Annotated in this window: 32 protein-coding genes and 7 tRNA genes; 9 read left to right on the forward strand and 30 right to left on the reverse strand. The window is 30.7% G+C overall.

Translation table 11 applies throughout. The annotated features are described in order from the left end of the window. The 5 genes from BVC87_RS20350 to BVC87_RS20370 form a co-directional block, all read right to left on the reverse strand. The coding region (locus BVC87_RS20350; protein WP_200799217.1) for an NHL repeat-containing protein at positions 1-582 on the reverse strand (582 nt) is incomplete at its 3' end. Between the two features lie 31 nt (positions 583-613). Further along, entirely contained in the window at positions 614-985 is a 372-nt protein-coding gene (locus tag BVC87_RS20355) for a putative quinol monooxygenase (protein ID WP_075344252.1), read from the reverse strand. A 26-nt stretch (positions 986-1,011) separates the two neighbouring features. Further along, positions 1,012-1,311, reverse strand: a complete 300-nt coding sequence (locus BVC87_RS20360; protein ID WP_075344253.1) for a DUF1330 domain-containing protein — start codon at positions 1,309-1,311, stop codon at positions 1,012-1,014. Positions 1,312-1,414: 103 nt separating this feature from the next. Continuing rightward, positions 1,415-2,284 carry a helix-turn-helix domain-containing protein gene (locus BVC87_RS20365; protein ID WP_075344254.1) on the reverse strand — a complete coding sequence of 290 codons (870 nt, stop codon included), beginning with the start codon at positions 2,282-2,284 and terminating at the stop codon, positions 1,415-1,417. Between the two features lie 42 nt (positions 2,285-2,326). Next, the gene (locus BVC87_RS20370) at positions 2,327-3,190 is read right to left on the reverse strand and encodes a winged helix-turn-helix domain-containing protein (RefSeq protein ID WP_075344255.1); all 864 of its coding nucleotides are present in this window, start codon (positions 3,188-3,190) and stop codon (positions 2,327-2,329) included. A gap of 154 nt (positions 3,191-3,344) precedes the next feature. Between BVC87_RS20370 and BVC87_RS20375 the strand changes: the two genes are divergently transcribed. Both BVC87_RS20375 and rlmF read left to right on the forward strand, forming a co-directional pair. Then, a complete protein-coding gene (locus tag BVC87_RS20375; RefSeq protein WP_075344256.1) occupies positions 3,345-3,929 on the forward strand; it encodes a hypothetical protein in 585 nt (194 codons plus the stop codon). 528 nt (positions 3,930-4,457) lie between these two features. Further along, positions 4,458-5,318, forward strand: coding sequence for a 23S rRNA (adenine(1618)-N(6))-methyltransferase RlmF (rlmF, locus tag BVC87_RS20380; RefSeq protein WP_075344257.1), 861 nt, complete (start codon positions 4,458-4,460; stop codon positions 5,316-5,318). Here the strand turns inward: rlmF and BVC87_RS20385 are convergent, their stop codons facing one another. The 11 genes from BVC87_RS20385 to BVC87_RS20435 all read right to left on the reverse strand — a co-directional run bounded on the left by BVC87_RS20385 (position 5,319) and on the right by BVC87_RS20435 (position 19,497). Beyond that, positions 5,319-5,879 (reverse strand): DUF4251 domain-containing protein, encoded by a 561-nt coding sequence (locus BVC87_RS20385; protein WP_075344258.1) that lies wholly within the window; start codon positions 5,877-5,879, stop codon positions 5,319-5,321. A 116-nt stretch (positions 5,880-5,995) separates the two neighbouring features. Further along, positions 5,996-7,432 carry an alpha-amylase family glycosyl hydrolase gene (locus tag BVC87_RS20390; RefSeq protein ID WP_075344259.1) on the reverse strand — a complete coding sequence of 479 codons (1,437 nt, stop codon included), beginning with the start codon at positions 7,430-7,432 and terminating at the stop codon, positions 5,996-5,998. A 16-nt stretch (positions 7,433-7,448) separates the two neighbouring features. After that, entirely contained in the window at positions 7,449-7,925 is a 477-nt protein-coding gene (locus BVC87_RS20395; RefSeq protein ID WP_075344260.1) for a DUF1905 domain-containing protein, read from the reverse strand. An 11-nt stretch (positions 7,926-7,936) separates the two neighbouring features. Continuing rightward, positions 7,937-9,604 (reverse strand): alpha-amylase family glycosyl hydrolase, encoded by a 1,668-nt coding sequence (locus tag BVC87_RS20400; RefSeq protein ID WP_075344261.1) that lies wholly within the window; start codon positions 9,602-9,604, stop codon positions 7,937-7,939. Between the two features lie 2 nt (positions 9,605-9,606). Next, a complete protein-coding gene (locus tag BVC87_RS20405; RefSeq protein WP_075344262.1) occupies positions 9,607-12,039 on the reverse strand; it encodes a TIM-barrel domain-containing protein in 2,433 nt (810 codons plus the stop codon). Next, the gene (locus BVC87_RS20410; protein ID WP_234974702.1) at positions 12,039-12,944 is read right to left on the reverse strand and encodes an alpha/beta hydrolase; all 906 of its coding nucleotides are present in this window, start codon (positions 12,942-12,944) and stop codon (positions 12,039-12,041) included. The genes BVC87_RS20405 and BVC87_RS20410 overlap by 1 nt, the downstream gene beginning before the upstream one ends. A gap of 35 nt (positions 12,945-12,979) precedes the next feature. Continuing rightward, a complete protein-coding gene (locus BVC87_RS20415; protein ID WP_075344264.1) occupies positions 12,980-13,942 on the reverse strand; it encodes an alpha/beta hydrolase in 963 nt (320 codons plus the stop codon). Between the two features lie 22 nt (positions 13,943-13,964). Beyond that, complete coding sequence (locus BVC87_RS20420; RefSeq protein ID WP_075344265.1) at positions 13,965-16,271, reverse strand: glycoside hydrolase family 65 protein; 2,307 nt, start codon at positions 16,269-16,271, stop codon at positions 13,965-13,967. A gap of 27 nt (positions 16,272-16,298) precedes the next feature. Further along, positions 16,299-16,970 (reverse strand): beta-phosphoglucomutase, encoded by a 672-nt coding sequence (gene pgmB / locus BVC87_RS20425; RefSeq protein WP_075344266.1) that lies wholly within the window; start codon positions 16,968-16,970, stop codon positions 16,299-16,301. After that, positions 16,963-18,339, reverse strand: a complete 1,377-nt coding sequence (locus BVC87_RS20430) for an MFS transporter (RefSeq protein WP_075344267.1) — start codon at positions 18,337-18,339, stop codon at positions 16,963-16,965. The genes pgmB and BVC87_RS20430 overlap by 8 nt, the downstream gene beginning before the upstream one ends. A gap of 141 nt (positions 18,340-18,480) precedes the next feature. Further along, the gene (locus BVC87_RS20435) at positions 18,481-19,497 is read right to left on the reverse strand and encodes a LacI family DNA-binding transcriptional regulator (RefSeq protein ID WP_075344268.1); all 1,017 of its coding nucleotides are present in this window, start codon (positions 19,495-19,497) and stop codon (positions 18,481-18,483) included. A gap of 357 nt (positions 19,498-19,854) precedes the next feature. On the opposite strand from BVC87_RS20435, the gene BVC87_RS20440 reads away from it, so the two are divergent. The 6 genes from BVC87_RS20440 to BVC87_RS20465 all read left to right on the forward strand — a co-directional run bounded on the left by BVC87_RS20440 (position 19,855) and on the right by BVC87_RS20465 (position 32,794). Then, positions 19,855-22,944 carry a SusC/RagA family TonB-linked outer membrane protein gene (locus BVC87_RS20440; RefSeq protein WP_075344269.1) on the forward strand — a complete coding sequence of 1,030 codons (3,090 nt, stop codon included), beginning with the start codon at positions 19,855-19,857 and terminating at the stop codon, positions 22,942-22,944. Between the two features lie 13 nt (positions 22,945-22,957). Then, complete coding sequence (locus BVC87_RS20445; RefSeq protein WP_075344270.1) at positions 22,958-24,496, forward strand: RagB/SusD family nutrient uptake outer membrane protein; 1,539 nt, start codon at positions 22,958-22,960, stop codon at positions 24,494-24,496. A gap of 12 nt (positions 24,497-24,508) precedes the next feature. Beyond that, positions 24,509-25,606: a SusE domain-containing protein gene (locus BVC87_RS20450; protein ID WP_075344271.1), complete on the forward strand. Its 1,098-nt coding sequence runs from the start codon at positions 24,509-24,511 to the stop codon at positions 25,604-25,606. 16 nt (positions 25,607-25,622) lie between these two features. After that, entirely contained in the window at positions 25,623-27,440 is a 1,818-nt protein-coding gene (locus BVC87_RS20455) for a SusE domain-containing protein (RefSeq protein ID WP_075344272.1), read from the forward strand. An 84-nt stretch (positions 27,441-27,524) separates the two neighbouring features. Next, positions 27,525-30,293 carry an alpha-amylase family glycosyl hydrolase gene (locus BVC87_RS20460; RefSeq protein WP_075344273.1) on the forward strand — a complete coding sequence of 923 codons (2,769 nt, stop codon included), beginning with the start codon at positions 27,525-27,527 and terminating at the stop codon, positions 30,291-30,293. Between the two features lie 308 nt (positions 30,294-30,601). Then, on the forward strand, positions 30,602-32,794 hold the full coding sequence (locus tag BVC87_RS20465) for a tetratricopeptide repeat-containing sensor histidine kinase (RefSeq protein WP_075344274.1): 2,193 nt from the start codon (positions 30,602-30,604) through the stop codon (positions 32,792-32,794). A gap of 59 nt (positions 32,795-32,853) precedes the next feature. Here the strand turns inward: BVC87_RS20465 and BVC87_RS20470 are convergent, their stop codons facing one another. The 10 genes from BVC87_RS20470 to BVC87_RS23885 form a co-directional block, all read right to left on the reverse strand. Next, positions 32,854-33,954: a slipin family protein gene (locus BVC87_RS20470; protein ID WP_075344275.1), complete on the reverse strand. Its 1,101-nt coding sequence runs from the start codon at positions 33,952-33,954 to the stop codon at positions 32,854-32,856. A gap of 426 nt (positions 33,955-34,380) precedes the next feature. Continuing rightward, positions 34,381-34,444: transfer RNA gene (locus tag BVC87_RS20475), tRNA-OTHER, on the reverse strand. Between the two features lie 778 nt (positions 34,445-35,222). Beyond that, positions 35,223-35,708: a ribonuclease H-like YkuK family protein gene (locus BVC87_RS20480; RefSeq protein ID WP_075344276.1), complete on the reverse strand. Its 486-nt coding sequence runs from the start codon at positions 35,706-35,708 to the stop codon at positions 35,223-35,225. A gap of 29 nt (positions 35,709-35,737) precedes the next feature. Continuing rightward, positions 35,738-35,810: transfer RNA gene (locus BVC87_RS20485), tRNA-Phe, on the reverse strand. A 5-nt stretch (positions 35,811-35,815) separates the two neighbouring features. Then, positions 35,816-35,888, reverse strand: a tRNA-His gene (locus BVC87_RS20490). Between the two features lie 67 nt (positions 35,889-35,955). Continuing rightward, positions 35,956-36,028: transfer RNA gene (locus BVC87_RS20495), tRNA-Lys, on the reverse strand. A gap of 96 nt (positions 36,029-36,124) precedes the next feature. Beyond that, positions 36,125-36,197, reverse strand: a tRNA-Pro gene (locus tag BVC87_RS23555). A gap of 5 nt (positions 36,198-36,202) precedes the next feature. Further along, a tRNA-Asp gene (locus tag BVC87_RS23560) sits at positions 36,203-36,275 on the reverse strand. A 177-nt stretch (positions 36,276-36,452) separates the two neighbouring features. After that, a tRNA-Cys gene (locus tag BVC87_RS20500) sits at positions 36,453-36,525 on the reverse strand. 68 nt (positions 36,526-36,593) lie between these two features. Further along, positions 36,594-36,722 (reverse strand): hypothetical protein, encoded by a 129-nt coding sequence (locus BVC87_RS23885; RefSeq protein WP_262509534.1) that lies wholly within the window; start codon positions 36,720-36,722, stop codon positions 36,594-36,596. A 666-nt stretch (positions 36,723-37,388) separates the two neighbouring features. Between BVC87_RS23885 and BVC87_RS20505 the strand changes: the two genes are divergently transcribed. Then, complete coding sequence (locus BVC87_RS20505) at positions 37,389-37,961, forward strand: phosphatase PAP2 family protein (RefSeq protein ID WP_075344277.1); 573 nt, start codon at positions 37,389-37,391, stop codon at positions 37,959-37,961. Positions 37,962-38,074: 113 nt separating this feature from the next. Here the strand turns inward: BVC87_RS20505 and BVC87_RS20510 are convergent, their stop codons facing one another. The 4 genes from BVC87_RS20510 to BVC87_RS20525 form a co-directional block, all read right to left on the reverse strand. Beyond that, entirely contained in the window at positions 38,075-38,266 is a 192-nt protein-coding gene (locus tag BVC87_RS20510; protein WP_075344278.1) for a hypothetical protein, read from the reverse strand. A gap of 115 nt (positions 38,267-38,381) precedes the next feature. Next, positions 38,382-40,322 carry a tetratricopeptide repeat-containing sensor histidine kinase gene (locus BVC87_RS20515; RefSeq protein WP_075344279.1) on the reverse strand — a complete coding sequence of 647 codons (1,941 nt, stop codon included), beginning with the start codon at positions 40,320-40,322 and terminating at the stop codon, positions 38,382-38,384. A gap of 135 nt (positions 40,323-40,457) precedes the next feature. Next, the gene (locus tag BVC87_RS20520) at positions 40,458-41,003 is read right to left on the reverse strand and encodes a 3'-5' exonuclease (protein ID WP_075344280.1); all 546 of its coding nucleotides are present in this window, start codon (positions 41,001-41,003) and stop codon (positions 40,458-40,460) included. Positions 41,004-41,168: 165 nt separating this feature from the next. Beyond that, positions 41,169-41,750: tetratricopeptide repeat protein (locus BVC87_RS20525; protein WP_317041744.1), on the reverse strand; the 582-nt coding region annotated here is incomplete at its 5' end.

The raw sequence follows: 41,750 nt of genomic DNA on the forward strand, positions 1-41,750 counted from the left end.
TAAAACTGTATCTGAAATAAATAAATCATTTCCTTTCCAAACTAAAGCATTTGGAAAAGCAGTTCCTTCTACTACAACATCTACTCCAATAGCTTCTCCATCTTTTACATTAATTCTTAAAATTCTTGACTGCCCTTTAAACCATAGCTGCATATCAGCAACATAAACATTACCATCTGGACCAAAGGCGATACCGAAAGGAGCTATTTTACCTGTAGTTTTTTCCATATCTTCTGGGGTAAATGTGTACCAAGTACTTAATGCATTGTTTTTATCTACTTTTCCTATGGTTGGTACAGCAGGAGTTTTCATATCACCAGATTGAATTAAAACATCGTTATGAAAATTTGGTGATGTAAAATAGATATTACCTTCCGTATCTATTGCTCCACTAGCTGGAGAATTGAATGTTTCCGGTAAATTCAAAAATAATTTAGCTTCTAATGAAACTGGTTTAACTACTGCTGTTGTTGGTACTGAATTTTCAGATTCTTGCTTAGTTTCTGGTTTTATCTTCCCTTTACAAGCTTGAATTACAATAAGTAGGATAACTACTATCGAATATATATTTACTTTTTTCATGATATATGTAATGTAATCTGGTGAATGAAATTTATCTAGCAAATCCCCCGAAAGGTTTTAACAATTTAGGTGCTAAAGCCGCATGACGACTGGTCAACTCCTCTGGAAGATTACCTAAATGAACCATACGAGTTCCTGGAGCTGCATCCAGCCAACGTTCCGCAAAATTATCCCAATTCGTAATATGGATATGTGCAGATTCTATATTAGCAAAACGCTCATATACTAAAACATCTCCATCATCAGAAACATAATATTGATAGTTTAATGTCCCGCCTTCTTTTTGGGTTGCCGCTACAATTTCATCAACTATAGCTTTAAATTCTTCCCTTTTACCTTCTTTGATTTTAGCTTCTACTATCCAACCAATATTGTCGAAAGTTACATTGTTTTGTGTAGTCATAATTTATAAGGTATTTTGGTTTACAACTAGGCTAAATCGTCTTTAGCTTCTATTAAAAAATGATGACTAACAGAACCTGCTGTTCTAGCTTTTAAGTGAGGAACGTACTCTGGATCTTTCATAAAGTTTAAAGCTGCTTCTTTAGATGGCCATTCTAATATAATTCTTAACGCAGCAGCAGCATCTTCTCCTTCAATTTGTTCATGTGAAGCTGTTCTTGCTAAATATTTACCTCCGTGTTTTTTTACAATTGCTCCTGTTTCTGCGATATAAGCAGGAATCCATGTGTCTACTGTTGGTGTAACGTCTAATACTGAATAAAACATATTTTTTAATTTTTAAAATTATTTACACTACAAAATTATTGCAGTAGTTCATGTTTTATCGAGTAAAAAAAAAGGGGATATAAGTAAAAAATGAAGTAGAAGATTATGGAGTAACTTTCAACCCTTCCTTAAAAGCTCCTACTGTTACTCCTTTGTAAGCTAAGAATGTTTTGTTTAAGTGACTGGTGTCAGTAAAACCTAGCTCTAAAGCTATTTCAGAGAATTGCATATCTGTATATTTCAAGCGGGTTTCCACTAAATTTAATTTATAATTAAGAATGTATTTCTTAATACTCATATCCATATGCTTTTTAAAATATTGACCTATGTAATTATCTGCAATATCAAATTCTTCAGCAAGTTGTTTGTTGGTTATAGCTTTAGAATTGTATATGTGAGTTTGAATATAATTTATAATTCCTTGAATTTTGGATTCTGGTTTATTTATGGTCATATGAGTAGCACTTTCTCTCATATTCCTTGCAATTAAGTGTAATACTACCGATAATGAGTTTTCTATAATAAAGATATCATTAGCACTATTTTTCAGAAATTCTTTGGTTAATAGTTTCACTAAAGATGTCACATTCTCTTTTTCATAAGCCTCTTTAAATTCGAGTAGCCGCAATTGTTTAACTTTATTGTATAAAATTCCTTCTATATTACGAAACCAATTATTTACAGGTAATGTAGGGTTAGAATTCCTAGAATTATTAAAAAAACTCTTTAAGAATTTAATTGTAGTAACTGTGGTTGCTGAATCTACATTTACCGTATATACATCATCAGGTATAAATACAAAAACACTATTATCTGTATAAGGAATGGAGCTTCCATTAATTTTTACATTACCTGTACCCTTTTCAAAATATAATATTTCAAAAAAACGAATGCTCGTATAGGTACAAAAACTAAAATAAGTTTCGTTTTCATAATGTTTTAAAACAAAATTATTGATTATCGTTCTAGCCAATGTATAACATTTTAGAGTGATTAAAATTACTACAAAAAACTATTATTCCACAATTAATTTATAACCTACCCCATGTATGTTACTAATTTTAATAGTAGGATCTTGATTCAATTTTTTTCGAAGTTTTGAAATATAAGTATCTAGACTACGACCAACTATAACACCATTGTCTTCCCACACGCGTTTCGTTAACTCTTCTCGTTTTACTGTTTGATTTTTATTACTTCCTAAAATTTGTAATAACTCACACTCCTTTTTAGATAAACTAATTTCAATATCATTATAAACGATAATGTTTCTTTCAGGATAAAATAGATAGTCTCCAATATGAACATCCTCTTTCTCTTCATGTAGAGTATTTTGTTTCCTTCTTTTCTTAACGACGTAAATAACTATCAACAGCATAAAACATATCGGTATGAGATAATACAACATCGCTTGTTTTGAATTGTTGGTAGTAGTCACTACATTTAAAAAGGTTACTTGAATTGTGTAACAATCTTTTTGTAAACGTCTTCCTACACAAGGAATAATACCTTCTTCTACCTTCTCTTTCATTATATAACTATAGCTTACTTCTTGGCTGTTACAGTGTAATACTTCAACTATATAGTGGTTAGATACAGCTACTTTTTCAAAATTTTCATCTATTAATTTCACCAAATAACTTGGTTTTATTTCTATGTTACTCGTAAAGGATAATTTATATTTTAAAGCTTCTATTTTTTGTATCGGCAATACAGGTTCGTGTACATTTTCATTAGATACTAATAACTGATGCCCTACATTCCGTAGCGCTACTTTTACCATTTCAGAAAAGTGTTTTTGAGGTTTGGGTTTACAATCCAAGCATAGGATTAAAATGAATACACTTGTTACTCTTAGTAGTATGCTTTTTAAAGTCATGATACAAATAACTAATAATTTGATGAATTTTTACAGGCTTTGACACTTCTTTTACACTCTTTTGACACTTTTAAAATAACTAGATAATACTTTTGATACGTTGAAAAACAATACTATTTCTATATAAATAACTCACTCTTAAACTTATAAAATCATGAAATCTATTTTGTATACTTTTCTTTTTGTGTTTTTTGTAAACTGTAATCCAACTCCTAAAACCAGTACTACCTTGGCACAAAATAGTACAGCCATGGTAAAAAGTACTAGTGAAAATACAGTTAATTTTAATACTACTTTCTTACATGAATATCCAAAAAACAAAGATCCTTATACTTTAGGTATACGCATTCAACAAGTTGGAAAAAATACCTATGCTTTAGAAATTGATATGCAATTACAACAAGGTGCTTTTTTTGTTTCTCCAAACTCTAAAAGAGATTTTAAAGGAAAATTTAGTGTTAAACTTTCAGAAAACGATAAAATTAATGCTACGAATACCCTTCAAGAAATTCCTTTATCTAAAGAAGAATTTGATGCACATCCTTATGTAAATGGTTATGTAAATTGGGTAAAACAAAACACCACCTATCGTCAACAAATTAAAATAAATCCAAAAGAAGATTTTAAGATTCCAGGTGTAATCCGTTTCGTAATTGAACCACGATGTACACTTGAAGAAATAGGTTTTATATTAATTTATGAAAATGGAGAATTGAAAGTGCGAAGAGATCTTTGTTAAAAGAAACAATTAAAAACGAGCAAATCATTTAAACTAACTTGATTTAAGAATATATTTTTTACTATGTAAATTAATAGATTACGTCATTATGATGAACTAAACATAGTGAAGTGAAGAAGTAATCTATTAATTTAACGTGAATCTTGGATAAGGAATTCTTGTCAGTTCGAGTGATTTCACAGAATGATAATGAGGTGAAATTGTATCGAGAACAATATATTTACTTCTCGATACAAAATTCATTTCCGTTTTACTCTAATGAATTTCACTCAAAGTGACACCTTTATTATTAAACGAGATTTACGTTAATTTAATAATCAAAATCTCAGATTGCTTCATTCCCCCTTCGACATAGCTCAGGGTACATTCGCAATGGACTTCCTTATTTGCAAGCGAAGCAAAATAAAATTACACCGAAACTAACGTTAAACTATCAATTTGTACAAAGGAGAATTCACTTTTTTATACAAAAAATAAATAAAGCTAAATGATCTGACTTCATATTTCTTTTGATACTTTTGATGCTGAATGCATCCAAGAAACATACATAAAGATAGCGCATACGATTTTGAACAATTAGTAGCTGTACATCCTGATTTAAAAGCATTTGTTTTTGTGAATAATTACAATTCAAAAACTATTGATTTTTCTAATTCAGATGCTGTAATTGCTCTAAATAAAGTGCTTTTAAAGCACTATTATAAAATTAATGATTGGCAATTACCAAAGGGCTTTTTATGTCCTCCTATTCCTAGTAGAGTTGATTATATTCATTATGTAGCAGATGTACTACCAAAAGAGAAGAAACAAATTAAAGGTTTAGATGTTGGAGTTGGCGCCAATGCTATTTATTGTATTTTAGGAGCACAGGTATACAATTGGGAAATGGTAGGTTGTGATATTAACCTAGAAAGTGTGGAAGCTGCTAAAATTAATATTGGTTTTACACCTAAACTTCAAGAAAAAGTATCTATTGTACATCAATCAAATAATGCTCATATTTTTGAGGGAATTATTACCCCTAACGATTATTTTGATTTCACAATGTGTAATCCTCCTTTTCATAGTTCTAAAGAAGATGCTATTAAGGCTACCTCTAGAAAATTAAAAAACTTAAATGATGAAGAGTTTAAACTTAATTTTGGAGGAAAAGAGAATGAATTATGGTGTAACGGAGGAGAATCTTTATTCTTAAAACGAATGATTAAACAAAGTATCCTAGTTAAAGAGCAAGTAGGTATTTTTACAAGTTTAGTTTCTAAAAAGGAAAGTTTACCTAAACTAGAAAAACAACTCAAAAAACTGAAGGCTTCTTTTAAAATAATTCCTATGGAGCATGGGAACAAAAAAACTAGAATTTTGATTTGGTCTTTTTCTAAAAATTTCTGATTAAATTTCGGTTTTAAGAGGCTTTAATGTTCCTCTAAATCCTATACCAAAACGATGAGAGCTTGTAATATTAATTTGAGTAGATAAATTATTAAAAACTAAAACATTCACCGTATAGTTTTCAGTCACATCATTACGATCGCTAACACTAAATTTTATTCTATGATTACCTTTTTTAGTCTTCGTAACTTTATAATTCTTTGGAATTCCGCTTATTGCTATTCCTGAGTCTCTGTTGGTGTACCCTGAAGCGCCCATTTGTCGTTCTCCGAAATAAGGTAAATCCGCAGAAATAGAATCTTTTTTAATAATAAAACTATTACTTGTACTCGAAATATCAATCATACTTACAGAACTATTCAAAGGAAATATTCCAGAATTTTGGAGTGCCATCAACGAATTGGTTACTTGCGGCATAGCCCAGCTTGAAGTAATTATAAAAGATTTACTATGTATTAGATCTTCAACTTTTTTTTGTTGTTCAGGAGAAACAACTTCTTTAGATGATGAACATCCTACAGCAAAAATTAAAATAATTAGAACACTATAAATATTTCTCATTGCGCAATGATTTGTATAAAAGTAATCAAAAAGCTTTTATTTTACTGATAATGAAGTGTTAAAAAACAAAAGAGCATTGATTTTCAATGCTCTTTATCCTATCTTATTAACTTTTATTACTTAATTAAAACCAAATATTCCCAAGGTTTTAGTTCTAATGATGAAGTACTATCAAAAGTAGCAGCTGCATCAAAATAATTTATGTAATTCCCTTTTAAGCTAATTGTATACAACTGCTTTTCTTTTGATAGATTTCCTATAAAAATAACTTCTTGTTCGTCTTTTTCTCTTGAAAAAGCTAATACATTTTCATTTTTTGTATCGATTCTTGTGTAAGAGGCACTTTGTTTTCCTCCATGAAGCGCTTTATTTTCTTTTTTAAGTTTTGCTAATTGTTGTAATAAACTCCATTCCTTTCCTTTTGTTTTAGGAATTGAATCTTTTTCAAAAAACTTTAATCTGTGACTCAATCCATATTCTTGACCTGAATAAATTAATGGCATACCTGGTGTTAAATAACTTAAGGTAGTAAAAAGATTAGCACTCTCTCCCATTCTTTCTTTAATAGTTCCATTCCAAGAATTTTCATCGTGGTTAGTCACAAAAGTCATTAAAATATCATCACTTTCATATCTTTCTTTGTCTTTTGTATATGTAGTATCCCATTCTGCAGCCTTTTTTTCTCCTTTTGCAATATGGTTCATTGCGTGATGACGATCCCAGCCATACCCCATATCAAATAGGCCTTCTTTTAATAATTCTGGCTCCCAAGCTTCTGCTAGCATAAATATTTTTTTCTTCGCTCTTAATTGTGGAACAGCTTCTTGCCAAAATGCTGTAGGTACCGAACCCGCTACATCACATCTAAAACCATCTACATTTTCTTCAGTTAACCAATAACTCATATCAGCAATCATTTGCTTTCTTAAGGCTGGATTGTCATAGTTTAAATCAGCTACATCAGTCCAGTCTGTTCCTTCTGGATGTATTACTTCACCTTTATCATTTTTAGTATAAAAATCAGGGTGCGTAATTAACCATGTATGATCCCAACCGGTATGATTAGGTACCCAATCTAAAATGATATAAATATCATTATCGTGAGCAACTTTAACCAACTCTCTAAAGTCTTCTATAGTACCAAATTCAGGATTGATTTTTTTGAAATCAGATACTGCATAATAACTTCCTAAATATTTTTTTCTTTCCTCTTCAGGAAACTCAGAAGCAAACTTGCTATGTTCTCCTCCTGTGGCCTTTCGTTTGGTTTCTGAAATAGGAAAAATTGGCATTAACCAAATAATTTTTACTCCTAATTCTTTCAATTGAGGTATATCTTTAGTGAATGCATCAAAAGTTCCTTCTGGCGAATATTGACGAATATTAGCTTCGTATATCACAGCGGTTTCTAAATCTTCATTAGAAATTGGTGTTAACTCTTTTTTATGGTCAACTGCTTGTGTTGTACTTGCCTTTTGATTTTCTTCTTTTTTTGTTTCTTGTTTACAAGAAAAAATAGTTGCTATACAGAGTAGTAATACAAGTTTTTTCATGATATATTATTTATGTTTAGTTGTTTGTTTTTCTTCCTAAATTAGGATTATTTATAAGTGCTATAGATTTAGAAATTTGTGTATCTATATTTTTTATTTTGCTCACTTGTATTATAATGCTTCTTTTTTTGCCATCAGTAAGTTGATCAAATCTTTGCTTTAATTCTATATCTTGAGTAAGTAAAACGTCTAAAGCTTCAGGTATTTCTCCTAGTGGATTTGGATCTTCTTTAAGATGAAAACTAACATAATCTCCTAGTGATACGTTTAGAATTTTATAATTTTTTGTGGATATAATAATGAAGAAATTCCCATCTCCAAAATGATTCAGACCACAACGAAACTCCAATTCATCATTTATTGTACAAATAAATCTAGTTTTTCGTTTATGTTCAAATCGGTTGACAATATCAGCATGAAGTTTTAGAAAATAGTATCCTCCTCTTCTCTTGTCTAATTGTCCGATAATTTCTTCACCCTTGTATTCTTTCATGATGCATTCACTTACAAACTTTCTAAAAGCACAGTAGTATACGGAGAATCTAAATTCACCTTTCCTTCTTTTACTTCTATAGTTTGATTAGAATATACATCTTTAAGTTGTTGTCCATCTTTAAAAATTGTAGATACATCAATAATTTTTGGTCCAACTGCTACATCTATTCCAACCACTACTTCATCTGTAAAATCACCTTTTGAATATGATCTTTTAAAGATATAAGGTTTCTCTACAAGCATTTGATGTGTTCCTGCTCCTACTGCTGGGTGGTTTTTTCTAAATTGACCTAATTTTTGCCAGTGCTGTAGTACTTTTTTAGTTTTTTCATCATTTTGTATGCTATCCCAATTCATAAATGAACGTAATGTTGCGTCACCAACTGTTCCTTCAATGATTAAAGGACGAGCAGATTCATCTCCATAATACACTTGAGATGTACCTAAACCTAATAACAATCTGTTAGCTGCTTCAAATGGCTTTTCTCTTGCTGGATCATAAGGCATTCCATCATCATGAGAACTTACATAGTTTAATACACCATAACCTTTTAGTTGGTTGTGTAAAATACTGTCATACTTTTTATTAAAGTCTTCAAAAGCCATTTGTTTAGCATTCCATTTGAATTCAAAATTGATTAAACTATGAAATGCCTTATCAAAATAATTTACTTCTTTATCACCAAAATTGAACATTTTACCTCCTGAAATACTATAATTATAAACCTCTCCAACTAGGTAAAAAGGAGTATTATCTAACACTTTTTCAGGATTATTTTTTCTCCATTCTGCAAACGCAAAATCACATTCTTTTTTAAACTCTTGCCAAACATTCTCTTCAGTATGTTTTACTGTATCTACACGATATCCGTCAATTCCAAATTCTTTGATATAATCGGTTAACCATTTCATGATATAAAATCTTGGTGCCCGTGGATATCCAGTTCTTGTAAAGAATTCGTCTAATTCCTTTACTTCTTGTTCATATCTACCTTCTTTTTTCCACTTCTCTACCAACTGAGTTGGCAACTCTACTGCTTCATTACTTTCCGTTTTTATATCCGGTAAATTTTTAACCAGTGTACATGTAATTGTATTTTCATAAGTATCATATGTACAATGTGGTTCTGTACGCACCCACTCACTTGGCCATACAGGATCTTTTTCTGTTACTGGACCTGTATGGTTTATTACTGCATCTAATAAAATTCTAATTTCATGTTTATGTGCAGCCGCTACTAGTTGTTTTAAATCTTCTTTACTTCCATAATTTGGATCAATATTCGTCCAATCTTTTGTCCAATATCCATGGAAGCCATAGGTAACTCCAGTACCTTCATCTGTTCCTCCGTGAATTTGTTCAACAACAGGTGTCATCCAAATCGCATTAATTCCTAGCTGATCAAAATAACCTTCATTTATTTTTTGAGTGATTCCTTTTAAATCTCCACCTTTAAATCCTCTAAGTTTAGCGGTCTTTTTAGTACGATCAAAATTAACATCGTTTGTAGAATCTGCATTATTAAAACGATCTGTTAATAAGAAATATAAGTTAGCTCCTTCCCAAACAAAAGGAACTTCTTTTTTAGCTTCTTTTGTTTTTTGAGTTATTGCTTTTTGGTCTTTACAACTCACTAATGCAATCGCAATTATGAATATTGATAGTAGTTTGTTCATGACTATAGTTTTATAGTTATTTTCTTAGCTTTAGCTGTATTCCATTGTAATGGAACGGACAACCTATTTTTAGTTGCATCCCAAGAATAAGTTGCAGTTTTCCCAGCTACTTTTACTTTCCTTGGTTTACTTTTGATATGATGTATAACTAATACTAATTCTTTAGTGTTGTCTTTATATTCAGCTCCTATTTTAGCGTTTAGCTGTATTGAAATTGTCTTTTTAGTTGATTTTGAATTGAATTCTAAAATTTCATATTGCTTTTTCTCAAAAGAATTAGCGGTGACCCCATCATCATTATAAAAAGATCGGTTAGATATTTTAACTGACGGATGATAATAGAAATGAAGATCAAAATTATTAAATGAATAGTCTTGAGTTGTTTGTACAACCTTTGTCATAGGAATAAATGCTCCAGCTCTTACATAAGTAGGAATTTGATCTTCTTTTGTTTTAACGATTTGATTCTTACCTCCATTGATCACTGAATCAGTATAAAAGTCAAACCAAGATGATTTTTTAGGAAAATATACTTCTTGCGCTTTAGCTTCTGTTGTTAATACTGGTGTGATTAAAAAATCATTTCCCCAAAGATATGTACCAGACTTTTCAAACAAATCCTCTGAACTTTCTTCAAAAAATAAAGGACGCATTAAAGGTTTTCCTGTTTGATTATTTTCAAATACTAAATTGTAGTTGTAAGGTAATAATTGATAGCGCAATTCAATAGCTTTTTTAGCTAACTCCTTTGCCTTATCTACTCTGAAAACAGGTTCACTTGGTACTTCTTCTTGTGCATGAGGCCTAAAAATAGGTTGAAAAACACCATATTGTAACCAACGTACGTATAATTCATCATCCAAATTTGCTCCTGCAAAACCACCTAAATCGGAATGCATATAGGCTAAACCTTGCATTCCCATTTGTAATGCTATTTCAGGTTGACTTTGTAATCCGCCCCAAGTTCTGTTTACATCACCTGACCAAGGAATCATTCCAAATCGTTGCGAACCTGAATATCCTGCTCTCATTAAGATAAAAGGACGCTCATTTGGATACTCTTTTGTATAACCTTCAAAAATTAATCTAGCCCAATCATGTCCATAAACATTATGTACTTCATCTGCAGTACCTGTTTCATGTAATAGTTTCGAAGGGTGTACTTCTGGTTCGCCTAAATCTCCCCAAAAACCTGCTACTCCTATATCTTTTAAACCTTTGTAAATATTCCAAAACCATTGATTTCCTTCCGGGTTATAAATATCAATTAAACCTGTGTTACCAAAATAGAAATCATATGTAAAAGGATTTCCTACAGAATCTTTTGCTAAAATTCTTTTTGATGTAGCTTCATCCCATTTTTTTGAAGTAGTTAATATAAATGGTTCTGTGATTAAGACTGTTTTTACACCTTGAGTGTTGAAATCTTTAATCATCTTTTTCATATTAGGAAAAGAATCTTTATAGACTTCTAAATTCCCCATTGTTCCTTTAATGTCTTTACCAAACCAATATAAATCTAGAATAACAGCATCTACGGGAATTTGCTCTTTTTTAAAAGCTTCTATAGTATTTTTAGTCTCTTTTTCAGAATGATATCCAAATCTACTTGAAAAATTCCCTAAGCTCCAACGAGGTATCATTGGTTGTTTTCCTGTTAAATCGGTATAATTATCTAACAGATCATACCAAGTATTTCCAACAATAATCTGGTATGTTTTTCTACCTGAAATAGTTTCGTAGGTTAATGTATTATTTTTCTGACTATCTAAGTCTAAATACCCAATAGGTGCATTATCAAAATGAATCATGTACTTTTTAGAAGACACTACAATGGGCATTGTAAAATTCATTAATTCAGAATGTGTTTCATATCCGTAATGAGCTCTATTATATAAAGGAAGACGGTTCCCCCTACGATTCATTCCTAAAGCTCTTGCTCCTCCTCCGTATAAAATTTCATCATTTGTAAGATTAAACTCTATCTTTTCAGTAATATCAGCTGTAATATTACCTTTTACCATATCCATAGGTAAATGTTTACTCTTAAAATATCCTCTTTTTTCAGAAACAATAGGTGCTCCTTTATAAAAGTATGAAATTTTAAAAGGCTTTTTTTGAATAGTTACACTGATGCCGCAAGAAGAAAAATAGCACTGATTATTGTCTTCTTTAAATGTAATTGATTTACATTCTTCAAAATTTTCAAATCCAACTAAAGCGTGAGATGCCGATTTATACGTTTCTCCTTTCGGTACAAATTTAGTTTCTACAATCTCGGGAGAATAAAAATTAAACATGTATACTCCGTCATTTGTTTTTACTTCTAAAAATTCGCCATCTTGAAAAGAAGCTTTGATAAACTTCCTATTTTCATTTTGGGCAAAAATTGCAATTGTAAAAAGAAGATATATAATTGAAAAAATACTTTTCATTATTTGTGTAATAAGAATTTTAATGGAATATCAAATCGTTTATTCCATGAGTTTTCACTATGGTCTGCCCCTTCAAACTTTAGATTCTTGTAGTTTGATGTATTGTACCCAGCTTTATTAAAAATTACATCTACTTTTTTAGCATAAGGAGGATAATATTGATCTAAAGTTTTTGTTCCATAATCAAAATAAAAAGCATGGTTTTTAGGATCAGGGACATTAACCGCTAAATATGCTAAAATTGCCTTCCCTACAGGATTGTCTACTTTAGGTTGTGCTCCTGGCCAATGCGTTGAAAAGCATGCTGCACCAGAAAAAACTTTAGGATATTCACAAATAGCATACATAGACATTAATCCACCCATGGAAGAACCACCTACAAACGTATTTTGTTGATCTTTATAAGTTGCGTAATTTTCATCAATAAATGGCTTCAACTCTTTCACCATAAATTTCACATATTCATCTCCCTTTAAATTAAGATTGAAACCTTGTTTTTTAGCATCTGCATACAAAGAATCTCGAACCTTTTCAGGCATATAATTATTGGTTGCTTTTTCAGGAAATAAGTCTTGCCATCTAATATCAGAAATACTATGTATTCCAACTACAATAACATCTTTAATTTTTTGCTGTTTGTTTAATTTTGAAATCCAATCATCAACTTTCCACTCTTGTTTGTTCCATGTAGTAGTTGAGTCAAATAGATTTTGACCATCGTGCATATACAATACTGCATACTTTTTATTTTTATCATAGTTTTCAGGTAACCAGACATCAACACTTCTAGGAGTAATGTATTTTGATGGAAATTTTTCTATACGCTGTAAACTTCCTGCATACAAGACAGCTTTTGATAATGTTTTGACTTCGATTTTTTTATGCTGTGCTGATACTACAGCCATAAAAAAAACACATATGATTGATAAAATAGGTTTCATTATTTCTTTAATAAAAATAGTAGCGGAATATTAAGACGTTGACTCCATGAATTTTCTGAATGATCTGTTCCTTCAAAAAACAAATTTTTAGCGCTGCTCTCCGTATATCCTTTCTGTTTTAAAATTGAATCTACTCTAGGTGCATACTGAGGATAATGTTCATCCAATGTCTTGTTGCCAAAATCAAAATACAATTTATGAGTATTAGCAGGAGGCAAATTCTCTGCCATGTACTTAAATATAGCATCTGGATATGGATTATCGTCTACAGGCATTGCTCCTACCCAGTGTGTTGACAAACAAGCAGCTCCACCAAATACTGACGGATACTCACTAATTGCATACATTGACATTAATCCTCCCATACTAGATCCCATTACAAATGTTTGTTCTTGTCCAATATACACTGAATAGTTACCGTCTATAAAAGGCTTCAACTCTTTAACTAAAAATTTCAAATAATTATCGCCATTCAACGTAAAGTCTTTAGACCCAGATATACTTTTTAATGATGATTTCTTGTCTTCATCTAAAAACTTAAATGCTTTCTGAGGAAAAAGATCTTGCCAACGAATATCTGGTATATTGTGAATAGCTACTACAATAAAATCTTTAACTTTATGTTGTTTTTGTAGTTGGGATGCCCATTCATCTACTTTCCACTCCTGTTTGTTCCAAGTTGTAGCACTATCAAACAACATTTGGCCATCATGCATGTATATTACATTGTACTTTTTAGATTTTGCATAATCTTTTGGTAACCAAACATCAACATTTCTTGGTTTTATATATGTTGAAGGAAAATGTTCTACACGCTCCAACGAGCCTTCAAAGAGAACAGTGTTAGTTAGTTTTTTAACTTTTAGATGTTTCACATCTTTTACTTTTACTACCTCTTTTTTTTGCCCATTATTACAACTGATAACTAAAAATAGTATAATGGTGTATAGAACATTTTTCATGCTTAAATTAATAAACTTTCAATTAGACTGTGATTAAACTATCTGGTTTAACAGATACTTTTTGATTATTTACTAGAAGAGCTAATTCTTTAGTTCCTTCTAGTTCGAATTCAGTACCTTTTTTAGAGACTTTTACTTTTAAAATTTGACCTCTAAAATTGATTTTGAAAGAGTAAGCATCCCACTGTTTTGGGATTTGTGGCGTAAAACTTAATAATCCTTCTTTAATACGCATTCCTCCAAACCCTTCAACAATACTCATCCATGTACCTGCCATGGAAGTAATGTGTAGTCCTTCTTCAACTTCTTTATTATAATCATCTAAATCTAGACGTGATGTTCTTAAATAAAATGTATATGCTTGATCCATTCTCCCTAATTTAGCAGCTTGTATACTATGCACACAAGGAGAAAGTGAACTTTCATGAACAGTAAACGGCTCATAAAAATCGAAATGTTTCTCTAATTCTTCAGTTGTGAAATGATCTTCAAAAAAGTAAAATCCTTGTAAGGTATCTGCTTGTTTGATATATGGCGAACGTAAAATACGATCCCAACTCCATTTCTGATTAATAGGACGTTGTGAAGCATCTAAGTCTGCAACGCTTATTAATTCTTTGTCTAAAAAACCATCTTGTTGTAAGTATACTTGATTTTCTTCAGAGTAAGGGAAAAACATATTATCAGCTACTTTTTTCCAGCTTGATAATTCAGCTTCTGTGATGTTTACTTTTTCTACAATTCGTTTAAAGTCATCTTTATACTCCTCTTTAACTTTAGTGATATTCTCTAAAGCATAATCAATGCACCATTTAGCTATGTAATTTGTATACCAATTGTTATTGATGTTGTTTTCATATTCATTAGGCCCGGTTACACCAAGCATTACATACTTTTGCTTGTCCTTAGAAAAGTTTACTCTTTGATGCCAAAAACGTGCAATACCTATTAACACCTCCAACCCTTTTTCAGGAATATAACTATAATCGTTAGTGTATCTATGATAATTAAAAATAGCAAATGAAATGGCTCCATTTCTATGAATTTCTTCAAAAGTAATTTCCCATTCATTATGACATTCTTCACCGTTCATTGTTACCATAGGATATAATGCTGCTCCATTTTTAAAACCTAATTTTTCAGCATTTTCTATAGCTCGATCTAACTGATTGTAACGATATGTTAGTAAACTTTTTGCTACTTCTTGGTTTTTAGTAGCCATATAAAATGGTAAACAATAGGCTTCAGTATCCCAATACGTACTTCCTCCATATTTTTCACCTGTAAAACCTTTTGGGCCAATATTTAACTGTGCATATTTACCTAAGTAAGTATGATTTAATTGCATAATATTAAATCGAATACCTTGTTGTGCTTTTACATCACCTTCAATAGTAATATCAGCCATTTCCCAAATAGTAGCCCAAGCTTGCTTTTGTTGATCCAATAACGTATTAAATCCTAAATCTGCAGCTAACTTTAATGTATTTTTAGCAGCAGTTACCAATTGACTTTTGTCGTGATTTCTATCTACAACATAACCTCCAAACTTATGAATACTTGCTACTTCATTAGCTTTTACTTGGGTAGTATATTTGAAAATAACTTTAGTCTCAGTTTTTTCAACTTCAGGAATAATTTCTTGCTTTTTATGATTAGCAAATACTTCTGATTGCATAAAAGTACAGGTGTGAAAATTAGTTTTCATTGTATGTGCTTCTATGAAACCTTGTTCTTGATCTGCTAAAACATTGATAGTATTCCAAAATTGATCATCCCAGTTACTATCTTCATTTTGAATACCACTATCTAAATAAGGTTCAAAAATAATTATAGCATTACCTGAAATAGGAGTTACATTGTATTCTATAGCTCCTACTTCATCCAAATCGATACTTAAAAAGCGTTTGGTATCTATTTTTATTTCAAGTCCATTGGCTAAAGTAGCTATAAAACTACGTGATAACCAACCTTCTTTCATATTTAATTCACGTTTGAAATTAGATATATTTTTGCAGGTATTTAAATCAAGTTCTTCACCATTAATACATACATTAATTCCTATCCAATTTGGGGCGTTTAATACTTTAGCAAAGTACTCAGGATATCCGTTCTTCCACCATCCTACTCTTGTTTTATCTGGGTAGTATACACCTCCTATATAACTACCTTGAAATGTTTCTCCAGTGTATTTTTCTTCAAAGTTGGCACGTTGTCCCATGGCTCCATTACCAATACTGAATAAACTCTCTGAAGATTTTACTCTGTCTGCATTGAATCCTTCTTCAATAATAGACCATTCATTGGGTATAATATAATCTTGATTCATTTCTAGTCTGTTTGTTTAATTCGGGGGTTAAATTGTTGAGTGTTGTTTATTTATTAATTGTGCCACAAAGCTTTCAGATATTTCAGAGAAGTCTTTGAATACAAAATCTGCTTCGCTAAGTACGCTTTCTTCTCCAATTCCAATTGATATCATATTAGCCGCATTTGCTGCTTGTATACCAGCAATTGAATCTTCAAAAACAATGCAATGTTCTGGTTCAAGATCTAATTGTTTTGCAGCAATTAAGAAAACTTCTGGATCTGGTTTTGCTTTGGTAACATTAGTGCCATCTACTATAGTATGAAACGTTTCGAATAAATGCACTTTTTTTAGTATTGTTCTCGCATTTTTACTTGCTGAACCTAAAGCAATTCCTTGATCTCCTGACTTCAGTAGGTTCAAAACTTTTGGAACATCTACCAAGATTTCATCTTCAGTCATAGTATCAATATATGATAGATAATCTCTATTCTTTTTATCCATCAATTGAAGAAATTCTTCTTCTGAAACGGATACTCCACCCCAATCCAAAATTTTCTCTAATGATTTTACTCTACTTACACCTTTTAACTGTTCGTTTTGATGTTCTGTAAAATCTATTCCTAAATCATTAGCTAATTTTTTCCAAGCTAAAAAATGATATTTAGCGGTATCTACTATTACACCATCTAAATCAAATATGAATCCTTTTTTATTCATTTTCTATTTCGTATGTGATTGCTTTTCTGTTTGTAATTAAAAAGTTAGATAATCCAGCAAGAATGAGACTTATCCCTGCTACTGTCATTGCATTAATTGCTCCTTCACCCAATAAACTTGAAATGAATACTATTCCTCCTAATGCCGCTATAATCTGTGGAATAACAATAAACATGTTAAAAATCCCCATAATTACTCCCATTTTTTTCGGATCAACAGAACTAGACAACATAGCATAAGGCATAGAAAGAATACTACCCCAAGCAAAGCCAATTAATATAAACGACACAGATAAATATTCATGTGAAGGAATAAATTTCATCATTAAAAAACCTATTCCTCCTAAAATGAGAGACCCCATGTGCACAAATTTTCTATTAATTCTTCGCTTAGAAGTATATACAACTAATAGTAAAGCAAATGCCATTGACGATAAACCATATATTCCCATATATGAGCCTACAGAATTAGAGGCTTTTTGGAATTTAGTATTTGCTAAATCATAAGCTTTTTTATCCTGATCATTATCCATGTTGAATTCGCTTTTTACAGGTGCAGGAGCCTCAAAAACATGCTCGGTTAACGCAGGATTGGCCATACTCCACATGGTAAAAAAAGCAAACCAACTGAAAAACTGAACAACTCCTAATTTTTTCATTGTTGTTGGCATACTTCCTATATTGTTAAGTATGTCTGGAATAAATTGATTCTTTTTTACTTTTTCTCGTTCAAATTCTTCCATATCCTCAGGTGGATACTCTGAAGTTGTAAACACAGTGTAAAGTATACTTGTTAAAAAGACAAAACCTCCAATAGCAAAGGCTATTTTTACCGACATAGGTACTACACCTTGTGCTGCAGAATCACTTACTCCTAATGTAGAAACCAACCATGGTAAATTACTGGCTACCCAAGTACCTATACCGATAATTAACGTTTGAACTACAAATCCATAAGAACGTTGAGATTCAGGAAGCTTGTCTGCAACCAAAGCTCTAAATGGCTCCATAGATATATTAATAGAAGCATCTAAAACCCATAAGAAACCAGCAGCTACCCACAATGCAGGTGAATGAGGTACAAAAAACAAAGCTAATGAACTTAATATGGCTCCTATTAAAAAGTAAGGCCTTCTTCTACCCCATTTAGGACTCCAAGTTCTATCACTTAAATATCCTATAATAGGTTGTACTATTAAACCTGTTAAAGGAGCTGCAATCCACAGTAAAGGAATTTCATCTTTTGATGCTCCTAACGTTTGAAAAATTCTTGACATAAATCCTCCCTGAAGGGCGAATCCAAATTGAATTCCAAGAAACCCAAAACTCATGTTCCAAATTTCCCAGAAACTTAGCTTACGCTTTTTCATTATCGTGTATATAAGTTAGTTCATACTACGATAAGCGATTAGACTTATCATTTCGTTTTTGCGGAAATGAAGATTATTGATAAGTCTATTTATTTTGGCTGTAAATATATAATTTTTTCTTAAACAGTTTAAAAAAACTGTTTAAGATTTACTTGATTCTCTTATTTTTATGTTACTAGATATCACTTTTGTTTGGGGCACCATGTCATTTTTCTGATCTTCAATTCGATCTATAAGCAGCTCTGCAGCTTGTTCTCCCATAGTAAATCCATGTTGAACTACCGTGGTAATCGATGGTGATGAATATTCAGATATCAAACCATCAGTAAAACCAATTACCGATATATCATTAGGAATATGTAATCCTCTTTCTTTTGCTATTCGTATCGCTATTGCTGCATAAATTTCATTTACTGCAAATATTGCATCTATATCTTGATCAAATAACGTTTTGATTTGATCATAAATACTTTGTTCTTCATCAACATTTATAATAAAGCCTTTTGCTACAGAAATTGAAGCTTCATTTAAAGCTCTTTCATACCCTTGATATCTGTGCAAACCAACTGTAACATGCTCAGGAGTGGTTACAATTCCTATTTTTTTACATCCTATTTCTATCAAATGTTTAGTAGCTTTATAACCAGCACCAATATCATCTACTATGACTTTATCACAACGAATAGAGTTGTGTACACGATCAAACAAAACCAGCGGTACTTCATTCTCAATTAAATTATAAAAATGATCTAGCGCTTTATTGCGTAATGTTTCTGTAGCTATGGAAACAATTAAACCATCTACACTACCATTAGTCAGTACATTTATAGTTTCTATTTCTTTTTGCTGATTCTCATTAGAAAAGCAAACCATTATGTTATAACCACGTTCATTAGCTACTTTTTCAACCCCACTAATCACTGTTGAAAAGAAATGATGCACAATTTTAGGGAGTATTATACCAATTACTTTTGTTTTTTGACTTCTTAACTGTAAAGCCAAATTATTAGGTCTATAATTATAATAATTTGCATAAGCCTTAATTCGTTCTTTAGTTTCTTGACTAATTTCATGACTATCTCTTAAGGCTTTGGAAACGGTTGAAGTAGACACTCCGAGTTCTTTTGCTATTATTTTAATCGTAATTTTTGGTTTCATATTTTAATATACTTGTAAAAAAGCGAGGTTAGATTTATTATTTTTTATTGTTGATTTTATGACATTATTCCTGTGTCTTTTTTGAAGAACTAACAAAAAATGATTGCTAATTTTGTGAATACATTTTATTGTTGATTTAATTGTAATTTTTATTATAATATTTTACAAAACTGATAAAAAAAATACGTTATATTATTAATATGTTAAGCTAAAGTTAAAAAGTTATCAACACGAAAACGGTTTCGTAGTAAATATGCGTACTGAAGCGTCATTTTAATAGCTATATTCACATCGCGGAATAAAGATTATTGATAACAAACTAAATTCAAATTTACGTATTTACTTAAGAATTATTACATGAAAAAAAACAAACTATTTTTCAGTTTTCTTCTAGTGTTTTTTTCTTTACTAAGTTATGGTCAAAAAACCATTAAGGGTACAGTTACAGAAAAATCGACAGGTGAACCATTACCTGGAGTATCTATCTTAGTCAAAGGGGATTTCAGGGGAACTGAAACAGATTTTAATGGTAGTTATAGTATAGAGAATTTAAAACCTAGTGATATTTTAATTTTCTCTTTTGTTGGTATGAAATCTCAAGAAGTATCTGTTGGAGATAAAACACTAATTAATTTACAACTTGAAGAAGATGGTCAAATTTTAGATGAAATCGTTGTAGTAGGTTATGGTACAACTACTGTAAAAGATGCTACAGGTTCTGTTGAAGTAGTTTCTTCAAAAAAATTTAATAAAGGATCTATTGTATCAACAGATCAACTTTTAACTGGTAAAGCTGCTGGTGTTAGAATTACTAACAATGGGGGATCACCTGACTCGGCTCCTAATATCAGGATACGTGGGGGATCATCTTTAAATGCACAAAACAATCCCTTAATTGTAATTGATGGGGTAGCTATTGGTAACGATAATCCTGCTGGTGTTTCTAATCCATTAACTTTAATTAATCCAAACGATATTGAAAGTTTTTCTATATTGAAAGATGCTTCTGCTACAGCAATATATGGTTCTAGAGCGTCTAATGGGGTAATCATAATTACTACTAAACAAGGTTCATCAGGAAAAACTAAATTCAATTTTTCTTCAGATATTTCAATTAGCAACGCAGGAGAAGGTTTAGATTTTATGGATGGACAACAATTCTATAACTTTATTGAACAAAACTTCCCTACTCGATTAGGTCAGTTAGGTGTTCCTGTAGGTAGCGTAGTTACTAATGAACAGCCTGTACAAATAATAAATGGTAGAGCTATTTATAATACAAATTGGAGAGAAGCAATTTTAAGAACTGCTATAACTACAAATACCAATTTTAGTGTTGGAGCTAATTTATTTGATAAAATTCCTTTCAGAGGATCTTTAGGATATACAAAAGCACAAGGAATTGTTAGAAATGATGACTATGATAGGTTTACTTCTTCATTAAAGTTAACTCCAAAACTTTTAGATGATCATCTAAAAATTGATGTTAACGCAAAAACCATTTTTGCTGAAAAAAATGCGATTGATACTGGAAGTGCTATTAGAGAATCGCTTCAATTTGATCCTACAAAACCAATATTCAATACCTCTCCATCTAATAGGTTTGGGCAATACTATTTAACAACATTTGATGATGCTGGTAAATTCAGAAGAATTGTTCAAGGAAATCCTTTAGCTAGATTAGAACAAAGAGAAAGACCTGAAAATGTTTTACGTTTTTTAGGTAATATTGAATTTGATTATACAATGCCATTTTTACCTGAATTACAAGCCGTTGTTAATTTAGGTTTAGACGCTTCTACATCTGAAATAGAAGAAACTTTTAGTCAAAATTCTTTTGAAACTTATCAATTCGATACAGATAATGACGATATCAACAACAATTTCCTTTTTAATCCAGGTGTAAACTTTAGAGAAAATCAAAATATTACTAATACAACTTTAGAAGGTTATTTAAAATACGAAAAGGTTTTAGAAGAGGAGTTCATCAATAAATATGATATACAAGCTGGATATTCATATCAAAACTTTGAAAACGATGGTACACAAGATAGATTTATTTATAATAACGTAACTGGAGTTAGAGAAGCTGTTGTAAATCCTGCTAATCCTAACTTTAGATATTTCAATGTATTAAATTTACAATCTTTCTTTGGAAGAGCTAATGTTAGTTTATTAGATAGATATTTACTAACATTTTCTATTAGAGCTGATGGCTCTTCTTTATTTACCAAAGAAAATAGATGGGGATACTTCCCTGCTGCTGCATTAGCTTGGCAAATAGATGAAGAAGACTTTTTAAAAGACTCTAATTTTGTACATAATTTAAAACTTCGTTTAAGTTGGGGTAAAACAGGACAACAAGATATTACTGGTGTTGTAGGATTTTATCCTTCTATCCCATTATTCTTAGCTGGAGACAACAACAGTCAATATTTCCCTAATTCGTCAATTTATTCTGCTCAGGCATTTAATCCTAACTTAACTTGGGAAAAAACTTCTACATATAACTTAGGTTTAGACTTTTCATTATTTAAAAATCAATTATTATCAGGTAGTTTTGATATTTATAGAAGAGTAACAACGGACTTATTAGCTGAAGTACCTATTCCTCCGGGACAAGCTTTAACAAACGCTTTTGTTGATAATGTAGGAGAAACGGAAAGTAAAGGTTTTGAATTAAATATCAATTCTTCTATTATTGATACTGAAGATTTTGCTTTTAAAGTAAATGGTAATATTGCATATAATAAAACTGAAGTTACGAGTTTAAACGGTTTAGATAATATCAACGCTGGTGGTAGTTTAAGAGGTACTGGAACAGATTTATTAAGACATGCTGTAGGGCAACAAGCTGGTAGTGCATTTGTATTTAAACAAGTATATGATACAAATGGTAATCCTATTCCTGATTCTTTTGTTGATCTTAACGGAGATAATCAAATTACGGATAGTGATAGATATTATAAAGCTATTTCTCCAAACTGGACATACGGTTTTAATTTAAGTTTTAACTATAAAAACTGGGATTTAACTTCTAACTTTAGAGGACAAATTGGTGGTTATATCTATAACTTTGCTCAAGTTAATTATGGTTTCCTTGAAAGTGCTACAAGCTCAAGTCAAAATAATCTTACCAATGTGTTAGATTTTAATAATGGAGCAGCTAATCCTGTATTTAATAGTGTGAGTATTGTAAATGGTAATGGTCAGTTTTCAGATCACTATCTTGAAGATGCTACCTTTTTAAGATTAGATAATATTACTTTAGGACATAGATTTTATAATATTATTAAGAATGGAACAGTACGATTATATGGTTCAGTAATGAATCCATTTATCATAACTGACTATACAGGTTTAGATCCTGAAAACTTTGGAGGAATTGATAGAAATGCCTATCCAAGACCTACTGTATATACTTTTGGTATTAACGCTGATTTTTAAAAAGACTTAAAAAATGAAAAAATTTATAACACTAATAGGTTTATCACTGACCTTTTTGAGTGCTTGTACTGGTGATTTAGATGTGACTCCAGAAGTAGAGTTAAGTTTGGAGCAGGTATTGGCTAATGATCCAAATGCTATCGATGGTTTAATTTCTAAACTATACGGATCGTATGCTTTAACAGGACCTACAGGACCTGCTAGTACGGATATTGTAAGTAATGATGCAGGAGAAGGTGCTTTTTTAAGAGCTATCATCAATTTACAAGATTTCACTGCTGATGGAATGAAAAATAGATGGGGTGATGATGGTTTAGACCAACTTACAACAACTTCAAACTGGGATCAAAACAATAAGTTTTTTAGACTTTTCTTTGATAGAGCTTATTTTACAATTCCACAATGTAATAACTTCATGCAAATACTTGATGGAGCTGATTTTCCTAATGAAGAAAATATAGCCGCTGAAACTCGATTTTTAAGAGCTTTAGCATATTATAACATCATAGATGTATTTGGAAAAGGTGTATTAGCAACTGAAGAAAACTTGGGACAACCAGACTTTTTAGAAGAATCTAGTAGAGTTGAATTATTTAACTATGTTGAGTCTGAATTATTAGAAATAGAGCCTGTTATATCTGAATCAAGCACTTATGGTAGAGCTAATAGATATGTAGTAGATATGTTATTAGCAAAATTATATATTAATGCTGAAGTATATACAGGAACTGCTCGTTGGGATGATGCAGCTACTTATATCAATAAAGTTATTAATGAAGGAGGCTATAGTTTAGATCCTAATTTTGTAAAAGTCTTTTCTGCTGATAATAATACTTCACCTGAAATTATATTTCCATTAATTGCAGAAACAATTTCTAGCCAAAGTTATGGAAATACTACATATTTAGTTAATGGTAATTTAAGTTTAGATACTATGCCTTTAGCTCAATTCGGAGCTACGGGTGGTTGGACAGGTCATAGAGCAACTAAAGCTTGGTATGGATTGTTTGGTAATTTAACTACATCTACAGATGTTCGAGCTGGTTTATTTTGGACAAATGGTCATAATTTTGAAATGAATGATTATAGAGAATGGACAGACGGATATCCTTCAATTAAGTTCAGAAATACAAATTCTGATGGTTCAGGAACTCCAACAGAATTTTCTGGAACTGACTTCCCTTTCTACAGATTGGCTGATGCTTATTTAATGTATGCTGAATTAGCCTTAAGATCGGCTAACGGAACAAACCTAGGAGATGCCTTAAATTATGTGAATGCTGTTAGAACTCGAGCAGGAGCTTCAAATATAACAGCCGCTGATTTAACTTTAGATTTTGTTCTTGATGAAAGAGCTAGAGAATTAAACTTAGAAGGACATAGACGTTCTGATTTAATACGTTTTAAAAAATTTACTGGAAATAGCTATTTATGGCCATGGAAAGGGAATTCAGTTAACGGTGCTTCAATACCTGAACATTACAAATTATTCCCAATTCCTGCAACAGCTTTACAAGCGAACCCTAATTTAAAGCAAAATCCAGGATATTAATAATATAACAACATGAAAAATATATATATCAAAATTTCTTATGTACTAGTTTTCACACTAGCTTTAGGAATTATTGGATGTAGTAATTCTGAAACTTTTGTAGTTTCAAATAATCCAACTGCTCCAGTATTAAATACTATTTCTATTAGTGATATTGAAATTGATCGAGTAAATGTTAATACACCTGCTTTAACATTAAACTGGGAAAATGCTGATTTTGGCGTTCAATCTGTAGTAGCTTACGATATTCAGTTTTCAAGTGATGAAAACTTTACTAATCCAGTAACTGCTTCTTCAGTACAAGGTAAAAACTCAGTTACTTTCTCTATGGGAGAATTAAATACAAATGCTGGTAATGCTGGTTTAAATCCTTTTGAATGGAGCAATTTATATGTAAGAGTTTCAGCCTCTTTGGGTAGCCAGAATGGAGTTCCAACACCTTCTAATACTTTAGTTTTAAATGTATTTCCTTTCTTTAATTATATTTTCGATGATTACTTTATTGTAGGAGATGCTACATCTCCAGGTTGGGATAACAATAATAATAACCCTGCTTTATACAGAGATATTGATAATCCTAACTTATTTACATACACAGGATATTTTGGAGGTGGTTTTTTCAAAGTTTTACAAACTAAAGGTTCATGGACTCCACAATGGGGAACTAATGACGGTACTTCAGTTGAAGTAAATCCTGGTGGTGGAGATGATCCTGAAAGATTTCCTGATGCAGGGGGAACAAATATTACTCCAGGATTTTACACATTCACTATAAATTTTGGGACAAATGATTTTTCTTTCGAAGCTTTTGATGCAACTGGAATCACTAGTCCAACTAGCCTAGAAGCACAAGGTAGTTCTTTAACTACTTCTGTAGCCCTTACCCCACTTGCTTTTGATGGCCACATATGGTATGCTAACTCGGTAAGATTATTACCTGGTGAATTACAGTTTTTAGCTAACGGAACAGATGCTTGGGGTAGTGATACTTCTTTCTCTGGTATAGCGACTGTTGGTGGTGCCAGCATTCCAGTACCTGTTGAAGACGATTATGATATTTGGTTTAATGATTTAACTGGACAGTACATACTGATTCCTTTAAACATTTAATTTAAAAGACTTTAAAATGAGTAAATTAATAAATAAAATAGTTATTGCATTTGTAGCTACCATGTTTATGTTGGCTGCTTGTGAGAATGAAGAGAATTTAAATATTACTTCTCCTGAGCCTGTCTTTACATTAGACACCCCTGGTATTTCAAATGTATTTTTAAATTTTGCTTTACCAGATAATCCAGCGTTTACGATTACCTGGAAAGATGAACTTACCAAAGACAACAATACCTATAATATTGAAATGTCTAAGGATGAAACCTTTGATTCTCCTGTAGAATTAGGGCAAACTGAAGGTACAAGTTTTTCAATGTCTGTTACTGAATTTAATGCAGTATTGAAAAATGCTGGTTTTTCTTCTTTTGAAGAATTACCTGTACATTTTAGAGTAAAAAATGGGGAAAAAATTAGTAATTCAATATTCTTACTAGTAACTACTTATTCTGTAGAAATTCCTTCTATTACTGCTCCTGATGCTACATTTAGTATCGTGCTATCAGATTTAGATCCTGAAGCTGTAGCAACCACTATAACTTGGGCAGATCCAGAAATCAATGATAACAGTACTGCTGCTATTACGTATAGATTAGAATTAGCAGAAGCAGGTACTAATTTTGCAACTCCTTTAATGGTTGCTGAATCTTCTGAGTTAACTTATGACATTACACATGGAGCGTTTAATAATTTAGCTTTAACTGCTGGTTTAGTTGCTGAAACAAGTGGTAATCTTGATTTAAGATTAGTGGCTACAACTGCAACAGACTCTGGTGATTTAATAAGAACTTCAGATACCGTAACAATCGCTGTTACTCCATATGATGTTACCTTACCTTCTTCTTTATTTGTTGTAGGTGCTGGTGCTTTAGACGCTGGATGGGGATGGGCCTCTCCTGTTGAATTACCTTTACAAGGAAAAGTATATTCAGGAAATATTAGATTAACACCTAATGGTGGTGGAAACTTCAGATTCTTTACAGTTAGAGATGATTGGGGTTCTGGACAAAATTATACGTATTATGCTGATAGAGGTTATACTTTTGATCCTAATTTATCTGACGCAATGGACAGTGATAACAATTTCTTATTTACTGGTACAGAAGGTGAATACTTTATAGAAATTGATACAGAAAATGAAACAATAACTTTAGGACCTCCTGTTGTAGGACCAAACTGTGTTCACGATCAACTTTGGGTTGTAGGTGCTGGTGCTGTTGATGCTGGATGGGGATGGACTTCACCAATCAGAATCAGATGTACTGGTAATGGTTTATACCAAGGTAATATCAATCTTACTAATGACGCTTTCAGATTCTTTACTGTTAGGGACGACTGGAATTCTGGACAAAACTATCCTTTCTTCGGTAATGATGGTTATACCATTAATTCTGATTTAGTGAATGCTAGTGACGGAGATAGTAATTTCTCTTTTACGGGTACACCTGGTGAATACTTTTTAACGGTTGATACTGTTAACAAAGAAATTAAATTAGAACCTAAAAATACTACTTGTGAGTTTGTAGACTTATGGATAGTTGGTGCTGGTGTTCCTGATGCTGGTTGGGGTTGGGGATCTCCAATTCAATTTTCTTGTGTTGATGTAGGATTATATAAAGCAAATGTTAATTTTGCTAATGATGCTTTTAGATTCTTCACTGTAAGAGATGATTGGAATTCTGGTAGAAATTTCCCTTATTATCAAACTGAAGGCTATACTGTTGATACTAATTTTGAAGATGCAATGGACGGCGATAATAACTTTAGGTTTGTTGGTACACCTGGTACTTATACCATTTATATGGATACAATAGCAAAAACAATTACTTTAAAGTAAATTTAACCATAAATATACCTAAATTCAAAAGCTATTCTATCTCTATAAATTAGTGGATAGAATAGTTTTTTTAATTAACTAAATATGAAAAAATTTACAACAATATTATTCTTATTATTAGGGGGTATCATAACTTTTGCACAGCAGCAAAATGTTACGTTTTCAGTTACACCTAGTTCTTTTGATGAAAATGAACAAATTACAATTACTGTGAGTAATGTAGATCCTTCGGCTTGGGGAGTTACTGATATTTATTTGTGGGCTTGGTCTTTTGATACTAACAATGCAAATATTCAAAATTCACCAACTAATGGTACTTGGGGTAACTCTAATGAAGCTCAAAAATTTACCAACAATGGAGATGGTACCTATTCATTTAGCTTCACTCCTACTACGCTGTATGCCAGAACAGGTATTGGTAGAATAGGAATGCTAGTGAAAGCTAAAGATGGTAATGGTGATAAAAAATCTCAAGATCAATTATTTGATGTAGGTAAGTTTCAACTCACGTTAAATTCACCAAGTGCCAATTCTATAATTGATGCTGGTGATAATGTAATGATTACTGCCACCGCTAGTTTAAGTGCTAACTTTAATTTAAAGGCTAATGGTACTTCAATAGATACACAAAATAATAGCACAAATTATTCTTTAACTAGATCTGTAAATGAAACTACAAATTTTGAATTAGAAGCCACTAATGGCGGAGAAACTAAATCAGTTACTTTTCAAGTTATCGTTAAACCCACAGTTGTTGAAGAAGTTTTACCTGCTGGATTAAAAGATGGATTAACAGTAAACGCTACAGATCCAACAAAAGCTACTCTAGTGCTATATGCTCCAGGAAAAGAATTTGTTCATGTTATCGGAGATTTTAATAGCTGGACTTTAGATAATGTTTATGCCATGAAAAAAGATTCTAGTAAAGATCGCTTTTGGATTGAACTTACTGGGTTAACAGCACAAACTAATCATATGTATCAATTTTTAATTGATGGAACTTTACGAGTTGCTGACCCCTACTCTGCCATTGTACTTACTGAAAGTAATGATCAATTTATTAATAGCGTAACCTATCCTGATTTACCTGCTTATCCAACAGGGCAAACCAATCATGCTGTTACATTACTACGCACCGGTGATACACCTTATGTTTGGGAAGTTGACAACTTTAGTAAACCAGCTAAAACTGATTTAGTAATTTACGAAGTTTTATTACGCGATTTTGATGCTTTACATAGCTTTGATACTTTAAAAGCTCGATTAGATTATATTCAAACTTTAGGCATAAATGCAATTGAATTGATGCCTGTAAGTGAGTTTGATGGAAATGAATCATGGGGATACAACCCTTCATTTCATATGGCTTTAGATAAATATTATGGAACTCAAAATGCATTTAAACAATTAATAGACGAATGCCATAAAAGAGGAATTGCTGTAATTTTAGATATCGTTTATAACCATGCTACAGGTCAGAATCCATATTATAGAATGTGGAATACTGTAAATGGTGATTATGGTGGACAAGCTAGCGTTGATAGTCCATTTTTTAATCAAACTGCTCGTCATTCTTTTAATGTATTTAATGATTTTAATCATAGTCAACAAGCTACTAAAGATTATGTAAAGCGTACTATTCAATTCTGGATGACAGAATATAAAATTGATGGCTTTAGATGGGATTTAACTAAAGGTTTTACTCAAAATTGTAGTGGTTCTGATGATTCTTGTACTAATGCTATGCAAGCTGATAGAGTTGCAGTATTAAAAGAATATGCCGATTATCAATGGGATATAGATCCAAATTTCTATGTTATTTTTGAGCACCTAGGAACCAATCAAGAAGAAAGTGAATGGGTAAATTATCGATTGTCAGAAGGAAAAGGTATCATGATGTGGAGTAACTTAAATCATGCTTATAACGAAACTACTTTAGGTTTTCACTCAAGCTCTGATTTTTCATGGATCGATTATAAAAATAGGGGTTGGACAACTCCAGCTAATATTGCCTATATGGAAAGTCATGATGAACAACGTCTTATGTATAAAAATTTACAATTCGGAAACAGTAATACTTCATATAATGTAAAAGATTTATCAACTGCATTAAATAGAACAGCAAGTGCAGGAGCTTTTTATTTTACAGTACCTGGACCAAAAATGATTTGGCAGTTTGGTGAACTAGGGTATGATGTAGATATAGATTTTAACGGAAGAACAGGTAATAAACCTATTCGTTGGGAATATCTTAATGTTGCTGATCGTAAAGCTATTTATGATTTATGGGCAAAACTAATTGCGCTAAAAAAACAAGAAGATATTTTTAGAACTTCTAATTTTACATTAGATGTAAATAATAGTAACGGATTAAAGAAAATTCAATTGACTAATGACAATACTTCTGACGATTTACGTTATGTAACTATTCTTGGTAATTTTGGAATTACGACACAAAACATAACTCCATCTTTCCAACAAGTAGGTACTTGGTATGATTTGTTAGATCCAACAAATACAATTGATGTTACAAGTGTAAATGCTTCTATCACATTAGCTCCTGGAGAATTTAAAATTTATGGAAGATCTGCAGTAACATTATCTACAGAAGATGTATTGAATGAAGAAACTACCATGGTAGTGTATCTGAATCCTTCGGAAGACTACTTCAAAATTAATACGCAAGTAGAAGATATTATAGTATATGACATTACAGGTAAAGAAGCCTTAAATTTCAAAGGAAAATATGAAGAAAATCATACGTTCCGTCTAGGCAGTTTATCTCAAGGTCTGTATTTTATAAAAGGCAAAACAAACGATAACTTGTTTTCTTACAAATTGTTTGTAAGGTAAATCCTTACGTTAAAGGTCGTTCAAATTGAACGGCCTTTTTTATTATACTCTCCCTTTAAAGATTCTTTACTATATATTCACTTTTTGATTATAAATTCTTAACTTTTTTTATTTTGGTATGTAATGAATTAGTTCATTTTAATTCTATTAAATATTCACCCTAAAAATAAAACACACATTATCAGTTGTTTGAAAGTTTCACAATTCAATATTCATATCCTTATCTTTGGTTAGAAGACAACATTCAGCATCCATCAACCATTTTCTAAAAAATCTGAATTCTTGTATTTATTTCCAAATTAATCGTCATGAAAGAATTAAAACTCCTATATCTGTTGATTTTTATTTTTATCATTCATAATGCCTTTTCTCAAAGAAATACACAACCATGTGATTCAATTACAAAAAGAGCAAAATCTATTCTAAATATTGAAGAAGCTATAAAATACAGTAAAAATCAATTACCTTTTGTAGATAATAACTGTAAATTAATATTATATGATTTTATAGGAGCTAAATATTACGAAAGTAGAAAACTTGATTCTTCTTTAGTATATTATGATAAAGCAATCGCCATAAGAGAATCTACAAATAATATTAAAAAAATTGCTAATATTTATTCATTAAGAGGTTTTTTACTTACTATAAAAAATCAAAAAGAAGAAGCTAAAAATTCATTAGACAAGGCGAAGAAAATACTCGACAACTATCCAGATAGTGATAATTGGCAATCTTATTATTCCGGAAGAGCTAAACTTGCTGATAAAAATAAAGAGTATGAAAAAGCTATTTTATTCATGGATTCAACAATTGTACTCTACGAAAGGCTAAAATTAGAGTCATCTCTTTCTACTACATATCATAACAAAGGGGTCTATTATTTAAGATTATCAAATTATGAAAAAGCTATTGAGTCTTTAATGCAAGCTTTAAAAATAAAGGAAGATAATAAAATGAATCCTAGTACAATTGCAAATACATTATACCTCATCGGGATTTGTAATATGCGTTTGAAACAACCTGAAAAAGCAAACCCCTTCTTTGAAAAAGCTATACAAAAGTCTAAACTAACCAACAGCAAGTATATTAGGTTATTGTGTTATACTGAAATGGGAATATCAGCTAGATATCTTGATAATAATGACAAGGCTATTCAGTTTTTGGATTCTGCTGAAGTAATTGCTAAAAAAAATAATGATAACGCCCGACTCTCTCAAATTTACAAAGAGAAAGGTATGATATACTTAAAAAACGAAAAAGAATTTGCTAAAGCGGAAGAATTTCTAACGAATGCTTACACCATTGGAAAAACTTCTAGTCAGCACTTAGTTACTGTATCTAGTATTAATGGAATTATTGAATTGTATTTAAAGAAAAAGCAATATGGAAAAGTACAGCGCTATTTGGAAGATTTAAAAGAAACTATTTCACATAATGATGTTGCGTATTCAAAAGAAGCAATGCATAAATATTATAGTGAATATTATGAACATACAGGAAAGCCTAATTTAGCACTACAACATTTAAAAAAGTATCATAAGATCAAGGATTCAATTTCGAATAGTGAGGTAAAAGCTAAAGTTGTTGACTTAGAAAAAAAATATGAAACACAAAAAAAAGAGCTCGCTATAGCGAATCTAACAGAAGAAAAAAAACAACAAGAATTCAAGATTCAAAAAGCTGAAACACGTAAAAATTTATACTTAATAGCTACTTTATTTTTATTAGTAGCATTATCATTAGGTATATGGGCTTTTATGAAATTACGAAAACAGAGAAAAGAATTAATGACTATGAATCAAGTAAAAAATCGTTTCTTTTCTATAATTGCTCATGATTTAAGAGGGATGATACTTCCTTTCCAAAGATCTGGTAAAATTTTAAAGCACCATATAGAAAAAGGTAATTACGATAAAACTATTGTACTATCTCAAGCTTTGGAAGCAAATTCAGAACGACTTTCAAATACATTAGATAATCTTTTAAATTGGTCTTTGAAACAATTAAATGGATACAAAATGAATCCTGTTTTGTTATCAGTTCAAGAAGAACTTAAAGAGATTGTATCTGGCTATGAACAGCAAGCAAAATACAAACAAATAGATATTGAAATTGTTGCTGAGGAAGCGATACAAATTGTTTTTGACAAAGGTGCTTTTCACGTAATATTTAGAAACTTAATTGGAAACGCATTGAAATATACTGAACAAGGTAAAATTCAAATATCATGTCAAAAAAAAGATGGAAATTTAGTTTGTTCTGTTAGTGATACTGGAGTTGGAATGACTACAGAGCAATTAAACTCTTTATTCAATATAGAAAATAAATACACGACAAAAGGAACTCAAGGAGAACAAGGTTCTGGTTTAGGTTTAAACCTTGTACATCGTTTTATTGAAATGAATAATGGTAATATCAAAGTTTCATCAGAAAAAGCCAATGGAACACAATTTGAACTCAAAATACCCACAGTAATAGAACCCGAATTGGAGCTTAATTAAAATAAAAAGAAGGATTCTGTACTGTTTTGTACTATTGAATCCTTCTGTATCTGAGAACTTTATTTATTTACAGCAAAAATTTCTTTAAGCTGTTTTACCATATTACCATTTCCAGAAACAGTAATTTCTCCAATTTTATCTGCAATTTTCTCTACATATTCCATTTCTTTTAATTTAAACAACATTTCATTTTCTTCCATCAATTTTGCTGTATTTAATAAACTTCTGGTAGAAGCAGTCTCTTCTCGTCTTGTAATAATATTTGCTTGTGCTTTCTTTTGAGCTACTAATACCTGATTCATAATTTCCTTCATATCACCTGGTAAAATAATATCTCTTATTCCACAATATAGAATGATTACACCTAATTTTTCTGCTACTTCTTTAGTAGCTTCCAACACTACCGCAGAAATGTTTTCTTTATTTTCTAGTAATTCATCTAATGAATATTGACCTACATATTGACGCAAAGCCAACTGCATAGCTACATATAATTGTTTTTCATAGTCTTTATTAGCTAATAACGCTTTTTCTATATCCGTAACTTTATAATTGGTATAAAAGTTAATTCTAATATTCGCTTTATCTTTAGTTAATAATTCTTGACCTGCAATTTCTAGTTGCAATTGACGAGTATCTACTTTTCCTACCTTAACTGAGATATTGTTTTTCCAAAACCTATAGGTTCCGCTTGTTAAAGTTTTAGTATACACATCATCAATTAGTAATACCGCTTTTTCATAAGAAAATACTTCAAAAACTCTAACATGCTTCGCTAATTCATAATTTGAAAATAAAGAGGTATCAATAGCTTCAGTTATATCAATTTTACTTGTATCTATTCGTACAAATGTTCTATTTATCAATCCTTTCCAATATACATGTCTTCCTGCTTGTAAAATAGATTTGAAATTTTCATTTTCATACAATAGAACTAACTCATGATCTTTTACTTCAATTACCTCCAACATATTAACTAAACTTTCATCTTGCAATAAAATTTCTAATGCTACTGTTGAATAAAATTGTTGTCTTAGGTCATATACATCCACACTTTCATAAAATCCTAACCAATGTACTCCTTCAGTAATTATTTTTAGATAGTTTCCATTTTTAAAAACTAATCCTACTTTTCCTTGTTGAATTCTTACTCTTTTCATTTTCTATATGTATTAATTTTTTATTTCGTTATCAACGGATTGAAACCACATATTTTCAATCGTATTTTAATTTCTTTTTTAAGTTAAATGAAGCATTATTAATGCTCTTAAACCTACGGACATACTCATTGTAAAACTATCTACATATTGTTTTTATAAATGGATTAACTATCATAATTCATAGTTAACTGACATATAAAAAGTCTATATTTCATGTATTACTAGATGAATACAGCAAGGTATGTTTATGAGTGTTGTTAAAAACAACTCATTAACAACACTTCATTTATTTTGAGATCAGTTTTAAAAGATGATCAGCTTTATACAAACCTACAGTGACAGTGTAGTAACCTGATTATATCAAGTTGAATTAACCCACGTTATAAATGTGGTGCTCTAGCCAATTGAGCTACGAGACTCATTTCATAGTCTCGACAGGATTCGAACCTGTGCAAAAATCTATCGTTCTAACCAACTGAACTACATAACCATTAGATTATGACGGGATTCGAACCCGTGACCTATAGAGTGAGATTATTTTTTGGCAAATAACCGAAACCTTCAAGTCAAGTTGTACATACAAACCTAATACACAAATGCAAAGTTGTATACAATAGTGCTATACAGAAACACCCAACTAGACTCGCTTGATATTTTCTTGTCATAATGATTTTTTATCAATAACGAAAATCTCGTTTTTAAGACAAAGATTGCTTCAGTTCCCCTTCGATAAGCTCAGGATCCGTTCGCAATGACATTTATTATTTTTTCAATGAACTTTTGTACCTCTTATCAGATTCGAACTGATACTCCTTTTATTAAGGCAGATTGGCTCTAAATGCGCTTCCCTACACTACATCTTGTGTATTTCGGTGCTTCTGCAAATTCTATTCATTAGTAAGTAGATTACTAACAACATCATCCAATCACTCCATGGTTACGAATAAAAGTCTTTTACCACAGCACTTCCCTTTATGCTAAAGAGGTTTATTAATTCATTCATTGTAAATACACTGAAATAATCTATTTTGATTTTACAAATTCCTTCATCATAGTGTCTTCAGAATGACATTTATTATTTTTCAATGAACTTTTAACTTTGCCTCACTATATTCCCCGATATAGTGAGGCCTACTTTTTCTTCTCAATCTTCCCTCCTCTTTTCTATCTTTTTCATAATTACACTGCAAATATTACACAGTATTGCGCATTGTTTTTGCGTAGTAAAAAAGAATTCAAATTTTTTATTGATTTTAGTACAAGAAACATCAAACTACTTTATCTGCACATGACGAACTTGCAAATGCATAAGGCTTTGCTTTAAATTCAAACCCCATTCCTAAAATGTATCCCATCGCATCTTTTAAAGCTACATTAGATTGAAACTTAGCATCTGTATTGATATCAGCGTGTACCTCTAAAGCTACATTATACTTATCTAAAATATTACAAATAGCATAGGCTACTTCAACAGACATAGTCACTTCTTTCAACATACATTCTTTAATACTAATTTGTTTTGTTCCTTTTAAATTTCTCATAAACATAAATCCACCTTTTCCTTCTCTTAGTACTACAACTGCTGTTGCATACTCAATATGAGATTTATAGGCTTGAGAATCTGATCCTACACAAATTTTTAGATTATAACCTTCACTTTGTTCTTTAACAATTGCATTTTCAATAATTGTAGTAATTGGTTCATTGAACACTTTACCACTAAAATTTCTCCATTTCTGATTAACAATTTTCATTTTCCTACTTTTTAATTTCTCTTTTTTTGTGGAACAAATAGGGTTCGAACCTATATCTTCGGTGCTTCAAACCGACGCATTGACCAACTTTGCTATTGTTCCTTTTTGGGTGATTCCGGGGCTCGAACCCTATTCTTCTCATCCACAATGAGACGTTTTACCAGTTAAACTAAAACCACCATTTATTTTTTAGTAATCAGTAAAAATATACTGTCAACTGTTTACTGAAATACTTCACACTTACTTAGTGAGGCATTGGGATTCGAACCCAAGACTTCTGTGTTAAAAGCACAGTACTCTACCAACTGAGTTATACCTCATTTTAAATGACTTGGGATATCTCTTTTCCTTCTTCAGCCATGAATAATTCACAAATCATCCCAAGTCATTAAACACACTCTCCTTTCTAGATTTAGTCTGAGAAGCAGGACTCGAACCTACAACCTCCTGCATCCAAAGCAGGTAAACAACCAATCGTTATCTTCTCAGTTTAGCGGTTCATACGAGAATCGAACTCGTATCTCCCGAGAGACAGTCGGGAAGGTTAACCATTAACCGCAATGAACCATTTTTTCAGTTATCAGTTGTCAGTGATCAGTCATCAATAATTTTTTGATAACTGTTTATCGATAATTGATTATTGTAATTATCATCGAGACAAGAATGAGATTGCTTGGCATCTCATTTAGCCTAGTTTTGGATTTACATAATTTTCAAACAAGTTTGAAATTATTTCAATCAACGAGACAAGAATGAGATTCGAACTCATAAAAAGTGGAGTTGCAGTCCACCGCCTTAACCTTTCAGCCACCTTGTCATTTTTCATAAAAAAAGCATCTCGTTTTACGGAGATGCTTTTGTGTTATTATATATATAAATTTTATATTAATTTATATCGTCATAATATATCTCCTTTGATAAAATGAATAATCTATCTCCACATAACTGAAGATCTAATTCCGGTGTTCTAAATCGGAAGTGACATGCTATACTATGTTTTGAATATTGTTTCATTTTATATTGTTTTTCTAAATGTCTTTTTGTTTGTTTTGACGATGCAAATATGAAATGTATTTTTCAATTACACAAATAAAAAATAGACTTATTTTATTAATTATCAATTGTTTAAACAAAAAAAGACAATAGATTTCCTATCCATTTTTCAACGGATTTTTAACATGTTCACAAAGGCCTGTCTCTCAATTGTTTTCAGTTTTTATCGCTTTATGTTATTTCTTTTAATTGCGCATTTTCTTTTTTAAATTTTTTTCATAAAAAAAGCGTCCAATTCAATTGGACGCTTTCATTTGTATATTTTTTATTCTAATTTATTTAAATCATTCTTTAAAATTGTACACATAGCATCCCTTTTCGCTTAATTCTCGGGCGAAAATCATAAGAACAAAGTCCTAATTGTTTGCTATGTACTGCTGTACTATTCATAATTCTGTTGCAAAACTAATTATTTTTTATAATTATTCTTATTATTTTATTTATTAACTTCACATTTAGGCTATTCATCTAATGAATAATGCTTCCTAAATTAAATATTGACACTTTCTTTTTAAAAGGTAGTATTTTTGAATCATCATAAAATTCAATCAATTTTTTAACAATAAAGCCTTTTAAATTCAGTACAATTGTTACTATTAGGTTCCCCTTTTTATCAATTTAAAACAAATGATCAAAAAAATATCTAAATTCATTTTTATCTTTTTATTTATAATTAAAAGTCAACTTTCTTTCGCGCAACAAGAATTAACTTCTACTGAAAAATTTCATGAAACAACTGGAGATGTATTGGTTGGTCTACTCCCTGCATTATCGCTAACTTCAACATTTATATGGAAAGATGGTCAAAAAGGGACACTACAGTTTTCAAAATCATTAGTTAGTACTATCGCTATAACTTGGGGAATGAAATTATTAATAGATAAAGAACGTCCGAATGGAGAAAGTTTGAACAGTTTTCCTTCAGGACATACGTCAATATCTTTTGCAAGTGCAGCTTTTATTCAAAAAAGATATGGATGGAAATATGGTGCTCCCGCTTATGTTTTAGCTGGTTATGTAGGTTTTTCTCGTATTCAAGCGAACAAACACGATGGATGGGACGTATTAGCTGGAGCAATAATTGGAACGGGAATGAGTTACATTTTTACAAAGCCTTTCGATAAAGAGAGTAATTTAAAGTTTTCTACAGGCTTACTTGACAATACTCCAACACTAAAATTAACCTATACTTTTAAATAGTTTTTTACTTTAATTGTATAAAAAAACTGATTTTGTGCTCTATATAAGTATAAACACAAAATCAGAATTTTTAACTCTTAAAAAAAGAGATTCCTTTTAGGGACTTCTTTTGATTAACAAATGTAAGTACCTCCACCAAACCTAGGATTTGGGTTTGGTACATAACAACATACCTTTACTCCTCCTTGGTAAATAAAAGAACCATCTCCTCCACAAATTGGTTGTAGAAAATCTAATCCTCCATTTACTTCTTTTTGATCTGCTTTGCTTAGGGATTTACCTAAATTACGAATGTTTGAAAACATAGTTTTTAAATTTTATTTAATTAATTATTGCCAATTTAATTAAATCTAAAATCCTAGTTTACCCTGAAATCAGGGGGTTTATTTATTTTACTAAAAATTTAACATTTTTAAATGCTTATTTCAGTAAAACGTTTTCGAATTCTAAAGACTCTTGAAGTTTAGATCTAGCATTTTTAATCATTATATTTACTATGGTTCCTTTATATGAATCAATTTGCAAGATTCCATTAATGTTTCTTACTCGTTCTCTTACACTAGCTAAACCTAAACCTTCCTCTTTTTTGGTGATATCAAAACCTACTCCATCATCAGCAAAAAGTACATTAAGGGAATTATCTTCATACAAATTCATATGAAACTCAATGGTTTTAGCTTTTGCATGTTTAATTACATTGGTCATTAATTCTTGAATAACTTTAAATAATTCAATTTCTACATCTTCTTTAATGTGTAATTCCTCTCCTTTAGGATTCACTTCAAAAACGAGTTCTATATTACTAGCATTGCAGATATTCTTTATATATCCTTCTAAAATATTATAAAATGTATCTTTTACTAGTTTCTTTTTGATAAGATCGTGAGAAAGACTTCTTAGCTCTTCATAGGTTTCATTAATTTGCTGACTTAATTTTGGGTTTTTAACCTGAAGTTTTATAGCTGCTAGATTTCCACCTATGCTATCATGTATTTCTTTTGCTATTCTTTTACGCTCATTTTCTTGTCCTACTAAATTAGCTTTTACCAATTTTAACTCCTGCTCTTTCATTAATTTCTCTATCTTCTGATTGCTAAGTTCATTGTCTTTGAGCTGCATTTTTTGTTGTGTGGATAGTTTTTGACGATAAATAATCAATGAAATAATCACAGGAATTAACAATACTACAAGTGCAATAATGATAATATTTCTTATACTTTTTTGTTTTGAGGTTAGTAGAGCTTTCTTTTCTTTTTCTATTTTTAGAATCTGTATTTCCTTATCTTTTTTAAAGGTTTCATATCGGACTTCTAACTCTCTAATTTCGTCTAAATTTTGTTTTTCCGCTATATTTTTTTTGACTTTAGATAATTGGTTTGAAAATGTATAAGCCTTTTTATAGTCTTGCTTTTCTAAGGCGATAAACTTTAACTGCTCTAATGCCGTTACCTCTTCATTTAATAGCTTTAGTTCTTTGGCATCTATTAAGGCATTTGAAAAAATTAGTTCTGCATTTTTATAATCTTTAAGGTATATAAAATTACTACCTATATTCATTTTAGCATTCAAACGTAATTTATGATATTGCTTTTGAGTGCTAATTTTCACAACTTCATCTAATAAGTAAATTGCTTTTGCTCTTTCATTTAATGCTTGCGCATTATCTGCAAGATTAAAAAGTATGACACTTAAAGCTTTTAAATTTCCTTCTTCACGACTTAAATCTTGTGCTTTTTCCAAGTATTGATTGGACAGTTTGTAGTTTTTATTATTCGCATGTGCTATTCCAATATTTACATAACTTCCGTAAACAATTTCTTTATTTTTTTTATACTGCAAACATTCTTTAAATAACGCTAATGCTTTTGTAGTTTCTCCTTTATAATTATAAGCATTGGCCAGCCCGAATGTAAGCTGATAGTATAACCCTTTTTCATTATACTTTTTGGTTTCTTCTATACCCTTAAAAAACCACTTTCTACTCTCATCAAATAAACCTTGTGTACTATAATTAGATCCTAAAATTTTATACCCTAGAATTTTCCCTCTTGTGGATAATGAATCATTGTGCTTTTCTATGAGTCTTAAGAATGTATTAACGTAAATCATTGAAGAATCTATCAATGATTTACTTTTAAAATAGTTAGCTAACAATAAATTAGCATTAGAAATTCCATAGGTGGTTTTAGAACTCTTTTTGAGCTTATGAGCTTGTGCATATGCCTCTTCAACTTTACCTGTATTAAAAAGTGCAAAAACTTCTTGTATCTTTTCTTTTTCAGAATTCTCTAAATCAACACCTTGTGATGTAAGTTGATAACTAAAGAAAATAAGCCCTACTAAAATTTTTAATGTGTTCATTATTAAGTAAAAATCTTATATGAATAAAATTAGCGTACGGTTTTTTGATCTTACAAAGAAAATACTTTTTAATAAAAGAACTTTAACTTTTATCTTCTTAAAGAACTACTTTCATACTACATTTATGTATCTAAATTAATTATTTTTCAAACTCCAATCTAAAATTTTTGCAATGTTTTTTGCATCATCTATACCTCTATGATGCGTTCCTTCTAAAGGTATATTTAAAATATGTAATGCTCCTTTCATACCCACTTTACGTCTTAAACCTTTGACTTCAGTAAAAAATTCTTTAACATTAATATGTTCTTGCGATAAAGGATATTCAACATTTCTGACTTTACACTGATTTTTAATCATTTTTAAATCGTAGGCACCATAACTTGCCCAAACATATTCTTTAGCATTATAATCTTCTCGGATTTGTTGACAAGCTTCAGTAAAAGAAACTCCTTCTTTATCGAGTAAATCTTGAGTTATGGTAGTCAATTCAGTACAGAACGAACTTACCTCTGAGCGTTCAGGCTTTACTAAAATTCCTTTGTTCTTTGCTATTTCACCAGTTTCAGTATTCAATTCACAAATACCAAACTCTATAATTTCGCTTACTTGTCCTGGAGGTACTTTACCATTCCAACAAGTAGCTTCAATATCTATTATAAGTATTTTATTTTTTTTCATCTGTTTCATTTTTTTATTCATTTAAATTATTGCCTCATCATATCCATGGAGTATGATGAGGCTTCTTTCCTTTTCAATCTTCTCTCCTCTTCTCTTTTTTTATCTTTTTCACAATTACAGCGCAAATATTTAGCGTTATTACGCATTGTTTTTACGTTGTTAAAATTATTTTCTTTTCTTCTTCTTTTTTTTAGGTATTTTATCTTGTATACGTTCTTTTTCAGCTTCTATATCAGAAATAAATCCATTATTGTATGTATGTGTTTTTGCTAATTCTAATTGTTTTAATGCTTTTTTATATTCCTTTTTCATCTCTAATAAAATAGCTTTCTTAACATATAAAACTGATTTATCAGATCCTTTAATTGTTAAAGCAAAATCAATTAATTTTCCAGCTTCCTCCAAATCTTCATTCCATAATAACACATTGATATAATGAGGATAAATATGAAATGCATTGATATCTTCAGCTAAAGCTTCAGCATAATAACTTTTAGCTTTTTCATAGTTATACAAGTTTTCAGCATAAATACGTCCTAGTAAACACAATACCATGGTATTTTTCTCATCGTAAGCTAATGCATAAGTTAATGCTTCCATTGCTTCTTCTAAATCATATGGATATGCATCTAATGCTTTAAATATGTAATTGTTTGTAAGTGTTTTCATTTTGTTTTTAATTTTACTAACCGTCATTGCGAGTGAAACAAAGCAATCTGTTGTTTTCCAAGCTAAATTCATGGTGAA

Source organism: Tenacibaculum agarivorans (assembly GCF_001936575.1).
Lineage (GTDB): Bacteria > Bacteroidota > Bacteroidia > Flavobacteriales > Flavobacteriaceae > Polaribacter > Polaribacter agarivorans.

Coding starts and splice junctions, on each gene's coding strand:
- BVC87_RS20355 (WP_075344252.1), bottom strand. CDS start 985: ATGACTACACAAAACAATGTAACTTTCGACAATATTGGTTGGATAGTA.
- BVC87_RS20360 (WP_075344253.1), bottom strand. CDS start 1,311: ATGTTTTATTCAGTATTAGACGTTACACCAACAGTAGACACATGGATT.
- BVC87_RS20370 (WP_075344255.1), bottom strand. CDS start 3,190: ATGACTTTAAAAAGCATACTACTAAGAGTAACAAGTGTATTCATTTTA.
- BVC87_RS20375 (WP_075344256.1), top strand. CDS start 3,345: ATGAAATCTATTTTGTATACTTTTCTTTTTGTGTTTTTTGTAAACTGT.
- rlmF (WP_075344257.1), top strand. CDS start 4,458: ATGCATCCAAGAAACATACATAAAGATAGCGCATACGATTTTGAACAA.
- BVC87_RS20385 (WP_075344258.1), bottom strand. CDS start 5,879: ATGAGAAATATTTATAGTGTTCTAATTATTTTAATTTTTGCTGTAGGA.
- BVC87_RS20390 (WP_075344259.1), bottom strand. CDS start 7,432: ATGAAAAAACTTGTATTACTACTCTGTATAGCAACTATTTTTTCTTGT.
- BVC87_RS20395 (WP_075344260.1), bottom strand. CDS start 7,925: ATGAAAGAATACAAGGGTGAAGAAATTATCGGACAATTAGACAAGAGA.
- BVC87_RS20400 (WP_075344261.1), bottom strand. CDS start 9,604: ATGAACAAACTACTATCAATATTCATAATTGCGATTGCATTAGTGAGT.
- BVC87_RS20405 (WP_075344262.1), bottom strand. CDS start 12,039: ATGAAAAGTATTTTTTCAATTATATATCTTCTTTTTACAATTGCAATT.
- BVC87_RS20410 (WP_234974702.1), bottom strand. CDS start 12,944: ATGGCTGTAGTATCAGCACAGCATAAAAAAATCGAAGTCAAAACATTA.
- BVC87_RS20415 (WP_075344264.1), bottom strand. CDS start 13,942: ATGAAAAATGTTCTATACACCATTATACTATTTTTAGTTATCAGTTGT.
- BVC87_RS20420 (WP_075344265.1), bottom strand. CDS start 16,271: ATGAATCAAGATTATATTATACCCAATGAATGGTCTATTATTGAAGAA.
- pgmB (WP_075344266.1), bottom strand. CDS start 16,970: ATGAATAAAAAAGGATTCATATTTGATTTAGATGGTGTAATAGTAGAT.
- BVC87_RS20430 (WP_075344267.1), bottom strand. CDS start 18,339: ATGAAAAAGCGTAAGCTAAGTTTCTGGGAAATTTGGAACATGAGTTTT.
- BVC87_RS20435 (WP_075344268.1), bottom strand. CDS start 19,497: ATGAAACCAAAAATTACGATTAAAATAATAGCAAAAGAACTCGGAGTG.
- BVC87_RS20440 (WP_075344269.1), top strand. CDS start 19,855: ATGAAAAAAAACAAACTATTTTTCAGTTTTCTTCTAGTGTTTTTTTCT.
- BVC87_RS20445 (WP_075344270.1), top strand. CDS start 22,958: ATGAAAAAATTTATAACACTAATAGGTTTATCACTGACCTTTTTGAGT.
- BVC87_RS20450 (WP_075344271.1), top strand. CDS start 24,509: ATGAAAAATATATATATCAAAATTTCTTATGTACTAGTTTTCACACTA.
- BVC87_RS20455 (WP_075344272.1), top strand. CDS start 25,623: ATGAGTAAATTAATAAATAAAATAGTTATTGCATTTGTAGCTACCATG.
- BVC87_RS20460 (WP_075344273.1), top strand. CDS start 27,525: ATGAAAAAATTTACAACAATATTATTCTTATTATTAGGGGGTATCATA.
- BVC87_RS20465 (WP_075344274.1), top strand. CDS start 30,602: ATGAAAGAATTAAAACTCCTATATCTGTTGATTTTTATTTTTATCATT.
- BVC87_RS20470 (WP_075344275.1), bottom strand. CDS start 33,954: ATGAAAAGAGTAAGAATTCAACAAGGAAAAGTAGGATTAGTTTTTAAA.
- BVC87_RS20480 (WP_075344276.1), bottom strand. CDS start 35,708: ATGAAAATTGTTAATCAGAAATGGAGAAATTTTAGTGGTAAAGTGTTC.
- BVC87_RS23885 (WP_262509534.1), bottom strand. CDS start 36,722: ATGAAACAATATTCAAAACATAGTATAGCATGTCACTTCCGATTTAGA.
- BVC87_RS20505 (WP_075344277.1), top strand. CDS start 37,389: ATGATCAAAAAAATATCTAAATTCATTTTTATCTTTTTATTTATAATT.
- BVC87_RS20510 (WP_075344278.1), bottom strand. CDS start 38,266: ATGTTTTCAAACATTCGTAATTTAGGTAAATCCCTAAGCAAAGCAGAT.
- BVC87_RS20515 (WP_075344279.1), bottom strand. CDS start 40,322: ATGAACACATTAAAAATTTTAGTAGGGCTTATTTTCTTTAGTTATCAA.
- BVC87_RS20520 (WP_075344280.1), bottom strand. CDS start 41,003: ATGAAAAAAAATAAAATACTTATAATAGATATTGAAGCTACTTGTTGG.